A 48,525-nucleotide genomic window follows, 5' to 3' on the forward strand; every position below is an offset into this window, starting at 1 on the left:
GGCGGCGTGAAACCTTAACTGGTGTCCAGAATTACTTGACCAGTTCAAGCCCGCTCCCACAGGGTTTTGTGTCGTACACGGTATTTGTATTCAGAAGATTAACTGTGGGAGCGAGCCTGCTCGCGAAAGCGGTCGTCCATTTGCGAAATGTATTGCCTGACACGACGCCATCGCGAGCAGGCTCCCTCCCACAATTTAGAGCGGTGAACGTCAGCAAGAAAGCGGGCGGCCCGAAGGCCGCCGAGATTACACCGACTCTTTCTTGATCCTGAACCACGCCGCATACAACGCCGGCAAAAACAGCAGCGTCAGCGCCGTCGCCACGATCAACCCGCCCATGATCGCTACCGCCATTGGCCCAAAGAATACGCTGCGGGACAACGGGATCATCGCCAGCACCGCCGCGAGCGCGGTCAGCACAATTGGTCGGAAGCGTCGCACCGTGGCTTCGATGATTGCTTGCCACGGTTTGAGCCCGGCGGCGATGTCCTGCTCGATCTGATCTACCAGAATTACCGAGTTACGCATGATCATCCCGGACAGTGCGATGGTCCCGAGCATCGCGACAAAACCGAACGGCTGACGAAACACCATCAAGAACAGCGTCACGCCAATCAAGCCCAGCGGTGCAGTCAGGAACACCATCACCGTGCGGGAGAAACTGCGCAGTTGCAGCATCAGCAAGGTCAGCACCACCACAATGAACAGCGGCACGCCGGCCTTCACCGAGTTCTGGCCACGGGCCGAGTCTTCCACCGTGCCACCGACATCCAGCAAGTAACCGTCCGGCAGTTCGGCGCGTATCGGGTCGAGGGTCGGCATGATTTGCTGCACCAGCGTCGCCGGTTGTTCCTTGCCGTAGATGTCAGCGCGGATCGTCACGTTCGGCAGGCGATTACGGTGCCAGATGATGCCTTCCTCGAAGCCATATTCCAGTGTCGCGATCTGCGACAGCGCCACGCTGCGGCCGTTGTCGGTCGGCACCGCCAGGCTCGGCAGCAACGACAGTTCGGTGCGCTCATGCAAGGTGCCGCGCAGCAGGATCTCGATCAACTCGTTGTCTTCGCGGTACTGGCTGACACTGGACCCGGTCAAAGAGCTTTGCAGGAACTTCGACAGGTTCGCCGTGCTCACGCCCAACGCCCGGGCGCGGTCCTGATCGACGTTCAGGTAAACCACCTTGCTCGGTTCTTCCCAGTCCAGGTGGACGTTCACCACGTGCGGATTCTCGCGAACCTTGGCCGCCACTTTGCGGGCTAATGCGCGGACTTCCTCGATGTGCTCACCGGTCACCCGGAACTGCACCGGATAGCCAACCGGCGGACCGTTTTCAAGGCGTGTGACCCGCGAGCGCAGGGCCGGGAATTGTTCGTTGAGGGTTTCGATCAGCCAGGTGCGCAGGATTTCACGCTCCTCGATGGTCTTGGCCAGGACAACAAACTGGGCGAAGCTCGCCGCCGGCAGTTGCTGATCCAGCGGCAGGTAGAACCGTGGCGAACCGGTGCCGACGTAGGCCACGTAGTTGTCGATGCCGGCGTGATCCTTCAGCAAGGCTTCAAGGCGTTTAACCTCGTCGGCAGTGTTGCTCAGGGAGGCGCCTTCCGCGAGTTTCAGATCGACCATCAACTCGAGTCGACCCGAGGCCGGGAAGAATTGTTGCGGCACAAAACGGAACAACACGATGGAGCCGATGAACAACACCACGGTCAGCACGATGACGGTTTTACGCCAGCGCACGCACCACTCCACCAAGCGTCTGACCCGCTGATAGAACGGCGTGCCATACGGGTCGGGCTGACCCGTGCCATGTTTGGCGGCATGAATCTTCGCCAGGTCAGGCAGGAGTTTTTCCCCCAGGTACGGCACAAACACCACCGCCGCAATCCATGAAGCCAGCAACGCGATGGTCACCACCTGGAAGATCGAACGGGTGTATTCGCCGGTGCCCGACTGCGCGGTGGCAATCGGCAGGAAACCCGCGGCGGTAATCAGGGTGCCAGTGAGCATCGGGAACGCGGTGCTGGTCCAGGCATAACTGGCGGCCTTGATGCGGTCGAAGCCCTGCTCCATTTTGATCGCCATCATTTCCACGGCGATGATCGCGTCGTCCACCAACAAGCCCAAGGCCAATACCAACGCGCCAAGGGAAATCTTGTGCAGGCCGATGCCGAGGTAATACATGCAGGCGAAGGTCATCGCCAACACCAGCGGGATCGCCAGGGCTACCACCATGCCGGTGCGCACGCCGAGGGAGAAAAAGCTCACCAGCAACACAATCGCCAGGGCTTCCACCAACACCTGGACGAACTCGCCGACGCCGGTTTTCACCGCTGCGGGCTGATCGGAAACCTTGCGCAGCTGCATGCCGGCCGGAAGGTTTTTCTGGATACGGTCAAACTCGACTTCCAGCGCCTTGCCCAACACCAGAATATCGCCGCCGTCCTTCATCGCCACGGCCAGACCGATGGCGCTCTCCGCCATGAAGCGCATGCGCGGCGCTGGCGGATCGTTGAAGCCGCGACGCACGTCGGCCACATCGGAGATGCGGAAGGTGCGATCACCGACGCGGATCGGGAAGTTCTTGATCTCATCGACTGTCTGAAAATTTCCCGAGACCCGTAGCTGCAATCGCTCGCTGGTGGTTTCAAAGAACCCGGCGGTGGATACCGCGTTCTGCTCTTCAAGCGCCTGCTGCACGGCGGCCAATGGCAACCCTAGCGTGGCAAGTTTGACGTTGGAGAGTTCGATCCAGATCTTCTCGTCCTGCAGCCCGAGCAGATCGACCTTGCCCACATCCTTGACCCGTTGCAGCTGGATCTGGATGCGGTCGGCGTAATCCTTGAGCACCGCGTAATCAAAACCGTCGCCGGTCAGCGCGTAGATATTGCCGAAGGTGGTGCCGAATTCATCGTTGAAAAACGGCCCCTGGATACCCGGTGGCAAGGTGTGCCGAATGTCACTGACCTTTTTGCGAACCTGATACCAGAGGTCCGGTATTTGCACCGAATGCAGGGAGTCCCGGGCAATGAACGTCACCTGGGATTCGCCGGGGCGCGAGAACGACACGATGCGTTCGTATTCGCCGGTTTCCATCAGTTTCTTTTCAATGCGTTCGGTGACCTGGCGCGAGACTTCCTGCGCCGTGGCACCCGGCCAGTTGGTGCGGATCACCATGGCCTTGAAGGTGAACGGCGGGTCTTCGCTTTGGCCGAGCTTGGTGTAGGAAAGCGCGCCGACGACGGCCAGCAAGAGCATCAGGAACAGTACGATCTGGCGATTACGCAGCGCCCATTCGGAAAGATTGAAACCCATCGGGGATTACTCCTTGTCCGCCAGATTGACCACGCGGTTGGAGCGATCCACCGGGCGCACTTGCTGCCCTTCAAGCAGGACATGAACGCCAGCGGCCACCACCCAGTCGCTGGCATTCAGGCCTTCGAGTACCGGAACGGTTTTTTCGCCGAAGGCACCGACCCGGACCGGGGTTTTCTTCAAGGTATTGTTGGCACTGACGACCCAAACGTAGGTCGCGCCGTTTTCCGCCGTCAGCGCCGACAACGGTACGGACAGCGGTATCACATCAGTTGTCTGGACGAATACCCGGGCGCTCTGGCCGAGTTCGGCCGGAACCTTGCCGCCGGTGAATGAAATCCGGGCAGCAAAGGTGCGGGACTTTGGATCGGCAGCCGGCGACAGCTCACGGATGCGCCCGGCAAAACGCTGATCGGGCTGAGTCCAGAGTTCGACCGAGACCGGCTGACCGACCTTGAAGCGGCCGAAGCTCTGCTCCGGCAAGCTGATCAACACTTCACGCTCGCCATCGGTGGCGAGGGTAAACACGGTTTGCCCGGCCGCCACCACTTGCCCGACTTCCACCGCGCGCTTGGCCACCACGCCATCCTGGGGCGCACGCAGCACCGCGTAGCTGGCCTGATTGGTCGAGACGTTGAATTCGGCTTTGATTTGCTTGAGGCGCGCTTCACCGGATCGGTAAAGGTTTTCGGCATTGTCGTACTGCGAACGGCTGACCATCTGACGGTCCATCAGGGTCTTGTAGCGATCACGCTCGGCACGCACCATGCTCAGATTGGCCTCGGCGGCGGCCACTTGCGCACGGGTGGCTTCCAATTGCAGGCGCACGTCCTGAGGATCGAGTTCGGCCAATGGTTGGTCGGCCTTGACCCGCTGCCCCTCTTCCACCAGTCGTCGGCTGACCTTGCCGCCGATGCGAAACGCCAGGTCCGGCTCATAGCGAGCCCGCACTTCACCCGGATAACTTTCCATTGCCTGAGCCGAAGGCTCTGGCTGCACCACCATGGCCGGGCGGACAGTGGCTTTCGGCGCCTCTTCGTGGCCACACGCAGACAATAAAAACGCCAGACTGACTGGCAACGCGAGGGGCAAGGCATAGCGGAACATGGTGAAGGACCTTTCGCTAATGGTGCTTGGAATAATTATACTGGCGAGTATGTTATTAATAGCAAACTCACCAGTCCAGTATTAAAGCGAAGAATGTCGAACAATCTTTCAGCACCCAACGGCCCGGGCCGCCCCAAGGATCTGGCCAAGCGCCAGGCCATCCTTGATGCGGCGAAAATTCTGTTTCTGAGTAAGGGTTACGCCAGCACCAGCATGGATGCCGTGGCGGCTGAAGCCGGTGTGTCGAAGCTGACGGTCTACAGCCATTTCAACGACAAGGAGACGCTGTTCTCCGCTGCAGTGATGGCCAAGTGCGAAGAGCAGTTGCCCACACTGTTTTTCGAGTTGCCGGACGGCATTTCGGTGGAATCGGTGCTGCTGAACATCGCACGCGGCTTTCACCAACTGATCAACAGCGACGAATCGGTGAACCTGCATCGGCTGATGATGGCCCTGGGCAGCCAGGACCCGAAACTCTCACTGATCTTCTTCGAGGCAGGGCCGCAGCGCATGTTGCATGGCATGGAGCGGTTGCTGACCAAGGTTGATCAGAGCGGCGCGTTGAGCATCGATAAACCGCGCAATGCCGCCGAGCATTTCTTCTGCCTGCTCAAGGGCGCGGGGAATTTCCGCTTGCTGTATGGCTGCGGCGAACCGGTGACGGGCGATGCGGCCGAGGAGCATGTGCGGGAAGTGGTGGGGTTGTTTATGCGGGCTTACAGGCCTGAGACAGCCTGATAGGTTTTGATTGTCTGGTCTGGCGCCCGCGGGCAAGCCTCGCTCCTACAGGATCTCCGTTGACCCTGTGGGAGCGAGCTTGCTCGCGATGGGAGCGACTCGGTCTCAGGGTTTCAGTGCTTTCTTCGGATAAATATCATACCGACTGGATTTCCCGTCCAGCGCATGACTCGGCTTGGGCCCCGCAATACACGGCGCCTTGCGCGGGCGCTTGACCACCACCCGATGGCTGGCCAGTGCCAATGCGGCTTCGAGCAGTGCCGGCGCATCGGGATCATCGCCGACCAACGGCCGGAACAGTCGCATTTCCTTCTTCACCAACGCCGTTTTCTCACGGTGCGGAAACATCGGGTCGAGGTAGATCACTTGCGGTGGCTCGCCTTCCCAGTTGCGCATGACCTCGATTGAGTTGCCCTTGAGCAACTTCATCCGCGCCACGATCGGTGCCACGTCAAAATCCTCCGCGCCACGGGCCAGTCCATCCTCGAGCAACGCGCCAATCAGCGGCTGACGCTCGATCAGGCTCATCTCGCAGCCCAGGCTCGCCAGCACGAACGCGTCCTTGCCCAGCCCCGCCGTGGCATCCAGCACACGCGGACGCACGCCCTGGGCGATGCCAACCGCCTTGGCGATCATCTGCCCCGTGCCACCGCCGAACAACCGCCGATGCGCCGCGCCACCTTCAACAAAGTCCACCCGCACCGGCCCCGGTGCGTCAGGCCCGAGTTGTTGAAGCTGCAAACCCTGTTCGCCCACCTGCAAGGCAAACTCACCGTCATCCACGTGCAAAGGCAAGCCCAGGCGCTCGGCCCACTGCTCGGCTTGTGGCTGAAACGCCGGGGCTGAGGCCTCGACATGGATGCGGCAGGCCGCAGGTTGCTCAATCATGGGAAAACACGCTCAAAAAATTAATGATCGGCAAAAACGGCCGATAACAAAACTAACGAGCATTTTGCCAGAGCTGAGCGTCGACCGAGAAAAATGTCAGGCATTCAATCCACATCCGTAGGCTACATATCGCGTCATGGCGATTATGGCCTGCGAAATTCCCAGGCACTGAGCGGCGTCAGTCACCTGTGGCAGGATTTTTTTGCCCAGGCCCTGGCCGAACAGTCGACCGATGTGGTGCCGGCGTGTGGCACGTTTCCTCCGGTTGATCTCGAAAGCCCGGTGGAGCCGACCGTCGGCAGCGAACTGCTGGCGCACATCGTCAGCCAGCGCGAATGCGATGTGAAAGAAACCGAAGTCAAACCACCCGAGCCGCTGTTCCTGCCGATTGCCGAGTTCGAAATGGACCTGGCCGACAAGCCTTTCCCGCCTTTCCCGGCTGAAGAAATCGTCGCCCAGCAGAAGCAGCAAGACTTCGAAAGTGGCTGGGTGCGTCCAATCGTGCTCACCGCCGGCCAGCCTGTGCCAGAAGCCGGCCCGGCGCCACAACCGCGTCCACTGCACTTGCCGATCGCCGAATTCGAAATGGACCTGCTGGACAAACCGTTCCCGCCGTTCTCCCCTGAAGAATTGGTCGAGCAACAAAAACACTTCGATTTCGATACCGGCTGGGCTCGCCCGATCGTCCTGCAAAACCTGCGCATCGCCGCCTGACCTTCAACAAAAAGCCCTCAGCGACACACCCACCACGGCCCGACATCGACATGAAAGTGATTGCGATGGGCGGCATTGTAGTCCGGGCTCAACACCACACTAAACAAGCCACAGGCGCCATCGCGGACCTGACGTAGAAACCGTGCGTCCTGATTATCCTTGGGCCAGTCCTTGAGCACGCTGATGGAGCGACCATCCGCCAGACGGAAACCGGCGATGTCCAGCGCATCGGCACTGGCGTGCTGGCTTCGTCTGCCGCTTTCGCGACCGTAGACATTGCGGCAGGCGAAACTGCCGAGATGATCGACCCGGCTGACGGGCTGCCCATACACCGCTTGCGCGGCGGGTTGCAGGGCGTGGTGTTCGAACAGGGCAAACGACACCGCCAAACGGCAACTGGCGAGAAAGCTGCTACTCAGCGCGACATCGCCGCCTTGGACTCGCAAGGTGTTGATCAATGGGCACGTCGCGCCGGGGCTGTCGGCCTGACGCACAACGCGTAAACCGGAGCTGCTCAAGGCCTGATCACACAATTGCGGATCATCGCGCAGGCGCATCAGCTTGTAGCGCGTCAGAAAGTTCGGCTCGGCCTTCACGTCCAGCGGCGCCCAAGGGTTCCACTGGGGTGGCAGCGAGATCCAGCCGCGCCAGACGCTCACGCCCGCCGCACCGATCATCAACAACATCAACAACAGCCACCACCGAAACCGCATCGTCAGCCTTTGAACAATTGATTGGCCTTGGCGTATGGCATGGACCGTGACGTGAACCCGAAGGTGCCCGACGTCTTGATCTCTTCGGCCGCGCGGAAAAACTCGCCGTAGGCCGCCAGGGCCAGGGCCGAACCGACGCTGATGCGTTTGACGCCCATCTCGCTCAACTGCTCGACCGTCAATTTGAGCCCGCCGGACATCAACACGTTGACCGGTTTCGGCGCCACGGCGCGGACCACCGCCAACACGTCTTCAGCGCTGCGCAGACCCGGCGCGTACAACACGTCGGCGCCCGCTTCGGCGAACGCCTGCAAACGGCGAATGGTATCGGCCAGGTCAGGATTGCCGTGCAGAAAATTCTCGGCACGGGCTGTCAGCATAAAAGGGAAAGGCAGGCTGCGAGCCGCTGCGACGGCGGCTTCAATGCGCGCCACGGCATGTTCGAAACAGTAGATCGGCGCGTCTTCTCGACCGGTGGCATCTTCGATCGAGCCCCCGACCGCGCCCGCCGCTGCGGCCTGCAAAATACTCTGTGCACATTCAGCCGGGTCGTCCGCGAAACCGTTTTCCAGGTCCACCGCCACCGGCAGCTCGGTTGCCGCGACAATCGCCCGCACGTTCGCCAGCGTATCGTCCAGCGTCAACCCGCCATCGGGGCGCGCATTGGAAAAGGCATAACCGGCGCTGGTGGTCGCCAGCGCCTCGAAACCCAGGCTGGCGAGCATCTTCGCCGAGCCGGCGTCCCACGGATTGGGAATGACAAAAGCGCCCTCGCGTTCGTGCAGTGCTTTGAACGCCTGGGCTCGAAGGGTTTGCGCATCCATTGGCAGGCTCCTGAAAGGGGGACGAATCCGCCTCAGAGCAGGCCAAGTTGCTCGGCGGCGGGCTCTCTGTATAGCTCAGGCAACGGCGGCAAGCCAGGCAAACGCACCATCAGTTTTGCGTGAAAACGTTGCGCCAGTTTGGCCGCCAGCAAGTTATCGGCAGTGTGCAGGAAGATGTAGGGCGTGCGGCCCTCTTCGATCCACACGGCGATTTTCTCCACCCACGGTTCCAGGAACGGATCGTTTGCCTCAAGCTGAGGATGGCCGATGAAACGCACCTGCGGAAACCGGGTAAACGCTGCCGGACGCGGCGGCACCCTGGGCTTTTTCGATTGGGCGTGGAGTACCGAAGGATCAGTCGACGTGCAGCTGAACAGCGCTCGCGGATCAAGGCAGATGCGTTCTACGCCCCTATCCAGCAGCAGCCGATTGAGCCTTCGTTCGCTATCGCCTTTGGCAAAGAACTCGTCATGCCGCACTTCAACGGCCAGCGGTCGCTCAAGCGCATCGATGAAGCCGGCAAGTTCCGGCAATCGGTGCGGCGTGAAGCTTTTCGACAGCTGCAGCCACAAGGGCGAAACCCGTTCACCGAGAGGGCTGAGCAATTGCAAGAAGGTGTCGGCGGCGGTCAGTTGCTCGCGCAGGTCACCGCCGTGGCTGATGTCGCCGGGGAACTTGGCGGTGAAGCGAAAGTGTTCGGGCATGGTCTCCGCCCATCGCTGCACGGTGCTGGCAGCCGGGCTCGCGTAGAAGGTCGTATTGCCTTCTACGGCGTTGAATACTTGGGAATAGAGATTCAGAAATTCAGCGGGTTTGGCGTCCGGCGGATACAAATAATCACGCCAGGCGTTTTCACTCCAGGACGGGCAGCCGAGGTAGTAAGGCAGCCGCATCAGATGTACAGGTCGAGGCCCATTACATCCGTATCCCAATCGACAAAACCGGCGGTGCTCAGGTAGCTGGCAAGTGCCGTGGCGACGCTTTTGCTCATGGCGCGGTGGTAGATCATGTCTTGCTGACGGGCCGGGAGATTGCTCAGGCGTTGCGCGGAAGCCTTGGCGGCACGGGCGGCCATTTGCTCTTCGGACGGAATTTCCAGTTCGCCGTCGATATCGACGTAGTCGTCATCCGCCACAGGGCCTTTGCGAGGCTTGCGCTTGATGGGGTAGGACTGGGAGGAAACGCCGTCTATACGCATGAGTACATGTCCGGTATCAGTAATGGCAGTTTAGTGGCACCTATTCCACTTCGCAAACCGCCGAGTGATAACTAGAACACAGAAATACGAAAAGGTTTAAAAACGGAACGCATAAATCGATGATTGGCTGCGCCTGGATGGCTGATTGTGGCGAGGGGGCAAGCCCCCTCGCCACAAAAGCGGTGGGATCAACGCGCTTTCGGCGTCGCCACTTTGTCGCGCAGATAAACCGGCTGAGCCTCATCCGCCACAATCGCCTCACCACGCGCCCAGGCAAACCGCGCCAGCGTCAGCAGGTCTTCGGCGTGTGGCAGCATGCCTGCGTCCTGCCCGCTCAGATTGACGGCGATGCGCTCGGCATACCCCCAACCCGTGCCGGCGCCGAACCATTCACCACTGGCATCAGCCGGCAATGCGGCCACTTCCGGCGCCAACACCGCTTCATTGCCGACCAGGCGCATCTCCCCCGCCGTTTCGCGGTAGCAACCCCAATACACCTCATCCATGCGCGCATCGATGGCGGCCGCGACCTGGCTGACGCCGTGTTCGCGATAAGCCCGTTGCGCCAGTACCGCCAGGTTGGAGACCGGCAACACCGGGCGATCCAGCGCAAACGCCAAGCCCTGCACCACACCGATGGCGATCCGCACGCCAGTGAATGCGCCCGGCCCACGACCGAAGGCGATGGCATCGACCGCTTGCAGGGTGGTCCCGGCGTCGGCGAGCAACTGCTGGATCATCGGCAATAGTTTCTGCGCATGCAGGCGCGGGATCACCTCGTAATGGCTCGTGACCTTGCCGTCATGCAGCAAGGCAACGGAGCAAGCTTCAGTCGCGGTGTCCAGGGCCAGCAAGGTGCTCATCGATGTTTCCGTAAGAGAGGTCAGAAAAAGTGCGCCAGTATAAACAACTACGGCCCGCAAGCGGGCCGTAGAAGATGAAGCGGATCAGTCTTTTCAGTTCAGCGCTTCAAGCACCTTGCCGGTGATCGCTTCAACCGAGCCAATGCCTTCGACGTGGCTGTACTTCGGTTTGCCTTGAGCGACGGACAGCTCCTGGTAAAACTTCACCAGAGGCTCGGTCTGGGCGTGGTAGACCGACAGACGATGACGCACGGTTTCTTCGGTGTCGTCTTTGCGCTGTACCAGCTCTTCACCGGTGATGTCGTCTTTACCGGCAATTTTCGGCGGGTTGTAGACGATGTGGTACACGCGGCCGCTGGCCTCGTGAACACGACGGCCAGCGATACGCTGGACGATGTCTTCGTCTTTAACGTCGATTTCCAGCACGTGGTCCAGCTCAACGCCGGCTTTCACCAGGGCTTCAGCCTGGGGAATGGTGCGCGGGAAACCGTCGAACAGGAAACCGTTGGCGCAATCGGCCTGGCTGATGCGTTCCTTGACCAGATTGATGATCAGGTCATCGGAAACCAGGCCACCGCTGTCCATGACGCTCTTGGCGATCAGGCCCAGCTCGGTGCCGGCCTTGACCGCGGCACGCAGCATGTCGCCGGTGGAGATTTGCGGGATGCCGAACTTTTCGGTGATGAACTGAGCCTGAGTACCTTTACCGGCCCCGGGAGCTCCCAGCAGAATGACGCGCATCGATGTGCTCCTCAATTTTTTATATAGATAACAACGGATTCGCCTCGTGGGGCCAATCTCAAAAACAGGGTCGTGGCCGCCCAAACGGCCAAAGGCTGCTCAAGATACACAGCAGGCCCGGACCACACAAGCCGCCGAAAGTCGGAGAAACCCGCGCCTTGCGTGACCTTGCGACGGGGTACCCCAAGTCGCAACCCCATCATTAACTGTCGCCTGGCAGACCTTTTCAGCCTCTCGCCCACCGGCACCCGAAGCTCGCGCCGGGCGCCTTCCCCCACGACGAAAACCTTAGCCGGTATTTCGCAAACCGGCAGCAATCCCCGCCACAGACACCAGCAGCGCCTGTTCTACCGGGCTGCCCTGCGCCACTTCCTGTTGCCGCGAACGGGCCAACAGTTCGGCCTGCAATAGATGAAGCGGGTCGAGATAGGTGTTGCGCAAGCGGATGAATTCAAGGGTGTCAGGGCTATGTGCCAGTAGCTGAGACTGACCGGTCAGTCCAAGGACCACGGCGCACGCCTGCGACAATAGGTCGCGTAAGTGCGCGCCCAAAGGAAGCAAATCCGGCTCGACCAGACGCTCATCGTAGGATCGGGCAATGTCGGCGTCCGCTTTGGCCAGGACCATTTCCAACATATCGATGCGTGTGCGGAAGAACGGCCACTGTTCGCGCATCTGCCCCAACAGCTCGCCTTCACCGCGTTCCAGCGCCTTGCTCAGCGCCGCTTCCCAGCCGAGCCAGGCCGGCAACATCAGGCGCGTCTGGGTCCAGCCGAAGATCCATGGAATGGCGCGCAGGCTTTCAATCCCGCCAGCGCGGCGCTTGGCCGGGCGGCTGCCCAACGGCAAACGGCCCAATTCCTGTTCCGGGGTGGACTGGCGGAAATACTCGACGAACTGCGGATTTTCCCGCACCACGGCGCGGTAAGCCTTGACCCCGTCGGCGGCCAATTCGTCCATCAGATGGCGCCAGGCCGGTTCCGGTGGAGGGGGCGGCAGCAAGGTCGCTTCCAGCACCGCCGCCAGGTACAGATTGAGGTTTTGCTCGGCGATGTCCGGCAGGCCGAATTTGAAACGAATCATTTCCCCCTGTTCGGTGGTGCGGAAACGTCCCGCTACAGAACCGGGCGGCTGCGACAGAATCGCCGCGTGCGCCGGGCCGCCGCCACGCCCCACGGTACCGCCGCGACCGTGGAACAGCAGCAGTTCCACTTGCTGTTCGCGGCAGATATCGACCAAACGCTCCTGCGCCCGGTACTGCGCCCAAGCCGCGGCGGTGGTGCCAGCGTCCTTGGCCGAGTCGGAATAGCCGATCATCACTTCCTGCGGACCTTGCAGGCGCGAGCGATAGTCCGGCAGCAGCAACAGCTTTTCAATCACCGGACCGGCGTTATCGAGGTCGGCGAGGGTTTCGAACAACGGCACCACGCGCATCGGCCGCAACACGCCGGACTCTTTGAGCAGCAGTTGCACGGCGAGCACGTCGGAAGCGGCGCCGGCCATGGAGATCACATAAGAGCCGAGCGAGGCCCCCGGGGCAGCGGCAATTTCCCGGCACGTCGCCAGCACTTCGGCGGTGTCGGCCGACGGCTTGAAGTACGCCGGCAGCAACGGCCGACGGTTGTTCTGCTCACGCACCAGGAAGGCGATGCGCTCTTCCTCGCTCCAGTCTTCGTAGCGACCCAGCCCCAGGTAATCGGTGATTTCTGTCATGGCCGCGGTATGCCGCGACGAGTCCTGGCGCACATCAAGCCTCACCAGAAACAGCCCAAAGGTCACCGCCCGACGCAGGCAATCGAGCAACGGACCGTCGGCGATCACGCCCATGCCACACTCGTGTAAGGAGTGGTAACACAACTCCAGCGGATCCAGCAGGTCGCGGTTGTTGTGCAACACATCGGCCGGTGCCGGGGTGGTGGCCGTCAAAGAGGCATGTGCCCAGTTACGCGTTGCCCGCAGACGTTCACGCAACTGTTTAAGCACCGCGCGATAAGGTTCGGCGCTGTCCCCGGCCTTGGCTTTCAACGCATCGCTGGCCTGTTGCATCGACAGTTCAGCGGCGAGGTGATCGACGTCGCGCACGTACAAATCAGCGGCCATCCAGCGCGCCAGCAGCAACACTTCACGGGTCACGGCAGCCGTCACGTTCGGGTTGCCGTCACGGTCGCCGCCCATCCACGAGGCAAAGCGAATCGGCGCGCCTTCCAGCGGTAGATGCAAGCCGGTGGCGGCGTGCAGGGCTTTATCGGCCTTGCGCATGTAATTCGGAATCGCCTGCCACAGCGAATGCTCGATCACCGCAAAGCCCCATTTGGCTTCGTCGACTGGCGTCGGGCGGGTGCGGCGAATTTCTTCGGTGTGCCAGGCTTCGGCGATCAGGCGCTGCAACTTCGCCTGAATCAGCTCGCGTTCGGCTGTCGTCAGGTCGCGATGGTCCTGGGCGGCCAGTTGCGCGGCGATGGCGTCGTATTTCTGGATCAGCGTGCGGCGCGCCACTTCGGTCGGGTGCGCGGTCAGGACCAGTTCGATTTCCAGCCGTCCCAGTTGCCGGGCCAGGGATTCGGCGCTATGGCCTTCGGCGCGCAGGCGCGCGAGCAGTTCCGGCAACACCCGTGCCTCGAACGGCGCCGGTTGCGATTCTTCGCGGCGGTGAATCAGCTGATACTGCTCGGCGATATTGGCCAGGTTGAGAAACTGGTTGAACGCCCGCGCTACCGGCAGCAACTCTTCTTCGCTCAATTGGTTGAGGCTGGCGCTCAGCTCGGCATCCATCGAACCGCGACGGTCAGCCTTGGCGCCCTTGCGGATCTGCTCGATCTTGTCGAGAAAGCCGTCCCCGTACTGTTCACGAATGGTGTTGCCCAACAGCTCACCCAACAGGTGAACGTCCTCGCGCAAGCGTGCATCAATATCGGTCATCAGCAGTTCTCCAGCGAAAATCCGGGTGTCTATGAATGCCATGCTCTGACCACAGAGAGTGCCGCTCTAAAGCGCTTCTTACAAGCAGACGACGAAGGGACGGTAAACCTTATGGGTTCGAGCTAGTCTGAAGAGTAAGCCGTACAACGGCTTGCCGCCGACCGCTGGCGGACACTCACACGCCTGCCACGAGCAGGAGCGAAATGAGGTTTTTATGAAAATCCGCGAACTTGCCCAGCATTGGGAAGAAAACGCCAAGGGTCGCCTGACCGACACCGGTTACAGGATTCATCTGGACATGGAAGCGGCCGCACGACTGGCGGCCATTACCGAAATGTACCCCAAGCGCCAACCCGAAGAACTGCTTGGCGAACTGATCGGCGCCGCGCTGGAAGAGCTCGAAAAGAGCTTTCCCTACGTGAAAGGATCGACCGTGGTGGCCACCGATGAAGAAGGTGATCCGCTGTACGAAGACGTCGGCCCGACCCCGCGTTTTCTCGCGTTGTCCCGTCGTCACTTGCACGATTTGTCATCGGGTGATGACAAGCAGAAACACTGATTCCCCACTGAACCCTGTGGGAGCGGGCTTGCTCGCGAAGAGGCCGTATCAGTTGATAAAAATGTTGACTGACACACCGCCTTCGCGAGCAAGCCCGCTCCCACATTTAGCCTGCATATCCCTTCGATAATTGCGTGTTCCCGAGCCTTGAAAAGGTCGGGCATACCGCTGCACATCGCCAAAGTTCCCGATTTAGAGCCTTGTCCGTTCGGTCAAAGTATTTTCAGGCGATAGGCCATCTTCTCTGAACTTTTGAAAAACCCCTCGGGTCACAGCCATTAACCACGCCTGGGACGGCCGTTTCAAAACACCCCGGAAATTGACGGTTACGGCTCCTTGCCCAGCATGGATTTTTAAGTTTTTCAGGAGTTATACCAATGGAGTTGAAGACCATGAAGATCAGCACTGCCAAGACCTCTTTCAATCACCTGCGCGGTTTGAAACTGGCTGCCCTGGCAATCGGCAGCAGCTTCGTACTGGCCGGTTGTGCGGGCAATCCGCCAACCGAGCAATTCGCCGTGACCCAATCCGCTGTGAATGGTGCCGTCAGCGCCGGCGGCACCGAGTTCGCCGCCGTGGAAATGAAGTCCGCGCAGGACAAGCTCAAACAAGCCGAAATCGCCATGCACGACAAAAAGTATGCCGAGGCTAAAGTGCTGGCCGAACAGGCTGAGTGGGACGCTCGCGTAGCCGAACGCAAAGCTCAGGCGATGAAAGCCGAACAGGCTGTGAAGGACTCTCAGAAAGGGGTTCAGGAACTGCGTCAGGAAAGCCAGCGCACCGTGCAGTAAGCGCGCATCCAGACCCCAGACCTGAAGCTCTTATCGATAGAAAGGACGAATTATTATGCGTACACAATTGATGATCCCCGCTCTCCTGGCCGCAAGCGTTGCACTGGCTGCCTGCTCCACCCCGCCTAACGCGAACCTGGAACAGGCCCGCACCAACTACAGCGGCCTGCAAGCCAACCCGCAAGCCAGCAAAGTGGCGGCACTGGAAACCAAAGACGCCAGCGATTACCTGGACAAGGCCGACAAGGCTTACCTGGACAAGAAAGATCAGAACGAGGTCGATCAACTGGCCTATCTGACCAATCAGCGTGTTGAAGTGGCGAAGCAGACCATCGCCCTGCGCACCGCTGAAGCCAATCTGAAAAACGCTGCCGCGCAACGTGCCCAGGCGCGCCTCGATGCTCGCGATCAGCAGATCAAGCAGTTGCAGGACAGCCTCAACGCCAAGCAGACCGATCGCGGTACGCTGGTGACCTTCGGTGACGTGCTGTTCGCCACCGACCGTGCTGACCTGAAATCCAGTGGTCTGGTGAACATCAACAAACTGGCGCAGTTCCTTCAGGAAAACCCGGACCGCAAGGTGATCGTCGAAGGCTACACCGACAGCACCGGTACGGCTTCGCATAACCAGTCGCTGTCCGAGCGTCGCGCCGGTTCCGTGCGCATGGCGCTGGTGAAGATGGGCGTTGATCCAGCGCGCATCGTTGCGCAGGGTTATGGCAAGGAATACCCGGTTGCGGAAAACACCAGCACCTCGGGTCGTGCGATGAACCGTCGTGTGGAAGTGACCATTTCCAACGACAACCAGCCGGTGATCCCGCGTTCGGCGATCAGCTCGAACTAAGCATCACCCGCTGAAACACAAAAGCCCCGCCTGAGTCGATCAGGCGGGGCTTTTTTGTTGTTCACTCAATCCTGTGGGAGCTGGCTTGCCCGCGATAGCGGTTTGTCTGACATATTTATACTGATTGTGCCGCCGCCATCGCGGGCAAGCCCGCTCCCACAATAAATAGTGTTCACTGCTCCAGCTTCTGCGGGGTTTCTTCGCCCATGCAGCGCACGGCTTTTTTCTTGTTGTTGACCAAGACGCCCGTCAGGCCTTTCTGTTCGGTGTCGAACATCACCAGCACGCCATCGATGCACTGGGCCACTTGCGAGGCAGGCTCCAGGGAAACTTTGTAGTCCTCTCCCGGCACGGTCTTGATCATGGTGAAGTCGCTGAGCAGCAGCGCATCTTCGGGTTTGGCGAAGTGCAGGTAGCCGTGGTACCACAGGGCACCCACCGTGCCGAGGATGCTGCAGATACCGGTGATGATCAGCGGGATGGCGTTACGTTCTTCACTCATTGCGGACTCTCTGAGGGTTCATCTTCTGAATTCGGGGGTGCCGGGTAATTGGGGATTTCACCCAACCGACGCAGGCCGTTGAAATGCTGCGGGTCATCGAGATAACGCAGCATGACCTTGCGCCAGACCGGGTCGGCGAACGTCTGCACATGACCACCACGGGTCAATTGCAGCACGCGCGGCGGCGGCGCAGCTTGATACAGACGGATGCCGTTGGAAAGGGGCACGATCGGATCGTCGATGCTGTGGTAGATCAGTTTCGGCACGCCGTTGAGCTGCGCCATGGAATTGATCGCGCTGTCGCCGTCCGGCACCAGCCACGAGAGCGGCACCTGGAACGCCCAGGTCAGCCAGGAATTGCTCAGGGCAAACTGTCCGATGCTGCGATAACTGGCGGGCACGCCGTCGAGGACGAAAGCCTTGAGTTGTTTCTGGCGTTCGGGGTGCTGAACCAGGTAATGCACGGCCATTGAACCGCCGAGGCTCTGGCCGAGCAGGATCAGTGGTTTACCTCTGACTTCCGGCGCCTGATCGAGCCACTTGAACGCGGCGTCGATGTCCTGATAGATCGCGGGCAAACTCGGTTCGCCTTCGGACAAACCGTAACCGCGATAATCGATCAGCAGCACTTGATAACCTTCTTCCGGCAACCACCAACTGCCGCCCAGATGCATCGGCAGATTGCCGCCGTTGCCGTGCAAGTGCAGCACGGTGCCCTTGACCTCGACACCTTTTTTCGCCGGCAGCCACCAGGCGTTCAGCCTGAGGCCATCGGCGGTGGTCAGAGTCACTTCGCGGTATTCGAGTTTGGCTTTTCCCGGGGTGAACAGCTGGCCGGGTTCGGGGTAGAACAGCAGGGAGCTGCAACCGCTCAGGGTCAGGAGAAGGCAAAGGATGCCGAGGATTCTCATCCGTTGAAACCTCGCAAAAAATAGGTTGGAACAGGGTCTGGTGGTGAAACAGTAAACCTGTGGGAGCGGGCTTGCCCGCGATAGCGGTGTGTCAGGCGACATCAATGTTGAATGTTAAACCGCAATCGCGGGCAAGCCCGCTCCCACAGGGACCTTGCCTGCCTTATAAGATGTTTGAGTAGTCCGCTTCGATCCGGTCCAGGCTCAGGTGGTTGAGGAAGTTGGAGAAGCACATCCACGCCGACAGTGCATTCAGGTCGCGGAACTGATCCGGCAAATACTTCGGCGGCACCACCAGCCCTTCGTCCACCAACTGACGCAAGGTACGCATGTCTTCCAGCGTGGTCTTGCCGCAAAACAGCAGCGGAATCTGTTCAAGCTTGCCCTTACGCACGGCCAACTGAATGTAGTTGTAAACCATGATAAAGCCCTTGAGGTAGGACAAGTCTTTGGTAAATGGCAGGCCGGTCGGTATCGAACCACGGAACACCCGACTGGCGTTGCCGTAGCTTTCCGGCATTTCGAAGCCTTGCTCGCGGAAGAATTCGAAGACCTGCAAGAAGTCCGCGCCCTCCTCCACCATGTGAATGGCCCGGGTGCGGTTGGTCAGTTTGCGCAGGCGGCTCGGGTAAGACGCGAAGGTGATGATTTCCATCAGGATCGCCAGCCCTTCCTGGGTCACGGTCGACGACGGCGGGCCTTTGGAAAGGAAGGTGCAGATCGGCTGGTTCAGCCCGTTGAGCGTGGTGCCGACGTGGACCAGACCTTCGTGAACTTCCAGGGCGCGCACGTCACGTTCGTTGAACATCGCGTCGGTGCGAATCTTGATGTAGTCAGCGCCGGCCGCCGCATCGGCGACAATGCCGTCGGACTCGAACACGCGAATGGTTTCTTCCGCCTCGCCAAATACTTTACTCAGCCGGGTTTGCAATAAATGCACGGCATCCTTGGCGGTGAGGATTTTCGGCTCGTCCTTCAGGTCACCCCGGCCATCAATGTTATTCAGGTAATCGGAGAGCATCAGGCCGAGGTCGGACAGGGTCGGGTCACCGGCATGGAACGCGTCGGACGCAGCGCCGTACAGTTCCTGGGAAATCAGCCCGAAATCTTCGGTGCCGCGCGCTTCGAGCATGCGCACCACCATCCGGTATTCCTTGCACATGCGCCGCATGATCTGGCCGACCGGGTTGAACTGGCCGAGCTGACGGGTGATGTCACGCTCGATGTTCTGGAATTCCAGCTTCACTTTGCTGGAATCGAACGACAGCGGCCGATTGAGGTAATAGTCGCGGTCCACCGCCGGCATTTCCTTGCCCTTGGCCTTGAGGAAACCCTTGCGGATGCTGTCGTCCCACTTGACCGCATCGAGGACGCGAATCGGCGTCTGTGCCAGCACAATGCGATCGGACAAAATGCGTATCGTCTGCTGGTAATCGTCCACCCGAAACTCCTGTAGTAAAACCGTTAGGTGCTGGCTTTATTTAACTTTAGCTTTGGCCAGGCGCTGATAGCGCACCGCCTCGACGAAGACATCGGAATTGGCCGGATCATCGAGGTAAGCAAAGACCTGATCCATGCTGTTGTTGATCAAGACACCGTCGCCATCATCGGTCTGGAAGCCTTCACCGCTCAGGGCTTCTTGTCCGAGGGCTTGATTGATCTGCTCGAGATCGAGGTTGTAGACCACCAATTCGTGCTTATCGGTGAGTTCAAACCCGGCAATGATGAAATGCCCGCCGAACTGCGCTGGCACCTTGGCCGACAGGTACCAGCGACTGCCATGGCGTGACACCGTAAAGGGGTAGGCCTCGCGCTCTTTGGGTTTGGCCTTGAAGTAGCTGACCGCCTGGTAGCGATTGTCGCTCAGACGGGTCAACTCCAGATTCATCGGCTCGCCCCAGGCGTTGGTGCTGGTCCATTTGCCGAGCAGACCTTTGGGCGCGGGGTCGCTGGCGGGCAGTGGATCCCTGAAGGTCACCAGACAGCCACTGAGCAGCAGGAACGACAAGGCGATCACAACGACACGCCAGGCTTTCATTCAACACTCCCTATCGATACACCGCGATCTCAAACCGACCCCGGCCCCTGTGGGAGCGAGCTTGCTCGCGATAGCGATCTGTCAGGCAACAAAGATGTTGAATGTCAGTCCGTCATCGCGGGCAAGCCCGCTCCCACAGGGGTGTGGGTTCCCGCAGGAATTACACCGACGCCAATACCAGGTGCATGTAGCGGGTCAGGATGCCGAGCATTTCGGCTTCGGCGACAGGCTCGGCGTCGTTGAGCAGGCCCTGATATTCCATCCGTCCGATAATCGCCGTCAACACTTTGGCATCCTGTTGCGGTTCACGCGAACCCAATACCTGGAAAAGCTGGCACGTGCCCTGTAGCAGAATTTGCTGATGTGAGCGTACCAACAGCGCCAGGCGCGGGTTCAGCAGCGCTTCCTGACGGAACGCCTGTTCGGCCATCAAGTGTTCGCGGCGGTTGATCAGTTGCCGGTGCACATAGTCCGCCATCAACCGCGCAATGTCGTCGGCCAGTTGCGAGCGCGACTCAGGGCTGCCGTCGCCGCTGACCACCATCTCGCGCAGCAGGCCCTCGTTGTTCACCCACAGCTTGGCCATGAACGCGGCGCTGCGTTCCACGTATTGGGCGAAGGTATCGGTGAGCAAGTCATCGATATCCTTGAAGTAATAAGTGGTGGCCGACAGCGGCACGCCGGCCTCTGCAGCGACCGCACGGTGGCGCACGGCCCGCACGCCATCACGCACGACAATGCGCATCGCCGCATCGAGAATGTCCTGTCGACGCTGTTCGCTGCCCTGTCGGCTGGCCTTGCGGCCCTGGTACTGAACGCTTTCAGCGACCGCAGTGGCGACGCCCGCTGCACCTTCTTGAGCAATTGCACGGTTCACGACAGGTCTTCCTCTCTTACTTCAAAAGTAACCATTTGATACGTTTGTACCAGACAGGCAATAAAAAGCCGCCTGTTATAGGCGGCTTTTTTATTGAAACACTTACGCTTGCGGCCGCATGTGCGGGAACAGGATCACGTCGCGGATCGACGGTGAGTTGGTCAACAACATCACCAGACGGTCGATACCGATCCCTTCACCGGCTGTTGGCGGCATGCCGTACTCCAGCGCGCGAACGAAGTCGGCGTCGTAGTGCATGGCTTCGTCGTCGCCCGCGTCCTTGTCGGCCACCTGCGCCATGAAGCGCTCGGCCTGGTCTTCCGCGTCGTTCAACTCGGAATAGGCGTTGGCGATTTCACGGCCACCGATGAACAGTTCGAAACGGTCGGTGACGTTCGGGTTGTCATCATTGCGACGGGCCAGCGGCGACACTTCGAACGGGTACTGAGTGATGAAGTGCGGCTGTTCCAGCTTGTGCTCGACCAGCTCTTCGAAGATCATCACCTGCAACTTGCCCAGACCTTCGAAGCCCAGCACCTTGGCGCCGGCCTTCTTGGCGATGGCGCGAGCCTTCTCGATGTCGGTCAGATCGTCAGCGGTCAGCTCAGGGTTGTACTTGAGGATCGAGTCGAACACCGACAGACGCACGAACGGTTCGCCGAAGTGGAACACCTTGTCGCCGTAGGGCACGTCGGTGCTGCCCAGGACCAGCTGTGCCAGTTCGCGGAACAGTTCTTCGGTCAGGTCCATGTTGTCTTCGTAGTCGGCGTAAGCCTGGTAGAACTCCAACATGGTGAATTCAGGGTTGTGACGCGTCGAAACGCCTTCGTTACGGAAGTTGCGGTTGATCTCGAACACTTTCTCGAAGCCGCCGACAACCAGGCGCTTGAGGTACAGCTCAGGCGCGATACGCAGGAACATTTCCAGGTCCAGCGCGTTGTGATGCGTCTCGAATGGCTTGGCCGCCGCGCCGCCCGGAATGGTTTGCAGCATCGGCGTTTCGACTTCCAGGAAGTCACGCTTCATCAGGAAGCTGCGGATGTGCGCAATCACTTGCGAACGCACGCGGAACGTCTGGCGTACCTCTTCGTTGACGATCAGGTCAACGTAGCGCTGGCGATAGCGCTGTTCGGTGTCGGTCAGGCCGTGATGCTTGTCCGGCAGTGGGCGCAGCGATTTGGTCAGCAGGCGCACTTCAGTCATTTCAACGTACAGGTCGCCCTTGCCGGAACGGGCCAGGGTGCCAACGGCGGCGATGATGTCGCCCATGTCCCAGGTTTTGACCGCGGCCAGGGTGTCTTCGGACAGGGTCTTACGGTTGACGTAGACCTGGATGCGTCCGGTCATGTCCTGGATCACCATGAACGAGCCACGGTTGAGCATGATGCGACCGGCAACCTTGACCGGGATCGCAGCCTCTGCCAGCTCTTCCTTGGTCTTGTCCGCGTACTGTTTCTGCAAGTCTTCGCAGTAGTTGTCGCGGCGGAAGTCGTTGGGGAAGGCATTGCCCTTGGCGCGCTCGGCAGCAAGCTTTTCCTTGCGCAGGGCGATCAGGGAGTTTTCTTCCTGTTGCAGGGCCTGGTCGATTTGTAGGTCGCTCATGTCTTTAAAAATTCCATCACAGGTTCGTTGCCCCCACCGAGGGCAGGGGACTTAAGGTCTTGACTGACGGTTTACAGCCCTTGTTTCAGGCTTGCCACCAGGTATTCGTCGATATCGCCGTCGAGCACCTTGTCGCAGTCACTGCGTTCGATGTTAGTGCGCAAATCCTTGATTCGCGACGCGTCGAGCACGTAAGAGCGAATCTGGTGACCCCAGCCGATGTCCGACTTGGTGTCTTCCAGGGCCTGGGAGGCGGCGTTGCGTTTCTGCACTTCCTGCTCGTACAAGCGCGCCCGCAACATTTTCATCGCGGTGTCTTTGTTGGCGTGCTGGGAGCGTTCGTTCTGGCAGCTGACCACGGTGTTGGTCGGTACGTGGGTAATACGCACGGCCGAGTCGGTGGTGTTTACGTGCTGGCCACCGGCACCCGAGGAGCGGTAGGTGTCGATGCGCAGGTCCGACGGGTTGATGTCAATTTCGATGTTGTCATCGATTTCCGGTGACACGAACACGGCCGAGAACGAGGTGTGGCGGCGGTTGCCGGAGTCGAACGGGCTCTTGCGCACCAGACGGTGCACGCCGATCTCGGTGCGCAGCCAGCCAAAGGCGTATTCGCCCTTGATGTGGACCGTGGCGCCCTTGATCCCGGCGACTTCACCGGCCGACAGTTCCATGATGGTCGCGTCGAAACCGCGTTTGTCAGCCCAGCGCAGGTACATGCGCAGCAGGATGTTGGCCCAGTCCTGAGCCTCGGTGCCGCCGGAGCCGGCCTGGATGTCCAGGTAGGCGTTGTTGGCGTCCATCTCACCGCTGAACATGCGACGGAATTCGAGTTTTTCCAGCGACTCGCGCAGGCGCTCGACTTCGGCAGCGACGTCATCGACGGCGGCCTGGTCTTCTTCTTCGGCGGACATCAGCAGCAAATCTTTGGCATCGGCCAGACCGCTGTGCATTTCGTCGAGGGTTTCGACGATCTGAGCCAGCAGCGACCGCTCGCGGCCCAGTTCCTGAGCGTAAGACGGGTTGTTCCAGACAGACGGATCTTCAAGCTCGCGATTGACTTCAGTCAGACGCTCATGCTTTTGATCGTAGTCAAAGATACCCCCGAATAGTTTCGGAGCGCTCGGACAGGTCCTTGATACTGTTAAGGATCGGGTTGATTTCCATGGCGGGCAGCACTCGTTGGCGAACTTTTGAAAGCCGGCGAGTATAACGGCAAAAGGCCTGAAACGGCAGTCCGCCTGGCTGAAAAGACGGGCTTAAACACGATCTTTGCAACGACGCAGAACCCTGTGGGAGCCGGGCTTGCCCGCGATGAGGGCCTGATAGTCGATACTTTCATCGACTGACAGACCGTCATCGCGGGCAAGCCCGGCTCCCGCAGGTTCTACGTCGCACGGTAGAAACTGCAAATCACTCGATCCCCACCTGATTACGCCCATTGTTCTTCGCCAGGTACAGCCCCTTGTCCGCCGCCGAGATCAGTTGCCGGCAATCGCTGCCCGGCTGCGGGATCATGGTCGACAGGCCGATGCTGATGGTCAGGCTAGAGCCTTCGCTGGGGAAAATGTGCGGAATCTTCAGCGCTTCCACGGTGAGGCGGAGTTTTTCCGCCACCAGCCGCGCGCCGCCCGGTGTGGTGTTGGGCAGCACCAGGACAAATTCTTCCCCCCCGTAACGGGCTGGCAGGTCCGACGGTCGGGCGCTGGCATCGCGGATCGCGGTCGCGACTTTGCGCAGGGCTTCATCGCCTTCGAGGTGGCCAAAGCTGTCGTTGTAAGACTTGAAGTAGTCGACATCGATCATCAGCAGCGACAGCTGGCTCTGATCACGCAGGGAACGGCGCCATTCCAGCTCCAGGTATTCGTCGAAGTGCCGGCGGTTCGACAGCCCGGTCAAGCCGTCGGAATTCATCAACCGCTGCAACACCAGGTTGGTGTCGAGCAACTGCTGCTGGCTGACCCGCAACGCACGGTAGGCCGCATCGCGCTGCAACATCGTCATGTAGGACCGCGAGTGATAGCGAATGCGCGCCACCAGTTCGATGTTGTCCGGCAGCTTGACCAGGTAATCATTGGCCCCGGCCGCGAACGCCGCGCTCTTGATCAGCGGGTCTTCCTTGGTCGACAGGACAATGATCGGAATATTTTTGGTCGCCGGATGGTTACGGTATTCACGTACCAGGCTCAGGCCGTCCAACCCGGGCATCACCAGATCCTGCAGGATCACCGTCGGTTTGATACGAATCGCCTGCGCGATCGCCTGATGTGGGTCGGCGCAGAAGTGGAAGTCGATATTGTCTTCGTTCGACAACCCGCGACGCACCGCTTCGCCAATCATCGCCTGATCGTCCACCAGCAACACCATGGCGGCGTTTTCGTCGGTCTTGAAGTCGTCGAGTTGTAAGTCAGTCATGTGCGGTCACCTGAATGCTGCCTGGGCCAGGATTGCTGTGAAAAGTCTTCATTTTGGGAAAATCTCCAGCAATCGTGGCGCTATCTTGTCCAGTGGGCGAACTTCCACGGCGGCGTCGATGGCCGCTGCCGCTTTCGGCATTCCGTAAACCGCACTGCTTTGTTGGTCCTGAGCGATGGTCAGGTAGCCCTGTTGGCGCATGAGTTTAAGCCCCTGCGCGCCGTCGCGCCCCATGCCGGTGAGCAGAACCCCCACGGCATCACCGTTCCAGTAACTGGCCACGCTCTCGAAAAATACATCGATTGAGGGCCGATAGATCTCGTTGACCGGTTCGGCGGTGTAGGCCAGCGTGCCGTTTTTCAACAGGCGTATGTGGTGGTTGGTGCCCGCCAGCAACACTGTGCCTGCCAAAGGAGGCTCGCCTTCCTGAGCCAGACGCACTTTCAGGCCGCTGGCGCTGCTGAGCCACTCGGCCATGCCGGCGGCGAACACCTGGTCAACATGCTGCACCAGCACGATCGCGGCCGAAAAATCCCGTGGCAGCCCTTTCAGCAGGACTTCCAGCGCCGCCGGCCCGCCGGCCGACGAGCCAATCGCAACCAACCGCTGGCGCGAGGCCGAACTGCGCAGCGGGCTGGGGGCGGATCGCTCCCGATTGCCCTTGTCACCAATCAGCCAGCCAATGTTCATGATCTTGCGCAACAACGGCGCGGCGGCCTCCTGGGCATTGCCGGCACCGAGGGCTGGTGTGTCGACCACGTCCAGCGCACCGTGGCCCATGGCCTCGAACACCCGGTGCACGTTCTGCTGCCGGTCGACCGTGACGATGACAATGGCGCACGGGGTCTCGGCCATAATCCGTCGGGTGGCCTCGACGCCGTCCATCACCGGCATGATCAGGTCCATCAGGATCAGGTCCGGCGTATGTTCGGCGCAACGCTGCACCGCCTCCGCGCCATTGCCGGCAACCCAGACCACTTCATGCGCCGGGTCGAATGCCAGGGCACGGCGCAGGGCCTCCACCGCCATCGGCATGTCATTGACGATCGCTATTTTCATGCCCGCGCTCCTCCGATGAGCTCAACCACTGCATCAAGCAGGGCATCGTCATGAAAACTGGCTTTGGCTAGATAATAGTCGGCTCCGGCGTCCAGTCCACGACGGCGGTCTTCTTCGCGATCTTTATAGGACACCACCATCACCGGCAGCGATTGCAGGCGATTGTCCTGGCGCAATAAAGACACCAGTTCGATACCGTCCATGCGTGGCATATCAATGTCAGTAATCAGCAGATCGAAATCCTCCGAACGCAGGGCGTTCCAGCCATCCATACCGTCGACCGCCACGGCCACGTCGTAGCCGCGATTGAGCAACAACTTGCGCTGCAACTCGCGAACGGTCAACGAATCGTCGACCACCAGAATCCGTTTGCGGGCCGCTTCCACGACCTGGCTGCCCTGACGGGCAATCCGCTCCAGACGCCCGGTGTTGAGCAGTTTGTCCACCGAGCGCAGCATGTCTTCGACGTCGACGATCAGCACCACCGAGCCGTCGTCGAGCAAGGCTCCGGCGGAAATGTCCTGCACCTTGCCCAGACGTTCGTCCAGCGGCAATACGACCAATGTCCGCTCGCCGATAAACCGCTCGACCGCCACCCCGTAAATCGCCTCGCGCTCGCGGATCACCACGACTTTCAGGGTTTGCTGACTGTTTTGGCTCGCCGGGCGCTGCAACAGCTGACTGGCGGCGACCAGCCCGACATGCCGACCTTCGTGCCAGAAGTGCTGACGCCCTTCGATCTGGACGATGTCCGCCGGCTCCAGATCGCACATGCGCTCGATGTGCGCCAGCGGAAACGCATACGCCTCGTCACCGACTTCCACCACCAGACTGCGCACCACCGACAGTGTCAGCGGCACTTCGAGGTGAAAGCGGCTGCCCTCGCCTGCCGTCTGCTCCAGCACCACCGCGCCGCGCAACTGACGGACCATGTGCTGAACCGCGTCCAGGCCGACGCCGCGCCCGGACACTTCGGTAACCGTGTCGCGCAGGCTGAAACCCGGCAGGAACAAGAAGGTCAGCAACTCCTCTTCGCTCAACCGGGCAGCGGTTTCAGCGGGGGATAGCTGCCGCGCGATGATGCTGCGGCGGACCTTTTCCAGATCGACGCCGTGACCGTCGTCACTCAACTCCAGCACCAGCAAACCGGCTTGATGGGAGGCGCGTAGACGAATCAGACCCTCCTCAGGCTTGCCGGCGAGCAGGCGTTGCTCGGGGGATTCGATGCCGTGATCGACAGCGTTGCGCAGCAAATGCGTCAGCGGCGCTTCGAGCTTTTCCAGGACGTCGCGATCGACCTGGGTTTTCTCGCCCTCAATCTCCAGCCGCACCTGTTTACCGAGGCTGCGACCGAGGTCGCGGACCATGCGCACTTGCCCGCTCAATACGTCGGCAAACGGCCGCATGCGACAGGCCAGCGCGGTGTCGTACAAGACTTGCGCCCGCTGACTGGCCTGCCAGGCAAACTCGTCCAGTTCGGCGTTTTTTTCCACCAGCAATTGCTGCGCCTCAGCCAGCAACCGCCGGGCATCGCCCAGGGCTTCCTGGGCTTCGAGGCTCAAAGCATGTTCCTTGAGGTGGACGTTGAGGTTTTCCAGCGCCCGCAGGCCATTGTTCTGCATGCGTTTGAGGCGTTGCATCGTGGCCAGGTGCGGCTTGAGTCGCTGGGTTTCGACCAGGGATTTGCTCGACAGGTCGAGCAGGCTGTTCAAGCGTTCGGCCGTGACGCGCAACACGCGTTCGCCGTTTTCGGTGGTGCGCCGGGGCTTTTTCGGCGGTTCTGCGGGGGGCGGTTCGGCGGCCGGAATCAATTCCTCGACCTTGGGCGCGAGTGCTTCGGGCTCCGGCTCGGACTCGGTCATGAACGGGGCGATCGGCGTGCTGATCGGCGCGGCCAGCGCCAGCGGATCCAGCAACCGCGCCATCAGTGCCACATAGGCTTCGATATCCGCCGCTCCGGGATTGTTACTCGGCGTCGCAATGCGCATCAGCAAATCAGTGCCTTGCAGCAAGGCGTCAATGTGCTCGGGCCGCAGGTACAGGCGCCCTTCCTGCGCGCTGACCAGGCAATCCTCCATCACATGGGCGACGCTGACGCCGGCATCGACGCCGACAATCCGCGCCGCGCCTTTGAGCGAGTGAGCCGCGCGCATGCACGATTCGAGGTGATCGGCCTGGGTCGGGTCGCGTTCCAGCGCCAGAAGACCTGCGCTCAACACCTGGGTCTGGGCTTCGGCTTCGAGGCTGAACAGCTCCAGCAACGAGGCGTCGCGCATTTGCTCGGGGGTCATGTGAGGCTCCGGGTCACGGCGGACAACAGCTGTTCTTCATCCAGCCAACGCAGGCTGCGACCCTTGAAATGCAACACGCCCCGGGTGTATCTGGCGCTGGCCTGGGTGCCGGACTGCGATGCGGCATCGAGGATGCGCTCGTCGATGGCGTGAATCCCGTCCACTTCGTCCACCGGTACCACGACTGGCCCGCCGTGGGCGGCAATGATCAGCATCCTCGGCATCACGCGCGCGCCAGACGCCACGCTGGCAGTGCCATCGAGACCTAGCAGTTCCACCAAAGACAGGCACGCCACTAAAGCACCGCGCACATTCGCCACGCCGAGCAGGGCCTGGGAGCGCTGGTGCGGCAATGAATGAATCGCTTGCAACGGCGCCACTTCGACCAGGCTGCGAGTGGCCAGGCCCAGCCATTCTTCGCCAAGCCGAAACATCAGCAGCGAGCGGGTTTTCACATCGATTTCGACCGCCACCGGGACCTGCTCGCGATCGTCCTGTTGCAAGGCGTAGCGGTCGAGCAAGCGCGTCGCCGCGGCGGAATACACCGAGCAGTTGCGGCAGTGAATGTGCTCGATCAACAGCGGGCAGGACTTGTCGCCGTGGATGCCAATGCGGTTCCAGCAATCGTCGATGGCCTGGGCATCTTTATGGGTGAGGCTCAAGGTGTCGGAGGCGTTCATCGTTTACGCTCACTGTCGGCGGCGCGTTCGCTGCGGGCGGCGCGGTCCTGCAATCTTTTCGCTCCCGCCGTGTCGCCCTGGGATTGCAGCAAGGCGGCCAGGTGCATCAACGCGTCGGGGTGTTGCGGTTCGAGGTACAACGCCTTGCGATAAAAACCCTGGGCCTCGAGGACTCGGCCGGTGACATCGCTGAGCAGACCCAGCCAATAAAACACCTGGGCCACCGGTTCGTGATTGCGCAAATAACCTTCGCAGGCGGCGCGGGCTTCGGCACTTTTGCCTTCGTTGGCGAGGGCCGCGATGTTGGCCAGCAAGGCGGCAGCGTCCGAGGCTTTTGGCGTGACGGCCGGCGGTGTGAGGGTTGCGAACGGACGATTGCGCACGGGCGGCGGCGTCACGCTGCGCACCGGCTGGCGCACCGGCAGCGGTGTCGGAACAAAGACTGGCAGAGGCTCGGGCACGCTCTGACGGCTGAAGGCAAAAGATTGCGGGATGCCAATCGAGCGCATGCCGAAACGACCGAGCAAGCTGCCTTCGGCCGGGCCGATAAACAGCACGCCGTCGACATGGGTCAGGCGTTTGAGTACTTCGAAGACTTGCTGCTGGGTGGGCAGATCGAAATAGATCAGCAGGTTGCGGCAGAACACAAAATCATAGGGTGGCTCGCTGGCCAGCAGCGCCGGATCCAGCAGATTGCCGACCTGCAAACGCACCTGTTCAAGCACTCGCTCGTTGAGGCGGTAGCCGTCTTCTTCGGCCGTGAAATGCCGCTCGCGAAACTCGATGTCCTGGCCACGAAACGAATTCTTGCCGTACAGCGCGCGCTTGGCTTTTTCCACCGACAGCGGGCTGACGTCCATGCCTTCAACCTTGAACTGATGCGGCTTGAGTCCGGCATCAAGCAAGGCCATGGCGATGGAGTACGGCTCCTCGCCCGTGGAGCACGGCAGGCTGAGAATCCGCAGCGCGCGCATGTTGTTGATGTCGGCCAAACGCTGGATGGCCAGTTTCGCCAGGGTCGCGAAGGACTCCGGGTAGCGGAAAAACCAGGTCTCGGGAACGATCACCGCTTCAATCAACGCCTGCTGTTCGTCCCGCGAACCTTGCAACGTGTGCCAATACTCATCGGCCGTCAGCGCCCCGGAGGCCGTGCTGCGCTGGCGCACCGCACGCTCGATGATCGCCGGTCCCACCGACGTCACATCAAGGCCGATGCGCTCCTTGAGGAAATCGAAAAACCGCTGATCGCTGCTCATGGCCGCACCTCAAGCGATGCAGGGTCCAGCGGTGGCGAAGGAAACAGCAGCGCGCGCACCTGCTCATCGAGCAGATCGGCCACCCGCACCCATTGCAGCAAGCCTTGGGCATCTTCACGAACCGGCCCCAGGTAGGGCGCCTGGCGGTTGTCCAGGCCATAGGGTTTAAAATCCGCCGGGTTGCAGCGCAAGGTGTCGGTGGCCTGTTCCAGAATCAGCCCGAGCAACTGTGAAGGCGTCTGCTCATCCGGCCAATAGTGCACCAGCACCAGCCGGGTACTGGTGCGGGCTTGCGCCGGTTCACCAAACGTCAGCGCACTGAGGTCGATCACCGGCACCACCGCGCTGCGATAGGCGAACACCCCGGCGACCCAGTCCGGCGCCTTGGCAATCGGCTTCAATGGCAGACGCGGCAGCACCTCGGCCACTTCGCGCGCCTGCAAGGCATAACGTTCATTGCCGATGCGAAACAGCAGAAACAACGCGTGCTTTACCGGCATCACCGCGCTGCGTTTGGCCGCGAGCTCGCTCATCAGACTTTGAATCGCGAGACGCCGCCCCGCAGCCCTACGGCCACCTGGCTCAGCTCGTCAATGGCAAAACTGGCCTGGCGCAAGGACTCGACGGTCTGGCTGCTGGCATCACCCAACTGCACCAGCGCGTGGTTGATCTGTTCGGCGCCGGTGGCCTGCGCCTGCATGCCTTCATTGACCATCAACACCCGCGGCGCCAGCGCCTGAACCTGGTGGATGATCTGCGACAGCTGCTCGCCGACCTGCTGCACCTCGGACATGCCGCGGCGTACTTCTTCAGAAAACTTGTCCATACCCATGACCCCGGCCGACACCGCCGACTGGATTTCACGGACCATTTGCTCGATGTCGTAGGTGGCGACGGCAGTCTGGTCCGCCAGACGCCGCACTTCGGTGGCGACCACGGCAAATCCGCGTCCGTATTCGCCAGCCTTTTCGGCTTCGATGGCCGCGTTCAGCGACAACAGGTTGGTCTGGTCGGCGACTTTGACGATGGTCACCACCACCTGGTTGATGTTGCCGGCCTTCTCATTGAGGATCGCCAGTTTGGCGTTGACCAGATCGGCCGCGCCCATCACTGAGTGCATGGTCTCCTCCATCCGCGCCAGCCCTTGCTGCCCGGAACCGGCCGCTACCGAGGCTTGATCGGCGGCGGTAGAGACTTCGGTCATGGTGCGCACCAGATCACGGGAGGTGGCCGCGATTTCGCGGGACGTCGCGCCGATTTCGGTGGTGGTGGCGGCGGTTTCGGTGGCGGTGGCTTGTTGTTGCTTGGAGGTGGCGGCGATCTCGGTCACCGACGTGGTGACCTGGACGGAAGAGCGTTGGGCCTGGGACACGAGCGCGGTGAGCTCGGTCATCATGTCGTTGAAGCCGGTTTCCACGGCACCGAATTCGTCTTTGCGTTCCAGGTTCAGACGACCGCTGAGGTCGCCGGTACGCATGATTTCAAGGATCTGCACAATGCGGTTCATCGGCGCCATGATCGCGCGCATCAACAGCAAACCGCAGAGGCCGGCAGCCAATATCGCGACCAGCAGGGAAATGCCCATGATGACTTTCGCGGTAATCACGGCATCGTCGATGTTCGCGATGTCCTGATCAGCCACCGCTTTGTTTTCGCGGAGGATGTCATTGAGCTTTACGCGTCCCGCAGTCCAGGCCGGGGTCAGTTGTTCGTTGAACAACTTGATGGCGTCGGCCTCTTGATTTCGCTTATGCAGGTCGAGCACCGCGGCCAGGAGTTTGCCGTATTCCTCATGAAGTTTTTCGAAGGTCGCGAATTCGACCTTGTCTTCATCCGTAGTAACGGTGGCGCGATAGTTACTCATCGCTTCCTGCACACGCGCTTCGTAGCTTTTGAAGTCAGCGGCGTCTTCGGCACTGATGCCCTGCCCTTCCTTCAAGCCCAGCATTTCCTGAATCTGGAGAAAGCTGTCGACCCAAGCGCCACGAATCGTCGAGCTGTAATAGACCCCGGGAAGTGCGTCGTCTCGAACACTGGCTTCACTGGCTTCAATCTTCAACAGCCGCGAATACGAGACGACGACCATCAGCAACATGATGGCGATAATCACCGCAAAGCTCGCCAAGATGCGTTGGCGCAACGTCCAGTTCTTCACAGTCAGTCCTCGGGGCGGTTCAAATGCTGCGAAGTATAGCTGAGGGTGTCTCATTTATAAGACGAAGGCTTGGCAGTTCTCGACCTTGTGCGCGAAAACGGCAGGAGGCCTCTGGGCCAGGGCTTTGCGGTGGATCGGGTGGCGGGTCGCAGGGGCGTGGCGGAAGAAATGAGTCGTAGATTAGCCTCGGGAGGTGGTGCGGCTTGAGACGCCTTCGCGGTGCGGCGATTCGACTTGCCCGCGAAGGCGATCAACCTTACAGGGACGCCTGACGCACCTGCTTCTCCAACTCAGCCTTCAACCCCGGCTCCAGCTTCAACTGCCGTGCCAGTTCATCCAGGTAGGACTTCTCCATGAAGCTCTCCTCATCCACTAGCATCACACTGGCGATGTACATCTCGGCAGCCATTTCCGGCGTGCTCGCCGCGCGGGCGACTTCTGTCGGGTCGAGCGGCTTGCTGAGTTCGGCATGCAGCCACTGCTGCAATTCCTGATCGTTGTCGAGCTTGGTGAACTCGCCTTCGATCAATGCGCGCTCACGGTCATCAACGTGGCCATCGGCTTTGGCCGCTGCAACCAACGCCTTGAGAATCGCCTGGCTGTGCAACTCGACTTGCGCCGGGGGCAGACGGTCGAGTGTTTGCGGCTCGGTCTTCGGCGCCGTGCCCTGCTGGGCCTGCCAGTTGCCGTAAGCCTTGTAGGCAATAACACCGAGTGCCGCGAGGCCACCGTAGATGGCGACTTTGCCGCCGACATTGCGGGCCTTTTTGCTGCCAAGCAACAGACCCATGGCGCCGGCCGCCAAAGCACCACCGCCCGCGCCAGAAAGCAAACCGCCGAGCCCGCCCGAACCACCGCCGCCACCGAGCAATCCGCCCAATCCACCGCTGGACGATTTGTTTTGATTTCCGCCGGCCTTGTTCTGCATCAGGTCCTGACCGGACTTGAGTAGTTGATCGAGCAATCCACGCGTATTCATTTTGCCGCCTCCACGAAAGGGGTTAACCGGACACATAAGGCCACCAGCCTAGAACGAAAGTGCCCGGAGACCGGGGACGAGAGTGCTTCTGGATGTTGCCTGGAAAAACAGGGTCATCGATAAAAGCGATATACACTCAAGCGAATCTATAAAAACTGCCCACCGGGTATTCCCCATGATGACCTTGCGTCAGATTCGTCATTTCATCGCCGTGGCCGAGACCGGATCGATCTCTGCCGCCGCGCAAACCGCGTTCATTTCCCAATCGACCTTGACCCTGGCGATCCAGCAACTCGAAGAAGAGATTGGCGTCGGCCTGTTCAACCGGCACGCCAAGGGCATGAGCCTGACCCATCAGGGCCATCAATTCCTGCGCCAGGCGCACCTGATTCTGGCGACCGTGGATAACGCCAAACGCAGCCTGCAACAAAGCACCGACCAGGTCGCCGGCCAGTTGATCATTGGCGTGACCAGCCTGGTGGCCGGTTACTACCTCGCGGATTTGCTCACCCGTTTCCAGCGCGCCTACCCCAATGTCGAGATCCGGGTAATGGAGGACGAACGCCCCTATATCGAGCATTTGCTGGTCAGCGGCGAGATCGATGTCGGCGTGCTGATCCTGTCCAACCTCGAAGACCGCCATGCCTTGCAGACTGAAGTGCTGACCCACTCGCCCCATCGGTTGTGGTTGCCGGCCCAGCATCCGTTGCTGGAACACGACAGCATCAACCTCGCCGATGTGGCCCGCGAGCCGCTGATTCAGCTCAACGTCGACGAAATGGACCGCAACGCCCACCGCATGTGGTGCGGGGCCGGCCTGCAACCGCGCATCACCCTGAAAACCGCGTCGACGGAAGCCGTTCGAAGCCTGGTGGCCGCAGGTCTGGGCGTATCGATCCAGCCCGACATGACCTACCGCCCCTGGTCCCTGGAGGGCGACATCATCGAAGCGCGGCCGATTGCCGACCTGAGCCAGACCCTCGACGTCGGCCTGGCCTGGCGTCGCGGCACCGCGCGCCCGGCGTTGGTGGACCCGTTTTTGACCGTCGCCCGCGAACAACCCCACGGCGGGCGCAAGCCATCTATTTAATCGAACGCCACCTTCAGTATTTAGAATTTGTCGACCTCGGGCCCGCGCACTAGTCTTGCTCCATCAATAAGACGGCCGGGCCCCAGTCACTGGGAGCACCATGGCCATACAAGAAAAGAGAACCCGAAAAATGGCTGGCGCGCAGACCCCGTTGTTCACCGCGTTGTTGATCGATGGCGAATTGGTCGCGGGCCAGGGTTTTGTCGAACCGATCCTCAACCCCGCCACCGGGGAAGTACTGACCCACATCGCCGAAGCCAGCACCGAGCAAGTCGAAGCCGCCATCCTTGCCGCCCACCGAGCGTTCGCCGGCTGGTCGCGGACCACACCGCAGCAACGCTCGAACCTGTTGCTGGACATCGCCAACGCCATCGAAAAACAAGCCGACCTCCTCGCCCGTCTGGAATCCCTGAACTGCGGCAAGCCGTTGCACCTGGCCCGTCAGGACGACTTGAGCGCGACGGTCGATGTGTTCCGCTTCTTCGCCGGTGCGGTGCGCTGCCAGACCGGCCAGCTCAGCGGTGAATACCTGCCGGGCTACACCAGCATGGTCCGGCGCGATCCAATTGGCGTGGTCGCCTCGATTGCGCCGTGGAACTACCCGATCATGATGGCCGCGTGGAAAATCGCCCCGGCCCTCGCCGCCGGCAACACGCTGGTGTTCAAACCGTCCGAACACACGCCGCTGTCGATTCTGGCCCTGGCGCCTGCACTGGCCGAAATCCTTCCACGTGGCGTGATCAACATCGTCTGCGGCGGCGGTGAAGGTGTCGGCAGTCACTTGGTCAGCCATCCCAAAGTGCGCATGGTGTCGCTGACCGGGGATATCGTCACCGGGCAGAAAATCCTGCAAGCGGCAGCAAAAACCCTCAAACGCACGCACCTTGAGCTCGGCGGCAAAGCGCCGGTGATCGTCTGCAACGATGCGGACATCCAGGCCGTGGTCGAAGGCGTGCGCACTTACGGTTATTACAACGCGGGGCAGGATTGCACCGCGGCTTGCCGGATTTATGCACAGGCCGGGATTCACGACCGTCTGGTGGCCGAACTCGGCGCGGCGGTCAGCAGCTTGCGCTTTGCCGGTAAACGCGACGCCGACAACGAGATCGGCCCGCTGATCAGCACCCGCCAACGCGACCGCGTGGCCAGTTTTGTCGAACGCGCCCTGGGTCAGCCGCACATTGAACGGGTGACCGGAGCGGCGGTGCATTCCGGTGCCGGCTTCTATTACCAGCCGACGCTGCTGGCCGGTTGCAAGCAGAGCGATGAGATCGTCCAGCGCGAAGTCTTCGGGCCGGTGGTCACCGTTACCCGCTTCGATCAGCTCGAACAAGCCGTGGACTGGGCCAACGATTCGGAGTACGGCCTCGCCTCCTCGGTCTGGACGCAGAACCTCGACAAGGCCATGCAGGTCGCGGCGCGCTTGCAGTACGGCTGCACCTGGATCAACAGCCATTTCATGCTGGTCAGCGAAATGCCTCACGGCGGCCTTAAACGGTCCGGGTATGGCAAAGACTTATCCAGCGATTCGCTTCAGGACTACAGCGTGGTGCGGCACATCATGGCGCGCCACGGACAGCATCTCTGACTACGCTAATAACAAGCCGCTAACGGCATGCTTCACCACGTTCACAACTGCCCCGACCATAATTAAAGAAGAGGGAATTCCCATGTTCGTGCACAAGACCGCACTGCTCAGTGCAATCACCACGGCGCTGCTGGCCAGCGCCAGTCTCCAGGCCGCCGAACCGCTTAAAGCGGTCGGTGCTGGCGAAGGTCAGCTGGATATCGTGGCGTGGCCCGGCTACATCGAACGTGGCGAAAGCGACAAGGCCTACGACTGGGTGACCGGTTTCGAGAAAGAAACCGGCTGCAAGGTCAATGTGAAGACTGCGGCAACTTCCGATGAAATGGTCAGCCTGATGGCCAAGGGTGGTTATGACCTGGTGACGGCGTCGGGCGATGCCTCGTTGCGGTTGATCGTCGGCAAGCGTGTGCAGCCGATCAACACCGCGTTGATTGCGAACTGGAAAAGCCTCGACCCACGCCTGAAAGATGCGCCGTGGTACGTGGTTAACAAACAGACCTACGGCACCCCGTATCAGTGGGGCCCGAACGTGCTGATGTACAACACCAACGTATTCAAAACCGCGCCGACCAGCTGGGGCGTGGTGTTCGATGCGCAGAACTTGCCGGACGGCAAGGCAAACAAGGGCCGCGTGCAGGCCTACGACGGCCCGATCTACATCGCCGACGCGGCGCTGTACCTGAAGACCACCAAGCCGGAACTGGGCATCAAGGACCCGTACCAACTCACCGAAGCCCAGTACAAGGCGGTACTCGATCTGTTGCGCGCTCAGCAGCCGCTGATCCACCGCTACTGGCACGACACCACCGTGCAAATGAGTGACTTCAAAAACGAAGGCGTGGTCGCGTCCAGCGCCTGGCCCTATCAGGTCAACGGCCTGATCAACGAGAAACAACCGATCGCCTCGACCATCCCGAAAGAAGGCGCCACCGGTTGGGCCGACACCACGATGTTGCACGCCGAAGCCAAGCACCCGAACTGTGCCTACAAATGGATGGACTGGTCGTTGCAACCGAAAGTCCAAGGTGATGTGGCGGCATGGTTTGGTTCGCTGCCTGCAGTTCCGGCGGCCTGTACCGGCAGTGAATTGCTGGGTGCCGAAGGTTGCAAGACCAACGGTTTCGACCAGTTCGAGAAAATCGCTTTCTGGAAAACCCCGCAGGCTGAAGGGGGCAAGTTCGTGCCTTACAGCCGCTGGACCCAGGACTACATCGCGATCATGGGCGGCAGATAACACACCGTCCCCTGTGGCGAGGGAGCTTGCTCCCGCTGGGTGGCGAAGCCGCCCCAAAACCAGTCAATGCGGTCAATCAGAGAAACCGCATCAGTCCTTTTGGGAGTGCTGCGCACTCCAGCGGGAGCAAGCTCCCTCATCACAATAAGTTTTCCAGCCAGAAAGTTGATCCAGATTTTTCAGAAGTCCAGGCAGGGCCGCTGTGACGGCCCTCGCCTTTTTGGAGCACCGCACCATGACGCTTGCAGTCCAGTTCACCAACGTTTCCCGTCAGTTCGGCGAAGTGAAGGCCGTTGACCGGGTTTCCATCGATATCCAGGACGGCGAGTTCTTTTCCATGCTGGGCCCTTCCGGCTCGGGCAAGACCACCTGTTTGCGCCTGATCGCCGGTTTCGAACAACCGAGCGCAGGCTCTATCCGAATTCATGGCGAAGAAGCCGCCGGGCTGCCGCCGTATGATCGTGACGTCAACACCGTGTTTCAGGATTACGCGCTGTTCCCGCACATGAACGTGCTCGACAACGTCGCCTATGGCTTGAAAGTCAAAGGCGTCGGTAAAGCCGAACGGCAGAAACGCGCCGAAGAAGCCCTCGACATGGTCGCCCTCGGCGGCTACGGCGAGCGCAAACCGGTGCAATTGTCCGGCGGCCAGCGCCAGCGTGTGGCCCTGGCCCGCGCCCTGGTCAATCGCCCTCGCGTGCTGCTGCTCGACGAGCCGTTGGGCGCCCTCGATCTGAAGCTGCGCGAACAGATGCAGAGCGAATTGAAGAAGCTGCAACGCCAGCTCGGCATCACCTTCATCTTCGTCACCCACGACCAAACCGAAGCGCTGTCGATGTCCGACCGCGTGGCGGTGTTCAACAAAGGACGCATCGAGCAAGTCGACACCCCGCGCAATCTCTACATGAAACCGGCCACCACGTTCGTCGCGGAATTCGTCGGCACCTCCAACGTGATTCGCGGCGATCTGGCCAAGCAATTGAGTGGCAATCCACAGCCGTTTTCGATTCGCCCGGAACACGTGCGTTTCGCCGAAGGCCCGCTGGCCAGCCACGAGATTGAAGTCAGCGGCTTGCTCCACGACATTCAGTACCAGGGCAGCGCCACACGCTATGAACTGAAACTGGAAAACGGCCAGACCTTGAACATCAGCCAGGCCAACGTGCAATGGCTGGACGTCAGCGCCCAGCATCAGACCGGGCAACGCATCAGCGCACGCTGGGCGCGTGAGGCGATGATCCCGCTGCACGACAACGTTGTCGGCGGGGTGTGAGATGACCAGCGTGGCTATCCCTCAAACCCCGGCCGGCGGTTCGCCGTTGCGCAGGTTTTCCAACCTGCTGTATCGCCGACCGAACTTCTACCTGTCGCTGCTGCTGGTGCCGCCGCTGCTGTGGTTCGGCGCGATCTATCTCGGTTCGCTGCTGGTGCTGCTGTGGCAAGGCTTCTACACCTTCGATGACTTCACCATGGCGGTCACCCCGGACCTGACCCTGGCGAACTTTGCAGCGCTGTTCCAGCCGTCGAACTTCGACATCATTCTGCGCACGCTGAGCATGGCCATCGTCGTGTCGCTCGCCAGTGCCATCGTCGCGTTCCCGATTGCCTATTACATGGCGCGTTACACCACCGGCAAGACCAAGGCGTTTTTCTACATCGCGGTGATGCTGCCGATGTGGGCCAGTTACATCGTCAAGGCTTACGCCTGGACCTTGCTGCTGGCCAAGGGCGGCGTCGCGCAGTGGTTCGTTCAACACCTGGGGCTGGAGCCGGTGTTGCAATTCGTGCTGGGCATTCCCGGCGTAGGCGGCAGCACTTTATCGACCTCGCACCTGGGCCGTTTCATGGTGTTCGTCTACATCTGGCTGCCGTTCATGATCCTGCCGATCCAGGCTTCGCTGGAACGCCTGCCGCCGTCGCTGCTGCAAGCGTCGGCTGACCTGGGTGCCAAGCCACGCCAGACCTTCATGCAGGTGATTCTGCCGCTATCGATTCCAGGCATCGCGGCCGGTTCGATCTTCACCTTTTCGCTGACCCTGGGCGACTTCATCGTGCCGCAACTGGTCGGCCCGCCGGGCTACTTCGTCGGCAGCATGGTGTATGCGCAGCAGGGGGCCATCGGCAACATGCCGATGGCCGCGGCCTTCACATTGGTACCGATTGTGTTGATCGCCATTTACCTGACTATCGTCAAACGACTGGGGGCCTTCGATGCACTCTGACTCTTCATCACAGGGGCAGGCTTCTGTTGGATTAAAAATCGCAGCCTGGGGCGGGTTGGTGTTCTTGCACTTCCCGATCCTGATCATCTTCCTATACGCCTTCAACACCGAAGAAGCCGCGTTCAGCTTTCCACCCAAGGGCTTCACCCTGCATTGGTTCAGCGTGGCGTTTTCGCGGCCCGATGTACTGGAAGCGATCAAGCTGTCAGCCGAAATTGCCGCCATCGCGACACTGATTGCGATGGTCCTCGGCACGCTCGCGTCGGCGGCGTTGTACCGGCGGGATTTCTTCGGCAAGCAAGGCATCTCGCTGATGCTGATCCTGCCGATTGCGTTGCCGGGGATCATCACCGGGATCGCGTTGCTGGCGACCTTCAAGACGCTGGGGATCGAACCGGGGATGTTCACCATCATCGTCGGCCACGCCACCTTCTGTGTGGTGATCGTCTACAACAACGTCATCGCCCGATTGCGCCGCACGTCGCACAGTTTGATTGAAGCGTCGATGGACCTCGGCGCCGACGGTTGGCAGACCTTTCGCTACATCGTGCTACCGAACCTTGGCTCGGCGCTGCTGGCCGGCGGCATGCTCGCGTTTGCGCTGTCGTTCGACGAAATCATCGTCACCACCTTCACCGCCGGCCATGAACGCACCCTGCCGCTGTGGCTGCTTAACCAGCTCAGCCGCCCACGGGACGTGCCGGTGACCAACGTCGTCGCGATGCTGGTGATGATGGTGACCATGCTGCCGATTCTCGGCGCCTATTACCTGACCCGGGGGGGTGAGAGCGTGGCGGGTAGCGGCGGGAAATAACGAACAACAATCTCCCAATGTGGGAACCGGAACCTGTGGAAGCGGGCTTGCCCGCGATAGCGGTGTGTCATCCAACATCAATGTCGAATTTGATGGCCTCATCGCGGGCAAGCCCGCTCCCACAGGGGGCCGGTTTCCACAGAAGAACAACAACAGTTTTGAAGAGGACAATGCCATGCAAACCAAACTCTTGATCAATGGCCAACTGATCGACGGCGAAGGCCCCGCCCAACCGGTGTTCAACCCGGCCCTCGGTCGTGTGCTGGTGGAAATCAACGAAGCCAGCGAAGCCCAGGTCGATGCGGCCGTGCGTGCCGCCGACAGCGCCTTCGAAAGCTGGTCGCAAACCACGCCGAAGGAACGCTCGCTGCTGCTGCTCAAACTCGCCGACGTCATCGAAGCCCACGGCGAAGAGCTGGCCAAACTGGAATCGGACAACTGCGGCAAGCCCTACAGCGCCGCGCTGAACGACGAGATCCCGGCGATTGCCGACGTGTTCCGTTTCTTCGCCGGCGCCAGCCGTTGCATGAGCGGTTCGGCGGGCGGCGAATATTTGCCTGGCCACACCTCGATGATCCGCCGCGACCCGGTCGGCGTGATCGCCTCCATCGCGCCGTGGAACTACCCACTGATGATGGTCGCCTGGAAAATCGCCCCGGCCCTCGCCGCCGGTAATACCGTGGTGCTCAAGCCGTCAGAACAAACCCCGCTGACCGCGTTGCGTCTGGCAGAACTGGCGTCGCAAATCTTCCCGGCCGGTGTGCTCAACCTCGTCTTCGGCCGTGGGCCTACCGTTGGCAGCCCATTGGTCACGCACCCGAAAGTGCGCATGGTCTCGTTGACCGGCTCGATCGCCACCGGTTCGAACATCATTTCCAGCACCGCCGACAGCGTCAAACGCATGCACATGGAACTGGGCGGCAAGGCCCCGGTGATCATCTTCGACGACGCCGATATTGACGCCGCCGTGGAAGGCATTCGCACCTTCGGTTTCTACAACGCCGGGCAGGATTGCACCGCCGCTTGCCGCATCTATGCGCAGGCAGGCATCTACGAAAAATTCGTCGAGAAACTTGGCGAGGCGGTCAGCAGCATCAAGTATGGGTTGCAGGATGATCCGTCGACCGAACTGGGCCCGCTGATCACAGCGCAGCACCGGGACCGTGTGGCCGGGTTTGTCGAGCGTGCCGTGGCGCAACCGCATATTCGCCTGGTCACCGGTGGCAAGTCTGTGGAAGGTAATGGGTTCTTCTTCGAACCGACGGTGTTGGCAGATGCCCAGCAGGATGACGAAATCGTCCGTCGCGAAGTGTTCGGGCCTGTGGTGTCGGTGACCAAGTTCATCGATGAAGCCCAGGTGCTGGGTTGGGCCAATGATTCGGACTACGGCCTGGCGTCGTCGGTCTGGACCTCGGACGTCGGTCGCGCTCATCGCTTGTCTGCCCGCTTGCAATACGGCTGCACCTGGGTGAATACGCATTTCATGCTGGTCAGCGAAATGCCCCATGGCGGTCAGAAACTGTCTGGCTACGGGAAGGACATGTCCATGTATGGGCTGGAGGATTACACCGTTGTGCGGCATGTAATGTTCAAGCATTAAAAGCTTCGCGGGCAAGCCTCGCTCCTACAGGTTCGCCGCAGTACCTGTAGGAGCGAGGCTTGCCCGCGAAGGCATCACCTCGGTTTCAAGGTAGAAACCGGCACCACGCACCACCAGGGTTCAACGCCAGACAACCAAAACAATAACCACCGATCCGGGCAGCGCCTCCAAGGCCCCGCCACGGTTTCGGACATCCGAAATCTGCCGATTTTCCGGAGCTGACACACCATGAGTACACCCGAACTATCCCCATCCGTTGCCGACAGCGACGCCGAGCAGCTACGCAAGCTGGGTTACACCTCGAACTTCAACCGCAGCATGAGCCTGTGGGAAAACTTCGCCCTGGGCTTCACTTACCTCTCCCCGGTCGTCGGGGTCTATACCCTCTTCGGCCTGTGCCTGGCCGCCGGTGGGCCACCGATGTTCTGGGCTTATTTACTGGTCGGTTGCGGCCAGTTGCTGGTGTGCCTGATCTTCGGTGAAGTGGTCTCGCAGTTCCCGATTTCCGGCGGCGTGTACCCGTGGGCTCGTCGCTTGGTGGGCAAGCGCTGGGCGTGGATGGTCGGCTGGATCTACTCCATCGCCCTGTGCGTGACCATCGCTGCTGTTGCAGTGGGTGCCGGCCCTTACCTGGCCGCGATGATGGGCTTTGAACCGAGCAATAACACCAACATCGTCATCGCGCTGTTCCTGACGCTGTTCGCCACCCTGGTCAACCTCAGCGGCACCAAAATGCTGGCGCGGATCGCCATGTTCGGCTTCCTTTGCGAGCTGGTCGGCGCGGTGATCGTTGGCGTCTACCTGCTGATCTTCGAGCGTCACCAGTCGATCAGCGTGTTGTTCAACACCTTCGATATCAGCATTGACGGCTCGTATTTGCCGGCCTTCCTCACCGCCTCGCTGGCGGGGATGTTCCTGTACTACGGCTTCGAGGCCTGCGGCGACGTGGCCGAAGAAACCCCGAACCCAAGCAAACAGATCCCGGTAGCCATGCGCATGACCATCTACATCGGCGGCATCGCGGCGATGTTCGCCTGCCTGGCGCTGATCCTCGCCGTGCCGGACATGCAAGCCGTGATCAGCGGCACCGACAAAGACCCGGTCACCACCATCCTCAACAACGCCTTCGGCCCGGTCGGCTCGAAAGTGGTGATGGGCGTGGTGATGATTTCCTTCATCTCCTGCGTCATCAGCCTGCAGGCGGCGGCGAGTCGTCTGCTGTACTCCTACGCCCGGGATGAAATGGTCATCGGCAGCTCACTGCTGAAGAAGATCTCCCCTACGACTCAGGTGCCGGTTGCTGCACTGTTCGTGTCCGGCGTCCTGCCGGCGCTGATCATCATCCTCGGCTTCTTTCTGCAAGATGCCGTCGCAACCATCGTCAGCTTCGCGGCCATCGGCATCTACCTCGCGTTCCAGATGATCGTCCTCGCCGCACTTTACGCACGCCTGAAAGGCTGGAAACCGAGCGGCAAATTCACCCTCGGCGGATGGGGTTGGGCGGTGAACATCGGCGCGCTGGTTTACGGTGTCGGCGCGATCATCAACATGGCCTGGCCGCGCACACCGGATGCGGCGTGGTACATCAACTATGCGATGGTGTTGAGTACAGCGATCGTTATTGGGTTGGGGTTGTTGTACATGTGGTTGGCCAAGCCGTATGACCACGGGACTGCGCCGGCGGGGGATGCGTGGAAGGTTAGTCGGTAATAGCCATTGTCCAGCCCGCAGCGATGCCGGCTGGACGCTTGGTGTTAGATCGGCTGAGGTTTGGAGAGGGTTTCGAACTCGTCCATCAGCAGATGGATTTCGGTGCTCGGGTTGGGTTCGCCACTGATGGCGACATCCTCGATAATCTTTGGCGCTAAAGATCTCGCCCTTTGAAATGGCTCACCCAGGAGTTGGGCGAAATAGTTGACGTCTTCGCCTTTGGCGTACTTATCCATGTTGGGCTTCTTTCTGAGGCTCTTGGCGACCAGATCGCCAGGAGAGCGCTTCCCGACTGCACGGAAAGGTTTTCGATTGAATCCGAAGTGCAGAAGCAACCAAAACTCAAAGCAAGGATACGAAGCGATGACTTTGATTTTCGGATGCGGTCTTGCCAGATTTATAGCTCGCTCAAAACACAAATGCGTATCGCGATCCAACGCACAAAACACCTTGTCGAAGCCTTTCTGACGGGCGATCGCTGTTTCAACAATGCCACTTGGGTGTGTGATGCCGCAGTGGGCAATTTCTGCTAGAGCGCTGGCACGAAAATGAAAGGCGGCCTCTTCCAGATATCGTTTTCCTGACTTGCTGTCTTCACAGAGAATCAGCACTTTGGGTTGAGGTTTGAACCGGGGTGCCTTCCGATCAAACAGCCGTATTGAACGCGCCATGATCAACCTCGCCTTATCAACGGTAACCCGCGATAACGACCTTCAAAGTAGCGTTTTTCGACGTCTTCTCCTTCCCTGCCTTCAAAATCGTGAACCGAAAAAAGACAGGTCGCACCGTTAGCATCGCGTTCGGTGATCCAGAACTGATCGCGTCGAAGTGCTTTGGCATTCATTAGATGAGTGTCGTGGGTGGTAAAGATCAGTTGAGTACCCAGCCCACTCTCCAAGTGTTTCTCAATCAGGCCATCGACTATTGAGGGATGAAGGCTGCTGTCCAATTCATCGACAGAAAGAATCCCGCTACCATCGGCGTGATTGATCATGAACCAGGGCAGCCAGAAACCGATCAGGTTTTTTGTACCGCCGGACTCCTCTGAAAAATCGAATTCGGCTTTTCCTAAAAGGCTCGTATGCGTCAGGGTGACTTTGTCTTTTTGGGCCGCCGCAAAGAACTCCTTGAGTGTGAGTTTTTTTGTACAGCGAAAAGATTCTGCGTCTTCGGTGTCGAGGTGAATAGCTGACACCGGGATATCCACTTCCTTTAGAAAATCTCGCAAGTTTCCAGTGTGATCCGAGGCCATCTTCAGAAATCTGATTGACGCCGCAGACAGCCCCATCATGTTGTTCTGCTCAATAACCAGCAGACCTGATTGAAACCAGCTAAACGGAGCCCGCAACTGGGTCAGCTCTTCGCTACTGTTCGCCACCGCCTGTGAAATAAACAACATTTTTGGGCTCGTGAGATGCCGCCATGCACGGTGGACTTCTTTACCTCCCTCAAGACTTGCCCCAAAGACATACTGCTCTGCCTCCTCTACAAAACGACGCTGATACAGCAGCGTTTCCTTGCCTTTGGGATATGAAACCAGTTGTTCCTCGATAATCCGCTGAGCCGTCAGGCGTAGAACAAAACGATATCGGAGCCCACGTTGAATGAAGTTGTATTCGAAGGAACTGGGTTCGTTTTTAAGTTGCGAGTCAAAACGAAATGGCGAGACCGGTAGCGGTTCATCATTTGAGGAAGGCAATGCGGTGAGCAGCTGTCCGATGATCCCCATCGCCCGGATGAGCGAAGATTTACCGGACGCATTCGGCCCGTAGATCGCAGCCACCTTCAACAAGTCCGGTAGTTTTTCTCCATTTACGGGCGGAGCGAACAGGTTGCGTTTTTTACTCAAGCGCGGCGTCGCAGCCATGGACAGGGTTTGCCTGTCGCGGAAGGAGCGATAATTGGAAACAGAAAATTCAATCAGCATGCAGCGAACCCGCAGTTCATTCCTGAAAGCGCAAAAAATAAAGGAAAAAACAGCCGTTCGGCGCAGTCGGGCTGCACTTCACGCAAAAACAGGAAATTCCTACAGATCAAGCCTTCCGGTAAAAGCTCCAATTCCTACAACACGCGGCGCCAGAGTAGACTTGGCGCCGCGAGCGCCTGGACGATAGGCTTGACCTCGTCGCTGCCAAATCAGCGACCCGGGGTCGAAGCCGGTAAATCATCAACATGGCGCATCCGCGCCCCCATATGAACTGGGGCAATTTTTTGCCTTTCAGTTTCGCTTTATGGTGGGCCGTGTGGCGCGGGCCTCTTGGCTTGCATGTTGATCGAGAATGTCCCGACTTCGAACGCCGCACGGTCCGCCACCCATAATCTGTCGAAGGATTAGTGGCGGCTCTTTTTTCAACATGGAGTCGAAAAAATGCTTAAGCACACGCTAAATCCGTCTGAAACCCATCCTCATTTCATCCCTACCGTCTTCACCCGCCACAACCGCTTCCTTCACGCGTTCATGCAGGACAACCAAGCCTGGTTCTGCGTCCAGGACCTCGGTCGCTTGATGGGCCGTCCGCTGGACCAACGTCTCACCCTGAAACTCGATCCCGATCAACGCCGATACGTCTGGTTGCTGAAGGATGGCAAAACCGTCGAATCACTGATGGTCAGCGAATCGGGAATGTATGCGCTGCTAGTCCATCATTTCATCCCGGAAAACCGAAACCTGCGTCAGTGGCTCAGCAACGAAGTCATTCCAATGCTGCGTGAGTCGAAAGCGGCTGTGGATAACATTCCAAGCTTGAGTTCATTGCAGTGGGCAGGCATCTCGGTGCCACTGTTGCATTGGCAGCATCAAGCGTGGATCAAGTGGCGGGACATGCCTGACCTGATGCAGGCACAGCGACCGTTCACCATCGTGGGCACGTGCAGTTGAAGGTAGGGTGAATAAAAGGGGCAGACTTCACAGTCCGCCCCTTGGCTTAGCGCTCAAAACCGCGAAACACTGCGCATCGCATCCACCAGATACCGCATCGCAATCCGGTCGTTCTCCGACAGCTCGCGATACCGCTCCAGCAACTTCATTTCGTCCGAACTGAGGCGATGCCTTCGTCGCCCGGTCGCCAGGCAAGGGAATATTCCCAGCATTTCAGTGATGCCTTGTACTTTCGTCATGGACGATGTCCTTCTATAAGCCCGAGAAAACTTCAAAAACCGCATCGCCCTATCCTTTTCATTAGCCGCCAGCCTGAAGGACAGAGCCGGTCATGAACACAGAATAGGAACATTCGCGGCGCTGAAAAGCGGTTTTTAGAGTAATTAGTCAAAAAAAGCAGAAATGCCCTATAAATCAGAAAGTGCTGTCGGAAAACTTAACCGACATTTCTTGTTTCATTGCCGCATCATCAAAGTGCTACCAATCATTTTTTCTCTGCAACCGAACGGTTTAAGCTATTTGTTATCTGTTTAAAGTCCGTTGCGTTTGGCCGAAGGCATGTCCGAACCGATATTTTTGATCCAGCACGTGCCAGGAACGGCGCGGGATTGTTCACGACAGGTTGTACTTATGCATCGCAGGAATTTGCTCAAAGCGTCCATGGCCATCGCTGCCTACACCGGTTTGTCGGCCACTGGCCTGCTGGCCTCCCGTGCCTGGGCGGGTAACGGCACGGCTGATGGCGCTGCCCAGGCGTTCGATTTCGAAGCGCTGAAGATTCAGGCCAAGCAACTCGCCGGCAATCGCTACCAGGACACCAAGCAGGTGCTGCCGCCGACGCTGGCGACCATGACGCCGCAGAATTTCAACGCGATCCGCTACGACGGCAACCACTCGCTGTGGAAAGACTTGAACGGTCAGCTGGATGTGCAGTTTTTCCACGTCGGCATGGGGTTCAAGCAGCCGGTGCGCATGTACAGCGTTGATCCCAAGACCCGCCAGGCCCGTGAAGTGCATTTCCGCCCTTCCCTGTTCAACTATGAAAAAACCACGGTCGACACCAAGCAGCTTACCGGCGACCTGGGGTTTTCCGGGTTCAAGCTGTTCAAGGCGCCGGAACTGGACAGGCATGACGTGTTGTCCTTCCTCGGCGCCAGTTATTTCCGTGCAGTAGACGCCACTGGCCAGTACGGTCTGTCGGCACGCGGGCTGGCGGTCGATACCTACGCGAAGAAGCGTGAGGAGTTCCCGGACTTCACCAAGTTCTGGTTCGAGACCCCGGGCAAGGACAGCACCCGCTTTGTGGTCTACGCGCTGCTGGATTCGCCGAGCGCCACTGGCGCCTATCGCTTTGACATCGATTGCCAGGCCGAACGCGTGGTGATGGAGATTGACGCTCACATCAACGCGCGCACCGCCATTGAGCAACTGGGCATCGCACCGATGACCAGCATGTTCAGCTGCGGCACGCACGAGCGCCGCATGTGCGACACCATTCACCCGCAAATCCACGACTCCGACCGACTGGCCATGTGGCGCGGTAACGGCGAGTGGATCTGCCGCCCGCTGAACAACCCGGCGACCCTGCAGTTCAACGCCTTCGCCGACACCGACCCGAAAGGTTTCGGCCTGGTGCAGACCGATCACGAGTTCGCCAATTATCAGGACACCGTCGACTGGTACAGCAAGCGCCCGAGCCTGTGGGTAGAACCTACGACCGCGTGGGGCGAAGGCTCTATCGACCTGTTGGAAATTCCTACAACCGGCGAAACCCTCGATAACATCGTTGCGTTCTGGACCCCTAAGAAACCGGTCGCGGCCGGTGATTCCCTGAACTACGGCTACAAGCTCTACTGGAGCGCCCTGCCACCGGTGAGCACGCCGCTGGCGCGGGTCAATGCGACCCGCTCGGGCATGGGCGGCTTTATCGAAGGCTGGGCACCGGGCGAGCATTACCCGGAAGTCTGGGCACGACGCTTTGCCGTGGACTTCACCGGTGGCGGCCTGGACCGTTTGCCGGAAGGTGCGGGGATCGAGCCCGTGGTGACCTGCTCGAACGGCGAGGTGAAGGATTTCAACGTGCTGGTGCTGGATGACATCAAGGGCTATCGGATTACCTTCGATTGGTACCCGACCAATGACAGCGTGGCGCCGGTTGAGCTGCGGTTGTTCATTCGCACCAATGACCGGACGTTGAGTGAGACCTGGTTGTACCAGTATTTCCCGCCAGCGCCGGATAAGCGTAAGTACACCTGATAGTAAGTCGGTATCTGGACTGGCCCCATCGCGAGCAAGCTCGCTCCCACAGGGGTTCTTCGTTGGATACAAAATCTGTGTCTTATGAAGATCCAATGTGGGAGCGAGCTTGAACTGGTCAAGTAATTCTGGACACCAGTTAAGGTTTCACGCCGCC

Annotated in this window: 43 protein-coding genes and 1 pseudogene; 16 read left to right on the forward strand and 28 right to left on the reverse strand. The window is 60.0% G+C overall.

Annotated features, from left to right (window positions below):
- Nucleotides 1-266, forward strand: a pseudogene (locus K0F88_RS30315) (hypothetical protein); the annotation flags it as partial.
- On the opposite strand, the gene K0F88_RS30320 reads toward K0F88_RS30315, so the two are convergent.
- Together K0F88_RS30320 and K0F88_RS30325 are read right to left on the reverse strand one after the other, a co-directional pair.
- The gene (locus K0F88_RS30320; RefSeq protein WP_219097634.1) at nucleotides 247-3,312 is read right to left on the reverse strand and encodes an efflux RND transporter permease subunit; all 3,066 of its coding nucleotides are present in this window, start codon (nucleotides 3,310-3,312) and stop codon (nucleotides 247-249) included. The pseudogene K0F88_RS30315 and the gene K0F88_RS30320 sit on opposite strands and share 20 nt — an antisense overlap.
- Nucleotides 3,313-3,318: 6 nt before the next feature.
- On the reverse strand, nucleotides 3,319-4,419 hold the full coding sequence (locus K0F88_RS30325; protein ID WP_219097635.1) for an efflux RND transporter periplasmic adaptor subunit: 1,101 nt from the start codon (nucleotides 4,417-4,419) through the stop codon (nucleotides 3,319-3,321).
- 93 nt (nucleotides 4,420-4,512) lie between these two features.
- On the opposite strand from K0F88_RS30325, the gene K0F88_RS30330 reads away from it, so the two are divergent.
- A complete protein-coding gene (locus tag K0F88_RS30330) occupies nucleotides 4,513-5,157 on the forward strand; it encodes a TetR/AcrR family transcriptional regulator (protein WP_219097636.1) in 645 nt (214 codons plus the stop codon).
- Nucleotides 5,158-5,262: 105 nt separating this feature from the next.
- Here the strand turns inward: K0F88_RS30330 and K0F88_RS30335 are convergent, their stop codons facing one another.
- Nucleotides 5,263-6,045: a class I SAM-dependent methyltransferase gene (locus K0F88_RS30335; protein WP_010462878.1), complete on the reverse strand. Its 783-nt coding sequence runs from the start codon at nucleotides 6,043-6,045 to the stop codon at nucleotides 5,263-5,265.
- A gap of 93 nt (nucleotides 6,046-6,138) precedes the next feature.
- Between K0F88_RS30335 and K0F88_RS30340 the strand changes: the two genes are divergently transcribed.
- Nucleotides 6,139-6,759, forward strand: a complete 621-nt coding sequence (locus K0F88_RS30340; RefSeq protein WP_094468897.1) for an energy transducer TonB — start codon at nucleotides 6,139-6,141, stop codon at nucleotides 6,757-6,759.
- A gap of 17 nt (nucleotides 6,760-6,776) precedes the next feature.
- Here the strand turns inward: K0F88_RS30340 and K0F88_RS30345 are convergent, their stop codons facing one another.
- The 7 genes from K0F88_RS30345 to ppc all read right to left on the reverse strand — a co-directional run bounded on the left by K0F88_RS30345 (nucleotide 6,777) and on the right by ppc (nucleotide 14,017).
- Nucleotides 6,777-7,472, reverse strand: coding sequence for an extensin family protein (locus K0F88_RS30345; protein ID WP_094468898.1), 696 nt, complete (start codon nucleotides 7,470-7,472; stop codon nucleotides 6,777-6,779).
- 2 nt (nucleotides 7,473-7,474) lie between these two features.
- A complete protein-coding gene (locus K0F88_RS30350; RefSeq protein WP_219097637.1) occupies nucleotides 7,475-8,296 on the reverse strand; it encodes an isocitrate lyase/phosphoenolpyruvate mutase family protein in 822 nt (273 codons plus the stop codon).
- A gap of 32 nt (nucleotides 8,297-8,328) precedes the next feature.
- Nucleotides 8,329-9,189: a DUF72 domain-containing protein gene (locus K0F88_RS30355; protein WP_219097638.1), complete on the reverse strand. Its 861-nt coding sequence runs from the start codon at nucleotides 9,187-9,189 to the stop codon at nucleotides 8,329-8,331.
- A complete protein-coding gene (locus tag K0F88_RS30360) occupies nucleotides 9,189-9,494 on the reverse strand; it encodes a hypothetical protein (protein ID WP_219097639.1) in 306 nt (101 codons plus the stop codon). The genes K0F88_RS30355 and K0F88_RS30360 overlap by 1 nt, the downstream gene beginning before the upstream one ends.
- Before the next feature lie 188 nt (nucleotides 9,495-9,682).
- The gene (gene tsaB, locus K0F88_RS30365; protein WP_010462892.1) at nucleotides 9,683-10,357 is read right to left on the reverse strand and encodes a tRNA (adenosine(37)-N6)-threonylcarbamoyltransferase complex dimerization subunit type 1 TsaB; all 675 of its coding nucleotides are present in this window, start codon (nucleotides 10,355-10,357) and stop codon (nucleotides 9,683-9,685) included.
- 93 nt (nucleotides 10,358-10,450) lie between these two features.
- A complete protein-coding gene (gene adk / locus K0F88_RS30370; protein WP_219097640.1) occupies nucleotides 10,451-11,098 on the reverse strand; it encodes an adenylate kinase in 648 nt (215 codons plus the stop codon).
- A 288-nt stretch (nucleotides 11,099-11,386) separates the two neighbouring features.
- A complete protein-coding gene (gene ppc, locus K0F88_RS30375) occupies nucleotides 11,387-14,017 on the reverse strand; it encodes a phosphoenolpyruvate carboxylase (RefSeq protein ID WP_219097641.1) in 2,631 nt (876 codons plus the stop codon).
- Nucleotides 14,018-14,231: 214 nt separating this feature from the next.
- On the opposite strand from ppc, the gene K0F88_RS30380 reads away from it, so the two are divergent.
- The 3 genes from K0F88_RS30380 to K0F88_RS30390 all read left to right on the forward strand — a co-directional run bounded on the left by K0F88_RS30380 (nucleotide 14,232) and on the right by K0F88_RS30390 (nucleotide 16,211).
- Nucleotides 14,232-14,576, forward strand: coding sequence for a pilin assembly protein (locus K0F88_RS30380; RefSeq protein ID WP_094468905.1), 345 nt, complete (start codon nucleotides 14,232-14,234; stop codon nucleotides 14,574-14,576).
- Between the two features lie 377 nt (nucleotides 14,577-14,953).
- Nucleotides 14,954-15,367 (forward strand): DUF4398 domain-containing protein, encoded by a 414-nt coding sequence (locus K0F88_RS30385; RefSeq protein WP_094468906.1) that lies wholly within the window; start codon nucleotides 14,954-14,956, stop codon nucleotides 15,365-15,367.
- A gap of 55 nt (nucleotides 15,368-15,422) precedes the next feature.
- Complete coding sequence (locus K0F88_RS30390; protein WP_219097642.1) at nucleotides 15,423-16,211, forward strand: OmpA family protein; 789 nt, start codon at nucleotides 15,423-15,425, stop codon at nucleotides 16,209-16,211.
- A 172-nt stretch (nucleotides 16,212-16,383) separates the two neighbouring features.
- On the opposite strand, the gene K0F88_RS30395 is transcribed toward K0F88_RS30390, so the two are convergent.
- The 15 genes from K0F88_RS30395 to K0F88_RS30465 all read right to left on the reverse strand — a co-directional run bounded on the left by K0F88_RS30395 (nucleotide 16,384) and on the right by K0F88_RS30465 (nucleotide 32,976).
- A complete protein-coding gene (locus tag K0F88_RS30395) occupies nucleotides 16,384-16,713 on the reverse strand; it encodes a hypothetical protein (RefSeq protein WP_219097643.1) in 330 nt (109 codons plus the stop codon).
- Nucleotides 16,710-17,624: an alpha/beta hydrolase gene (locus K0F88_RS30400; RefSeq protein ID WP_219097644.1), complete on the reverse strand. Its 915-nt coding sequence runs from the start codon at nucleotides 17,622-17,624 to the stop codon at nucleotides 16,710-16,712. Before K0F88_RS30400 ends, K0F88_RS30395 begins: the two co-directional genes overlap by 4 nt.
- A 163-nt stretch (nucleotides 17,625-17,787) precedes the next feature.
- The gene (locus K0F88_RS30405) at nucleotides 17,788-19,065 is read right to left on the reverse strand and encodes a flavohemoglobin expression-modulating QEGLA motif protein (RefSeq protein ID WP_219097645.1); all 1,278 of its coding nucleotides are present in this window, start codon (nucleotides 19,063-19,065) and stop codon (nucleotides 17,788-17,790) included.
- Between the two features lie 36 nt (nucleotides 19,066-19,101).
- Nucleotides 19,102-19,662 carry a hypothetical protein gene (locus K0F88_RS30410; RefSeq protein WP_094468911.1) on the reverse strand — a complete coding sequence of 187 codons (561 nt, stop codon included), beginning with the start codon at nucleotides 19,660-19,662 and terminating at the stop codon, nucleotides 19,102-19,104.
- Between the two features lie 160 nt (nucleotides 19,663-19,822).
- Nucleotides 19,823-20,539, reverse strand: a complete 717-nt coding sequence (locus K0F88_RS30415; RefSeq protein WP_219097646.1) for a TetR/AcrR family transcriptional regulator — start codon at nucleotides 20,537-20,539, stop codon at nucleotides 19,823-19,825.
- A gap of 102 nt (nucleotides 20,540-20,641) precedes the next feature.
- Nucleotides 20,642-22,141: a lysine--tRNA ligase gene (gene lysS, locus K0F88_RS30420; protein WP_219097647.1), complete on the reverse strand. Its 1,500-nt coding sequence runs from the start codon at nucleotides 22,139-22,141 to the stop codon at nucleotides 20,642-20,644.
- A gap of 71 nt (nucleotides 22,142-22,212) precedes the next feature.
- Nucleotides 22,213-23,308 (reverse strand): peptide chain release factor 2 gene (prfB, locus tag K0F88_RS30425; protein WP_095920368.1). Its coding sequence is split into 2 segments (ribosomal slippage): nucleotides 22,213-23,235 and nucleotides 23,237-23,308, totalling 1,095 coding nucleotides; the frame shifts between segments, so codons are not numbered across the junction.
- Nucleotides 23,309-23,554: 246 nt separating this feature from the next.
- Entirely contained in the window at nucleotides 23,555-24,556 is a 1,002-nt protein-coding gene (locus K0F88_RS30430; RefSeq protein WP_219097648.1) for a diguanylate cyclase domain-containing protein, read from the reverse strand.
- Nucleotides 24,557-24,604: 48 nt separating this feature from the next.
- Nucleotides 24,605-25,615 (reverse strand): chemotaxis response regulator protein-glutamate methylesterase, encoded by a 1,011-nt coding sequence (locus K0F88_RS30435; RefSeq protein ID WP_219097649.1) that lies wholly within the window; start codon nucleotides 25,613-25,615, stop codon nucleotides 24,605-24,607.
- The gene (locus tag K0F88_RS30440) at nucleotides 25,612-27,906 is read right to left on the reverse strand and encodes a hybrid sensor histidine kinase/response regulator (RefSeq protein WP_219097650.1); all 2,295 of its coding nucleotides are present in this window, start codon (nucleotides 27,904-27,906) and stop codon (nucleotides 25,612-25,614) included. Before K0F88_RS30440 ends, K0F88_RS30435 begins: the two co-directional genes overlap by 4 nt.
- On the reverse strand, nucleotides 27,903-28,586 hold the full coding sequence (locus K0F88_RS30445) for a chemotaxis protein CheW (protein WP_219097651.1): 684 nt from the start codon (nucleotides 28,584-28,586) through the stop codon (nucleotides 27,903-27,905). Before K0F88_RS30445 ends, K0F88_RS30440 begins: the two co-directional genes overlap by 4 nt.
- Nucleotides 28,583-29,842 carry a CheR family methyltransferase gene (locus K0F88_RS30450; RefSeq protein WP_219097652.1) on the reverse strand — a complete coding sequence of 420 codons (1,260 nt, stop codon included), beginning with the start codon at nucleotides 29,840-29,842 and terminating at the stop codon, nucleotides 28,583-28,585. Before K0F88_RS30450 ends, K0F88_RS30445 begins: the two co-directional genes overlap by 4 nt.
- Nucleotides 29,839-30,375, reverse strand: coding sequence for a chemotaxis protein CheW (locus K0F88_RS30455; protein WP_094468919.1), 537 nt, complete (start codon nucleotides 30,373-30,375; stop codon nucleotides 29,839-29,841). Before K0F88_RS30455 ends, K0F88_RS30450 begins: the two co-directional genes overlap by 4 nt.
- Entirely contained in the window at nucleotides 30,375-31,997 is a 1,623-nt protein-coding gene (locus tag K0F88_RS30460) for a methyl-accepting chemotaxis protein (protein ID WP_219097653.1), read from the reverse strand. Before K0F88_RS30460 ends, K0F88_RS30455 begins: the two co-directional genes overlap by 1 nt.
- A 256-nt stretch (nucleotides 31,998-32,253) precedes the next feature.
- Nucleotides 32,254-32,976 carry a tellurite resistance TerB family protein gene (locus K0F88_RS30465; protein ID WP_094468921.1) on the reverse strand — a complete coding sequence of 241 codons (723 nt, stop codon included), beginning with the start codon at nucleotides 32,974-32,976 and terminating at the stop codon, nucleotides 32,254-32,256.
- A gap of 175 nt (nucleotides 32,977-33,151) precedes the next feature.
- Here K0F88_RS30465 and K0F88_RS30470 point away from each other — a divergent pair, with 175 nt between their 5' ends.
- The 8 genes from K0F88_RS30470 to K0F88_RS30505 all read left to right on the forward strand — a co-directional run bounded on the left by K0F88_RS30470 (nucleotide 33,152) and on the right by K0F88_RS30505 (nucleotide 43,234).
- Nucleotides 33,152-34,066 carry a LysR family transcriptional regulator gene (locus tag K0F88_RS30470; protein ID WP_094468922.1) on the forward strand — a complete coding sequence of 305 codons (915 nt, stop codon included), beginning with the start codon at nucleotides 33,152-33,154 and terminating at the stop codon, nucleotides 34,064-34,066.
- Nucleotides 34,067-34,166: 100 nt separating this feature from the next.
- Entirely contained in the window at nucleotides 34,167-35,654 is a 1,488-nt protein-coding gene (locus K0F88_RS30475; protein WP_094468923.1) for a gamma-aminobutyraldehyde dehydrogenase, read from the forward strand.
- An 82-nt stretch (nucleotides 35,655-35,736) separates the two neighbouring features.
- Entirely contained in the window at nucleotides 35,737-36,888 is a 1,152-nt protein-coding gene (gene ydcS / locus K0F88_RS30480) for a putative ABC transporter substrate-binding protein YdcS (protein WP_094468924.1), read from the forward strand.
- Nucleotides 36,889-37,123: 235 nt separating this feature from the next.
- Entirely contained in the window at nucleotides 37,124-38,161 is a 1,038-nt protein-coding gene (locus tag K0F88_RS30485) for an ABC transporter ATP-binding protein (protein ID WP_219097654.1), read from the forward strand.
- A gap of 1 nt (nucleotide 38,162) precedes the next feature.
- Nucleotides 38,163-39,110: an ABC transporter permease gene (locus K0F88_RS30490; protein ID WP_094468926.1), complete on the forward strand. Its 948-nt coding sequence runs from the start codon at nucleotides 38,163-38,165 to the stop codon at nucleotides 39,108-39,110.
- Entirely contained in the window at nucleotides 39,100-39,924 is an 825-nt protein-coding gene (locus K0F88_RS30495) for an ABC transporter permease (RefSeq protein WP_094468927.1), read from the forward strand. Before K0F88_RS30490 ends, K0F88_RS30495 begins: the two co-directional genes overlap by 11 nt.
- Before the next feature lie 175 nt (nucleotides 39,925-40,099).
- Complete coding sequence (locus tag K0F88_RS30500; protein WP_219097655.1) at nucleotides 40,100-41,524, forward strand: gamma-aminobutyraldehyde dehydrogenase; 1,425 nt, start codon at nucleotides 40,100-40,102, stop codon at nucleotides 41,522-41,524.
- A gap of 228 nt (nucleotides 41,525-41,752) precedes the next feature.
- Entirely contained in the window at nucleotides 41,753-43,234 is a 1,482-nt protein-coding gene (locus K0F88_RS30505; protein ID WP_094468928.1) for an APC family permease, read from the forward strand.
- A 44-nt stretch (nucleotides 43,235-43,278) separates the two neighbouring features.
- Here K0F88_RS30505 and K0F88_RS30510 read toward each other — a convergent pair whose 3' ends face one another.
- Nucleotides 43,279-43,905 carry an RloB family protein gene (locus tag K0F88_RS30510; RefSeq protein WP_219097656.1) on the reverse strand — a complete coding sequence of 209 codons (627 nt, stop codon included), beginning with the start codon at nucleotides 43,903-43,905 and terminating at the stop codon, nucleotides 43,279-43,281.
- Between the two features lie 2 nt (nucleotides 43,906-43,907).
- Complete coding sequence (locus tag K0F88_RS30515; RefSeq protein WP_219097657.1) at nucleotides 43,908-45,161, reverse strand: ATP/GTP-binding protein; 1,254 nt, start codon at nucleotides 45,159-45,161, stop codon at nucleotides 43,908-43,910.
- Between the two features lie 441 nt (nucleotides 45,162-45,602).
- Here K0F88_RS30515 and K0F88_RS30520 point away from each other — a divergent pair, with 441 nt between their 5' ends.
- The gene (locus K0F88_RS30520) at nucleotides 45,603-46,112 is read left to right on the forward strand and encodes a Bro-N domain-containing protein (RefSeq protein ID WP_219097658.1); all 510 of its coding nucleotides are present in this window, start codon (nucleotides 45,603-45,605) and stop codon (nucleotides 46,110-46,112) included.
- A gap of 53 nt (nucleotides 46,113-46,165) precedes the next feature.
- Here the strand turns inward: K0F88_RS30520 and K0F88_RS30525 are convergent, their stop codons facing one another.
- A complete protein-coding gene (locus tag K0F88_RS30525; RefSeq protein ID WP_010462962.1) occupies nucleotides 46,166-46,351 on the reverse strand; it encodes a hypothetical protein in 186 nt (61 codons plus the stop codon).
- Between the two features lie 391 nt (nucleotides 46,352-46,742).
- On the opposite strand from K0F88_RS30525, the gene K0F88_RS30530 reads away from it, so the two are divergent.
- On the forward strand, nucleotides 46,743-48,368 hold the full coding sequence (locus K0F88_RS30530; protein WP_219097659.1) for a glucan biosynthesis protein D: 1,626 nt from the start codon (nucleotides 46,743-46,745) through the stop codon (nucleotides 48,366-48,368).
- The last annotated feature ends 157 nt before the right edge of the window (nucleotides 48,369-48,525 follow it).

The sequence above is a fragment of the Pseudomonas sp. UMAB-40 genome (assembly GCF_900095275.1).
GTDB classification, from domain to species: domain Bacteria; phylum Pseudomonadota; class Gammaproteobacteria; order Pseudomonadales; family Pseudomonadaceae; genus Aquipseudomonas; species Aquipseudomonas mandelii_B.

Bases quoted from the DNA above. Each gene is read 5' to 3' on its own strand.
- lysS (WP_219097647.1), bottom strand. From the start codon at position 22,141: ATGAGCGACCTACAAATCGACCAGGCCCTGCAACAGGAAGAAAACTCC.
- K0F88_RS30525 (WP_010462962.1), bottom strand. From the start codon at position 46,351: ATGACGAAAGTACAAGGCATCACTGAAATGCTGGGAATATTCCCTTGC.
- K0F88_RS30430 (WP_219097648.1), bottom strand. From the start codon at position 24,556: ATGACTGACTTACAACTCGACGACTTCAAGACCGACGAAAACGCCGCC.
- K0F88_RS30320 (WP_219097634.1), bottom strand. From the start codon at position 3,312: ATGGGTTTCAATCTTTCCGAATGGGCGCTGCGTAATCGCCAGATCGTA.
- K0F88_RS30520 (WP_219097658.1), top strand. From the start codon at position 45,603: ATGCTTAAGCACACGCTAAATCCGTCTGAAACCCATCCTCATTTCATC.
- ppc (WP_219097641.1), bottom strand. From the start codon at position 14,017: ATGACCGATATTGATGCACGCTTGCGCGAGGACGTTCACCTGTTGGGT.
- K0F88_RS30465 (WP_094468921.1), bottom strand. From the start codon at position 32,976: ATGAATACGCGTGGATTGCTCGATCAACTACTCAAGTCCGGTCAGGAC.
- K0F88_RS30330 (WP_219097636.1), top strand. From the start codon at position 4,513: ATGTCGAACAATCTTTCAGCACCCAACGGCCCGGGCCGCCCCAAGGAT.
- K0F88_RS30345 (WP_094468898.1), bottom strand. From the start codon at position 7,472: ATGCGGTTTCGGTGGTGGCTGTTGTTGATGTTGTTGATGATCGGTGCG.
- K0F88_RS30475 (WP_094468923.1), top strand. From the start codon at position 34,167: ATGGCCATACAAGAAAAGAGAACCCGAAAAATGGCTGGCGCGCAGACC.
- K0F88_RS30510 (WP_219097656.1), bottom strand. From the start codon at position 43,905: ATGGCGCGTTCAATACGGCTGTTTGATCGGAAGGCACCCCGGTTCAAA.
- K0F88_RS30400 (WP_219097644.1), bottom strand. From the start codon at position 17,624: ATGAGAATCCTCGGCATCCTTTGCCTTCTCCTGACCCTGAGCGGTTGC.
- ydcS (WP_094468924.1), top strand. From the start codon at position 35,737: ATGTTCGTGCACAAGACCGCACTGCTCAGTGCAATCACCACGGCGCTG.
- K0F88_RS30350 (WP_219097637.1), bottom strand. From the start codon at position 8,296: ATGGATGCGCAAACCCTTCGAGCCCAGGCGTTCAAAGCACTGCACGAA.
- K0F88_RS30445 (WP_219097651.1), bottom strand. From the start codon at position 28,586: ATGAACGCCTCCGACACCTTGAGCCTCACCCATAAAGATGCCCAGGCC.
- K0F88_RS30450 (WP_219097652.1), bottom strand. From the start codon at position 29,842: ATGAGCAGCGATCAGCGGTTTTTCGATTTCCTCAAGGAGCGCATCGGC.
- K0F88_RS30530 (WP_219097659.1), top strand. From the start codon at position 46,743: ATGCATCGCAGGAATTTGCTCAAAGCGTCCATGGCCATCGCTGCCTAC.
- K0F88_RS30410 (WP_094468911.1), bottom strand. From the start codon at position 19,662: ATGAAAGCCTGGCGTGTCGTTGTGATCGCCTTGTCGTTCCTGCTGCTC.
- K0F88_RS30485 (WP_219097654.1), top strand. From the start codon at position 37,124: ATGACGCTTGCAGTCCAGTTCACCAACGTTTCCCGTCAGTTCGGCGAA.
- K0F88_RS30470 (WP_094468922.1), top strand. From the start codon at position 33,152: ATGATGACCTTGCGTCAGATTCGTCATTTCATCGCCGTGGCCGAGACC.
- K0F88_RS30325 (WP_219097635.1), bottom strand. From the start codon at position 4,419: ATGTTCCGCTATGCCTTGCCCCTCGCGTTGCCAGTCAGTCTGGCGTTT.
- tsaB (WP_010462892.1), bottom strand. From the start codon at position 10,357: ATGAGCACCTTGCTGGCCCTGGACACCGCGACTGAAGCTTGCTCCGTT.
- K0F88_RS30435 (WP_219097649.1), bottom strand. From the start codon at position 25,615: ATGAAAATAGCGATCGTCAATGACATGCCGATGGCGGTGGAGGCCCTG.
- K0F88_RS30395 (WP_219097643.1), bottom strand. From the start codon at position 16,713: ATGAGTGAAGAACGTAACGCCATCCCGCTGATCATCACCGGTATCTGC.
- K0F88_RS30505 (WP_094468928.1), top strand. From the start codon at position 41,753: ATGAGTACACCCGAACTATCCCCATCCGTTGCCGACAGCGACGCCGAG.
- K0F88_RS30515 (WP_219097657.1), bottom strand. From the start codon at position 45,161: ATGCTGATTGAATTTTCTGTTTCCAATTATCGCTCCTTCCGCGACAGG.
- K0F88_RS30390 (WP_219097642.1), top strand. From the start codon at position 15,423: ATGCGTACACAATTGATGATCCCCGCTCTCCTGGCCGCAAGCGTTGCA.
- K0F88_RS30340 (WP_094468897.1), top strand. From the start codon at position 6,139: ATGTCAGGCATTCAATCCACATCCGTAGGCTACATATCGCGTCATGGC.
- K0F88_RS30440 (WP_219097650.1), bottom strand. From the start codon at position 27,906: ATGACCCCCGAGCAAATGCGCGACGCCTCGTTGCTGGAGCTGTTCAGC.
- adk (WP_219097640.1), bottom strand. From the start codon at position 11,098: ATGCGCGTCATTCTGCTGGGAGCTCCCGGGGCCGGTAAAGGTACTCAG.
- K0F88_RS30500 (WP_219097655.1), top strand. From the start codon at position 40,100: ATGCAAACCAAACTCTTGATCAATGGCCAACTGATCGACGGCGAAGGC.
- K0F88_RS30455 (WP_094468919.1), bottom strand. From the start codon at position 30,375: ATGAGCGAGCTCGCGGCCAAACGCAGCGCGGTGATGCCGGTAAAGCAC.
- K0F88_RS30380 (WP_094468905.1), top strand. From the start codon at position 14,232: ATGAAAATCCGCGAACTTGCCCAGCATTGGGAAGAAAACGCCAAGGGT.
- K0F88_RS30335 (WP_010462878.1), bottom strand. From the start codon at position 6,045: ATGATTGAGCAACCTGCGGCCTGCCGCATCCATGTCGAGGCCTCAGCC.
- K0F88_RS30490 (WP_094468926.1), top strand. From the start codon at position 38,163: ATGACCAGCGTGGCTATCCCTCAAACCCCGGCCGGCGGTTCGCCGTTG.
- K0F88_RS30385 (WP_094468906.1), top strand. From the start codon at position 14,954: ATGGAGTTGAAGACCATGAAGATCAGCACTGCCAAGACCTCTTTCAAT.
- K0F88_RS30355 (WP_219097638.1), bottom strand. From the start codon at position 9,189: ATGCGGCTGCCTTACTACCTCGGCTGCCCGTCCTGGAGTGAAAACGCC.
- K0F88_RS30360 (WP_219097639.1), bottom strand. From the start codon at position 9,494: ATGCGTATAGACGGCGTTTCCTCCCAGTCCTACCCCATCAAGCGCAAG.
- K0F88_RS30495 (WP_094468927.1), top strand. From the start codon at position 39,100: ATGCACTCTGACTCTTCATCACAGGGGCAGGCTTCTGTTGGATTAAAA.